General features: G+C 52.0%; 53 protein-coding genes and 1 pseudogene (2 of these 54 cut by a window edge). 17 read left to right on the top strand and 37 right to left on the bottom strand.

Translation table 11 applies throughout. The features are described from left to right. Positions 1–206, top strand: partial view of a ribosome hibernation-promoting factor, HPF/YfiA family gene (gene hpf / locus RUM_RS08055; protein ID WP_041326355.1) — the final stretch only. The gene continues 322 nt to the left of window position 1, outside the view; only the last 206 of its 528 coding nucleotides appear in the window; its start codon lies off the left edge, out of view; the stop codon is at positions 204–206. A 308-nt stretch (positions 207–514) separates the two neighbouring features. Here hpf and RUM_RS08050 read toward each other — a convergent pair whose 3' ends face one another. Further along, positions 515–1,213, bottom strand: coding sequence for a TetR/AcrR family transcriptional regulator (locus RUM_RS08050; protein WP_242821761.1), 699 nt, complete (start codon positions 1,211–1,213; stop codon positions 515–517). A 92-nt stretch (positions 1,214–1,305) separates the two neighbouring features. Next, complete coding sequence (locus RUM_RS08045) at positions 1,306–2,181, bottom strand: AraC family transcriptional regulator (protein ID WP_015558641.1); 876 nt, start codon at positions 2,179–2,181, stop codon at positions 1,306–1,308. A 123-nt stretch (positions 2,182–2,304) separates the two neighbouring features. Between RUM_RS08045 and RUM_RS08040 the strand changes: the two genes are divergently transcribed. Beyond that, entirely contained in the window at positions 2,305–4,284 is a 1,980-nt protein-coding gene (locus RUM_RS08040; protein WP_015558640.1) for a glycoside hydrolase family 31 protein, read from the top strand. Positions 4,285–4,359: 75 nt separating this feature from the next. On the opposite strand, the pseudogene RUM_RS13125 reads toward RUM_RS08040, so the two are convergent. The 3 genes and pseudogenes from RUM_RS13125 to RUM_RS08025 all read right to left on the bottom strand — a co-directional run bounded on the left by RUM_RS13125 (position 4,360) and on the right by RUM_RS08025 (position 6,417). Beyond that, positions 4,360–4,947 (bottom strand): annotated as a pseudogene (locus RUM_RS13125) (flavodoxin). Positions 4,948–4,997: 50 nt separating this feature from the next. After that, positions 4,998–6,167, bottom strand: a complete 1,170-nt coding sequence (locus RUM_RS08030) for an iron-containing alcohol dehydrogenase (protein WP_015558638.1) — start codon at positions 6,165–6,167, stop codon at positions 4,998–5,000. Position 6,168: 1 nt separating this feature from the next. Continuing rightward, entirely contained in the window at positions 6,169–6,417 is a 249-nt protein-coding gene (locus tag RUM_RS08025; protein WP_015558637.1) for a hypothetical protein, read from the bottom strand. A gap of 200 nt (positions 6,418–6,617) precedes the next feature. Here RUM_RS08025 and RUM_RS08020 point away from each other — a divergent pair, with 200 nt between their 5' ends. Next, entirely contained in the window at positions 6,618–7,343 is a 726-nt protein-coding gene (locus RUM_RS08020; RefSeq protein ID WP_157864616.1) for a LytR/AlgR family response regulator transcription factor, read from the top strand. Then, positions 7,343–8,683 (top strand): sensor histidine kinase, encoded by a 1,341-nt coding sequence (locus RUM_RS08015; RefSeq protein ID WP_015558636.1) that lies wholly within the window; start codon positions 7,343–7,345, stop codon positions 8,681–8,683. Before RUM_RS08020 ends, RUM_RS08015 begins: the two co-directional genes overlap by 1 nt. A 70-nt stretch (positions 8,684–8,753) precedes the next feature. Here RUM_RS08015 and RUM_RS08010 read toward each other — a convergent pair whose 3' ends face one another. Next, positions 8,754–16,133, bottom strand: coding sequence for an InlB B-repeat-containing protein (locus RUM_RS08010; RefSeq protein ID WP_015558635.1), 7,380 nt, complete (start codon positions 16,131–16,133; stop codon positions 8,754–8,756). Between the two features lie 331 nt (positions 16,134–16,464). Between RUM_RS08010 and RUM_RS08005 the strand changes: the two genes are divergently transcribed. Next, positions 16,465–17,325, top strand: a complete 861-nt coding sequence (locus RUM_RS08005) for a helix-turn-helix transcriptional regulator (RefSeq protein ID WP_162094100.1) — start codon at positions 16,465–16,467, stop codon at positions 17,323–17,325. Here RUM_RS08005 and RUM_RS08000 read toward each other — a convergent pair. The 15 genes from RUM_RS08000 to RUM_RS07935 all read right to left on the bottom strand — a co-directional run bounded on the left by RUM_RS08000 (position 17,318) and on the right by RUM_RS07935 (position 36,145). Beyond that, positions 17,318–19,111: a beta-L-arabinofuranosidase domain-containing protein gene (locus RUM_RS08000; protein WP_015558633.1), complete on the bottom strand. Its 1,794-nt coding sequence runs from the start codon at positions 19,109–19,111 to the stop codon at positions 17,318–17,320. The genes RUM_RS08005 and RUM_RS08000 overlap by 8 nt on opposite strands. A gap of 210 nt (positions 19,112–19,321) precedes the next feature. Further along, on the bottom strand, positions 19,322–24,019 hold the full coding sequence (locus RUM_RS07995; RefSeq protein ID WP_015558632.1) for a GLUG motif-containing protein: 4,698 nt from the start codon (positions 24,017–24,019) through the stop codon (positions 19,322–19,324). Beyond that, on the bottom strand, positions 24,016–24,408 hold the full coding sequence (locus tag RUM_RS07990; RefSeq protein ID WP_041326353.1) for a hypothetical protein: 393 nt from the start codon (positions 24,406–24,408) through the stop codon (positions 24,016–24,018). The genes RUM_RS07995 and RUM_RS07990 overlap by 4 nt, the downstream gene beginning before the upstream one ends. A 317-nt stretch (positions 24,409–24,725) precedes the next feature. Then, positions 24,726–25,340: a cell division ATP-binding protein FtsE gene (locus tag RUM_RS07985; RefSeq protein ID WP_015558631.1), complete on the bottom strand. Its 615-nt coding sequence runs from the start codon at positions 25,338–25,340 to the stop codon at positions 24,726–24,728. Next, on the bottom strand, positions 25,337–27,334 hold the full coding sequence (locus RUM_RS07980) for a hypothetical protein (protein WP_015558630.1): 1,998 nt from the start codon (positions 27,332–27,334) through the stop codon (positions 25,337–25,339). Before RUM_RS07980 ends, RUM_RS07985 begins: the two co-directional genes overlap by 4 nt. Before the next feature lie 72 nt (positions 27,335–27,406). Then, positions 27,407–27,874: a hypothetical protein gene (locus tag RUM_RS07975; protein ID WP_015558629.1), complete on the bottom strand. Its 468-nt coding sequence runs from the start codon at positions 27,872–27,874 to the stop codon at positions 27,407–27,409. An 88-nt stretch (positions 27,875–27,962) separates the two neighbouring features. Further along, positions 27,963–28,547 (bottom strand): hypothetical protein, encoded by a 585-nt coding sequence (locus tag RUM_RS07970; RefSeq protein WP_015558628.1) that lies wholly within the window; start codon positions 28,545–28,547, stop codon positions 27,963–27,965. 159 nt (positions 28,548–28,706) lie between these two features. Continuing rightward, complete coding sequence (locus RUM_RS07965) at positions 28,707–29,291, bottom strand: hypothetical protein (RefSeq protein WP_015558627.1); 585 nt, start codon at positions 29,289–29,291, stop codon at positions 28,707–28,709. A gap of 227 nt (positions 29,292–29,518) precedes the next feature. Continuing rightward, positions 29,519–29,794, bottom strand: coding sequence for a cupin domain-containing protein (locus tag RUM_RS07960; protein WP_420834806.1), 276 nt, complete (start codon positions 29,792–29,794; stop codon positions 29,519–29,521). Positions 29,795–29,892: 98 nt separating this feature from the next. Continuing rightward, entirely contained in the window at positions 29,893–30,330 is a 438-nt protein-coding gene (locus RUM_RS07955) for a zinc ribbon domain-containing protein (RefSeq protein ID WP_015558626.1), read from the bottom strand. Between the two features lie 78 nt (positions 30,331–30,408). After that, on the bottom strand, positions 30,409–30,852 hold the full coding sequence (locus tag RUM_RS13210; protein ID WP_338056979.1) for a Rieske 2Fe-2S domain-containing protein: 444 nt from the start codon (positions 30,850–30,852) through the stop codon (positions 30,409–30,411). Next, positions 30,780–31,697 (bottom strand): NAD(P)/FAD-dependent oxidoreductase, encoded by a 918-nt coding sequence (locus RUM_RS07950; protein ID WP_015558624.1) that lies wholly within the window; start codon positions 31,695–31,697, stop codon positions 30,780–30,782. The genes RUM_RS13210 and RUM_RS07950 overlap by 73 nt, the downstream gene beginning before the upstream one ends. A 260-nt stretch (positions 31,698–31,957) precedes the next feature. Continuing rightward, the gene (locus RUM_RS07945) at positions 31,958–34,501 is read right to left on the bottom strand and encodes a rhamnogalacturonan lyase family protein (protein ID WP_041326705.1); all 2,544 of its coding nucleotides are present in this window, start codon (positions 34,499–34,501) and stop codon (positions 31,958–31,960) included. Between the two features lie 42 nt (positions 34,502–34,543). After that, complete coding sequence (locus RUM_RS07940; protein WP_015558622.1) at positions 34,544–35,365, bottom strand: cohesin domain-containing protein; 822 nt, start codon at positions 35,363–35,365, stop codon at positions 34,544–34,546. 261 nt (positions 35,366–35,626) lie between these two features. Further along, entirely contained in the window at positions 35,627–36,145 is a 519-nt protein-coding gene (locus RUM_RS07935) for a cysteine hydrolase family protein (protein ID WP_015558621.1), read from the bottom strand. A gap of 163 nt (positions 36,146–36,308) precedes the next feature. Here RUM_RS07935 and RUM_RS07930 point away from each other — a divergent pair, with 163 nt between their 5' ends. From RUM_RS07930 to RUM_RS07920, 3 genes are all read left to right on the top strand, one after another. Beyond that, the gene (locus RUM_RS07930) at positions 36,309–36,701 is read left to right on the top strand and encodes a cytidine deaminase family protein (protein WP_015558620.1); all 393 of its coding nucleotides are present in this window, start codon (positions 36,309–36,311) and stop codon (positions 36,699–36,701) included. 58 nt (positions 36,702–36,759) lie between these two features. Then, complete coding sequence (locus RUM_RS07925; protein WP_015558619.1) at positions 36,760–37,071, top strand: hypothetical protein; 312 nt, start codon at positions 36,760–36,762, stop codon at positions 37,069–37,071. Positions 37,072–37,222: 151 nt separating this feature from the next. Then, positions 37,223–37,879, top strand: coding sequence for a GNAT family N-acetyltransferase (locus tag RUM_RS07920; RefSeq protein WP_015558618.1), 657 nt, complete (start codon positions 37,223–37,225; stop codon positions 37,877–37,879). 90 nt (positions 37,880–37,969) lie between these two features. Here the strand turns inward: RUM_RS07920 and RUM_RS07915 are convergent, their stop codons facing one another. Then, positions 37,970–38,182 (bottom strand): ferredoxin-thioredoxin reductase catalytic domain-containing protein, encoded by a 213-nt coding sequence (locus RUM_RS07915; RefSeq protein WP_276694318.1) that lies wholly within the window; start codon positions 38,180–38,182, stop codon positions 37,970–37,972. Between the two features lie 235 nt (positions 38,183–38,417). Between RUM_RS07915 and hpt the strand changes: the two genes are divergently transcribed. Then, positions 38,418–38,966 carry a hypoxanthine phosphoribosyltransferase gene (hpt, locus tag RUM_RS07910; RefSeq protein ID WP_015558616.1) on the top strand — a complete coding sequence of 183 codons (549 nt, stop codon included), beginning with the start codon at positions 38,418–38,420 and terminating at the stop codon, positions 38,964–38,966. Positions 38,967–38,976: 10 nt separating this feature from the next. Beyond that, positions 38,977–40,338 carry an NCS2 family permease gene (locus RUM_RS07905; protein ID WP_015558615.1) on the top strand — a complete coding sequence of 454 codons (1,362 nt, stop codon included), beginning with the start codon at positions 38,977–38,979 and terminating at the stop codon, positions 40,336–40,338. Between the two features lie 130 nt (positions 40,339–40,468). Here the strand turns inward: RUM_RS07905 and RUM_RS07900 are convergent, their stop codons facing one another. The 10 genes from RUM_RS07900 to RUM_RS07855 all read right to left on the bottom strand — a co-directional run bounded on the left by RUM_RS07900 (position 40,469) and on the right by RUM_RS07855 (position 46,778). Further along, positions 40,469–40,648 carry an alpha/beta-type small acid-soluble spore protein gene (locus RUM_RS07900; RefSeq protein WP_015558614.1) on the bottom strand — a complete coding sequence of 60 codons (180 nt, stop codon included), beginning with the start codon at positions 40,646–40,648 and terminating at the stop codon, positions 40,469–40,471. Positions 40,649–40,774: 126 nt separating this feature from the next. After that, positions 40,775–41,185, bottom strand: a complete 411-nt coding sequence (locus RUM_RS07895) for a MerR family transcriptional regulator (protein WP_015558613.1) — start codon at positions 41,183–41,185, stop codon at positions 40,775–40,777. A 1-nt stretch (position 41,186) separates the two neighbouring features. Beyond that, the gene (locus RUM_RS07890) at positions 41,187–42,302 is read right to left on the bottom strand and encodes an aldo/keto reductase (RefSeq protein WP_015558612.1); all 1,116 of its coding nucleotides are present in this window, start codon (positions 42,300–42,302) and stop codon (positions 41,187–41,189) included. Continuing rightward, complete coding sequence (locus tag RUM_RS07885) at positions 42,299–42,724, bottom strand: DUF1893 domain-containing protein (RefSeq protein ID WP_015558611.1); 426 nt, start codon at positions 42,722–42,724, stop codon at positions 42,299–42,301. The genes RUM_RS07890 and RUM_RS07885 overlap by 4 nt, the downstream gene beginning before the upstream one ends. Then, positions 42,717–43,274, bottom strand: a complete 558-nt coding sequence (locus RUM_RS07880) for an ECF transporter S component (RefSeq protein ID WP_015558610.1) — start codon at positions 43,272–43,274, stop codon at positions 42,717–42,719. The genes RUM_RS07885 and RUM_RS07880 overlap by 8 nt, the downstream gene beginning before the upstream one ends. 12 nt (positions 43,275–43,286) lie before the next feature. Further along, complete coding sequence (locus RUM_RS07875) at positions 43,287–43,826, bottom strand: flavodoxin family protein (RefSeq protein ID WP_015558609.1); 540 nt, start codon at positions 43,824–43,826, stop codon at positions 43,287–43,289. A gap of 108 nt (positions 43,827–43,934) precedes the next feature. Continuing rightward, positions 43,935–44,381, bottom strand: a complete 447-nt coding sequence (locus RUM_RS07870) for a GNAT family N-acetyltransferase (RefSeq protein WP_015558608.1) — start codon at positions 44,379–44,381, stop codon at positions 43,935–43,937. A 13-nt stretch (positions 44,382–44,394) separates the two neighbouring features. After that, positions 44,395–45,054 carry a phosphotransferase gene (locus tag RUM_RS07865; protein ID WP_015558607.1) on the bottom strand — a complete coding sequence of 220 codons (660 nt, stop codon included), beginning with the start codon at positions 45,052–45,054 and terminating at the stop codon, positions 44,395–44,397. Next, positions 45,051–45,383: a phosphotransferase family protein gene (locus RUM_RS07860; RefSeq protein ID WP_015558606.1), complete on the bottom strand. Its 333-nt coding sequence runs from the start codon at positions 45,381–45,383 to the stop codon at positions 45,051–45,053. Before RUM_RS07860 ends, RUM_RS07865 begins: the two co-directional genes overlap by 4 nt. A 57-nt stretch (positions 45,384–45,440) precedes the next feature. Further along, positions 45,441–46,778, bottom strand: coding sequence for an MATE family efflux transporter (locus RUM_RS07855; RefSeq protein ID WP_015558605.1), 1,338 nt, complete (start codon positions 46,776–46,778; stop codon positions 45,441–45,443). Between the two features lie 316 nt (positions 46,779–47,094). Between RUM_RS07855 and RUM_RS07850 the strand changes: the two genes are divergently transcribed. The 3 genes from RUM_RS07850 to RUM_RS07840 all read left to right on the top strand — a co-directional run bounded on the left by RUM_RS07850 (position 47,095) and on the right by RUM_RS07840 (position 49,949). Further along, positions 47,095–47,676, top strand: a complete 582-nt coding sequence (locus RUM_RS07850; protein WP_015558604.1) for a chromate transporter — start codon at positions 47,095–47,097, stop codon at positions 47,674–47,676. Then, entirely contained in the window at positions 47,673–48,251 is a 579-nt protein-coding gene (locus RUM_RS07845) for a chromate transporter (protein WP_015558603.1), read from the top strand. The genes RUM_RS07850 and RUM_RS07845 overlap by 4 nt, the downstream gene beginning before the upstream one ends. Before the next feature lie 111 nt (positions 48,252–48,362). Then, entirely contained in the window at positions 48,363–49,949 is a 1,587-nt protein-coding gene (locus tag RUM_RS07840) for a peptide chain release factor 3 (protein ID WP_041326351.1), read from the top strand. 135 nt (positions 49,950–50,084) lie between these two features. Here RUM_RS07840 and RUM_RS07835 read toward each other — a convergent pair whose 3' ends face one another. The 5 genes from RUM_RS07835 to nuoE are packed head-to-tail and all read right to left on the bottom strand — an operon-like array spanning position 50,085 to position 55,127. Continuing rightward, positions 50,085–51,833, bottom strand: a complete 1,749-nt coding sequence (locus RUM_RS07835) for an NADH-dependent [FeFe] hydrogenase, group A6 (RefSeq protein WP_015558602.1) — start codon at positions 51,831–51,833, stop codon at positions 50,085–50,087. A 16-nt stretch (positions 51,834–51,849) separates the two neighbouring features. After that, entirely contained in the window at positions 51,850–53,643 is a 1,794-nt protein-coding gene (locus RUM_RS07830; RefSeq protein ID WP_015558601.1) for an NADH-quinone oxidoreductase subunit NuoF, read from the bottom strand. Positions 53,644–53,670: 27 nt separating this feature from the next. Further along, complete coding sequence (locus RUM_RS07825) at positions 53,671–54,042, bottom strand: (2Fe-2S) ferredoxin domain-containing protein (RefSeq protein WP_015558600.1); 372 nt, start codon at positions 54,040–54,042, stop codon at positions 53,671–53,673. Between the two features lie 25 nt (positions 54,043–54,067). Then, a complete protein-coding gene (locus RUM_RS07820) occupies positions 54,068–54,625 on the bottom strand; it encodes an ATP-binding protein (RefSeq protein WP_015558599.1) in 558 nt (185 codons plus the stop codon). Position 54,626: 1 nt separating this feature from the next. Continuing rightward, positions 54,627–55,127: an NADH-quinone oxidoreductase subunit NuoE gene (gene nuoE / locus RUM_RS07815; RefSeq protein ID WP_015558598.1), complete on the bottom strand. Its 501-nt coding sequence runs from the start codon at positions 55,125–55,127 to the stop codon at positions 54,627–54,629. A gap of 366 nt (positions 55,128–55,493) precedes the next feature. Here nuoE and RUM_RS07810 point away from each other — a divergent pair, with 366 nt between their 5' ends. The 4 genes in view from RUM_RS07810 to RUM_RS07795 are tightly spaced (at most 30 nt apart) and all read left to right on the top strand, a layout consistent with a single transcriptional unit that may run on beyond the window. Further along, entirely contained in the window at positions 55,494–55,844 is a 351-nt protein-coding gene (locus RUM_RS07810; protein WP_015558597.1) for a DRTGG domain-containing protein, read from the top strand. After that, entirely contained in the window at positions 55,841–56,263 is a 423-nt protein-coding gene (locus tag RUM_RS07805) for an ATP-binding protein (protein ID WP_041326350.1), read from the top strand. Before RUM_RS07810 ends, RUM_RS07805 begins: the two co-directional genes overlap by 4 nt. Positions 56,264–56,293: 30 nt before the next feature. Then, the gene (locus tag RUM_RS07800) at positions 56,294–57,589 is read left to right on the top strand and encodes a [Fe-Fe] hydrogenase large subunit C-terminal domain-containing protein (protein WP_015558596.1); all 1,296 of its coding nucleotides are present in this window, start codon (positions 56,294–56,296) and stop codon (positions 57,587–57,589) included. Beyond that, a protein-coding gene (locus tag RUM_RS07795) for a DRTGG domain-containing protein (RefSeq protein WP_015558595.1) crosses the window boundary here: on the top strand, positions 57,586–57,671 show its beginning. It continues 247 nt past the right edge of the window; 86 of the gene's 333 nt are visible here — the first part of the coding sequence; its start codon is at positions 57,586–57,588; its stop codon lies beyond the right edge, outside the window. The genes RUM_RS07800 and RUM_RS07795 overlap by 4 nt, the downstream gene beginning before the upstream one ends.

Below are 57,671 nucleotides of genomic sequence, written 5' to 3'. Positions count from 1 at the left end.
ATGCGGTAGAAGAGCAGGCTTCCTACGAGATCATCAAACACAAGACCTTTAAGATGCGTCCTATGAGCGTGGACGAAGCCATCCTGCAGATGAACATGCTGGGGCATGCGTTCTTCATGTTCTGCAATGGTGCAACCGGCGCAGTGAATGTGGTTTACCGCCGTGATGACGGAAACTACGCCGTTCTGGAGCCTTCCATCGAATAAATTATGCATCCGGTCTACGAATTATGCGATGCTAATCCAATCCACCTGTTAAACAGGTAATACGATTGAAATAACCCCTTAAGAGCGTGAAAAGCCTCTTAAGGGGTTTTCTTGTTATAGTCAAAAACAAAATGGACGCCGTATTGGGAACAGTACCGTAATGCCAAACCACAAATCGGCGTAGGGACTCTGATCGTCATCGCTTCCACATCTTGAAAGTGATGATACCGATGGCACAACGCCGCTGGAATACAACAAAAGCCTCAGCAAGACCAGTCTGCCATTGGCATCAGTATTCCACACTCCGCCTACTGTTGCTCAGCCAATACAAAGTCATATTTCATTTCCAGTGCGGCGAACAGGCGCTGCATTACTGCATTTGCCGTTGCAGTAATATCCATCTGCAAGACCTGTGAGATCACTTCTTCCTGCTTTTCCTTCGGCACATTGTAAGCACCCAGACTCATGGTCAGGAATCGCTTTAATTTGCGTTTTAGCGTAAAATAGCAGTCGCACTGCTTGGTCATGTATGCCCGCATGATCCCAGCCGTTCCGATCTCCAGCTCAAAGAAATCCGCTTCCCTGCACTGGGGCAGATAGCTCCCGAAGATCCGATACAGTTCCACCGCTGTTTTCCGGTGAATAAACTCAGCCACCTGGGGATCTGTATAGGCTTCCGTGTAGATCTCCCGGAGGTTTTCATTCAACTCTGTCAGAGTGATCTGGATAGAGGTTTCCAGGGCATACAGCAAAATAGGGTCTGCATGCTCCCCTGCCAGCTGATTGGCAATACCAAACTGGTTTGAGAACATAAATTCTGTCAGCTCCAGCAGTATGCCGTCCTTGGAGTGAAAAATATTGTAGAATGTACCGTTGGTTACATCAGCCAGTCGGAGGATCTCTGCATTGGTGGTTCGGCTGTACCCCTTTTCAATAAACAGACGAACGCATACAGAAAGAATCCTTCTTTTGGCGTTCTCTTTATCATACCTTCTTGCTATTTTCAACACCGCTTTCTTCTTGATTGGATTGTGATCTAATTATACCATACCATTTGTAAAAATGCAATAGCTTCATCACAAATTACATACAGTAATTTTTACATGGATGCTGCGCACCCATTCTTTTTTCTGTATTCTGTCGGAGAACAGCCCACAATGCTCCGAAAATGCCGGTTAAAATTAGAGAGATTCCGAAACCCACAGTCCAGGGCGATTTCCAGAACACTACATTTGGTCTGCTTCAATGCCTTGCATGCCACATCAATCCGAAAATGCGTCATATACTCCACCGCACTCAGCCCCACATGTCTGCGGAATTGGTTCATAAAATAGCTTTCACTCAAATGCACCGATGCAGCAAGCTGCGCAATGGTGATCGGTTCTCTGAAATGTGCTGCTATGTATTCCAGAGCCGGGCGAATATTCTCACCGGAAGCACCCACATGGGGCGGACTCTCCGCCTCCGTTTCCAACAGCCAGAACAAACGAAGCATCTCACTGCGCAGCAGCATATCCAACTGGGGCGTATCCCCTCTGGCACAGGAAAAGATCTGCTCGGTCATGCTTTGCAGAGCGTTATAATAAGGGTGGGTCGATGTAATCCGGGTGGGTATCCGCATACTGCCGGTCACCAGAGGCTGGATGCAAGCGCTGTTGTACCGGTCTGCATCCGATCCGCCCAACAATGCCGGGCTGAACACCAGGGTATCGTATACCTGCCGGGTGCCGGGGCAAGGATAAATCGAATGCAGCACATTGGGCTGTGTCAGAATGATATCTCCCTTGGCAGAAGTAAATTTCTCCTCCCCGCAAATAAACTCTGCCGCCCCCTCCCGGATATAATTCAGTTCAAACTCCCGGTGCCAATGCATGGGCACACAGTTGAAGTAATCCGGGATCACACATTCATAATAGCTGAAGGGCTTGGCGCTGGAAGAATGAATCCGGTTTTCCCTGGTATCCGGATGCTGCATGCAATCTCACCTCAAAAAATAGGATCGTATCAGAATACGGTAGAATATCAATAGCTTTTTCCGATGCTTTATCGTATTATATCATACAGAAAGCAAATCCGCAACCCTAAAAGGAGTGGTTTTATGATCCGGAAGTATCTATACGGAACTCCCTTTCCCACCAACGCAGTGGTAACGGACATTCCCCCATCCACTGAACAACTGCCCTTTTTTGAAACCGACAGCAAAGGCACCTTCACCTATCCTCTGCAGAACGAGGACATTGTGTATGGTCTGGGTGAGCAGATCCGGGGTATCAACAAGCGGGGCTGGCAGTATGTAAGCTGGAATTCCGACAATCCCAACCACCAGGAGGACACCCGTTCTCTGTACGGTGCGCACAATTTCATTCTCATCAGCGGCAGGCAGACCTTCGGCGCATTCTTCGACAATCCGGGCAGAATGGAATTCGACATCGGCTATACCCACGGCAATCGGATGCAGATCCGGGCAGAAAAAAATGACCTGACAGTTTACATCATCACCGGTCAGGACGAAAAACACATTGTCAAGCAGTTCCGACAGCTCATCGGCAGAAGCTACGTTCCGCCCTTCTGGGCATTTGGCTACGGTCAGAGCCGCTGGGGTTATCAAAATGAGCAGGACGTGCGGCAGGTGGCGCAGCAGTATCAGGCTGCCGGCATTCCACTTGACAGCATTTACCTAGACATTGACTACATGGAGCGGTATAAGGATTTCACTGTAGATCCGAAGCGTTTCCCGGATCTGGGAAAGCTGGTACAGGATATGCGGACACAGGGCATCCGGCTGGTACCCATCATTGACGCAGGTGTGAAGATCGAAACAGGCTACGATGTATACCAGGAAGGAGTAGCTCACAATTACTTCTGCAAGAACGCAGAGGGTAAGGATTTCGTCGGGGCGGTATGGCCCGGGCGTGTGCATTTCCCGGATTTTTTGCAGCCGGAAGCACGGGACTGGTTCGGAAAAAAGTATGCAGTCCTGACTGACCTGGGCATTGAGGGCTTCTGGAACGATATGAACGAACCGGCAATTTTCTACACGGAGGATCGGCTTGCGGAAACCTGCAGCGAGATTCAGAGGCTGACTGCCGGCAATATGGGAATTGACGAATACTTCGCCTTTACCGGCATGGTAGCAGGGCTCAACGGCAACAAGGGAGACTACGACAAATTCTATCACAACGTAGCGGGAAAGATGGTCAAGCACAGCGATGTGCACAATCTCTATGGCATGAATATGACCCGCTCCGCATATGAGGCACTCCGGGAGATCTGCCCGGACAAGCGAACCCTGTTCTTCTCCCGTTCCTCCTACATCGGCGCACACCGATACGGAGGTATCTGGCAGGGGGATAACAAGTCTTGGTGGTCCCACATTCTCCAGTCCATGCAGCAGCTACCCGGACTCAATATGGCTGGATTCCTGTTTACCGGATCGGACACAGGTGGCTTTGGAAGCGATACAACGGAAGATCTGATGCTCCGTTGGCTGCAATATGCCCTGTTTACTCCCCTGTTCCGGAATCACTCTGCCAACGGTACCCGCATGCAGGAGCTATACCGATTTGATACCCTGCATGCTGCGGGGGAAATGGTCAAGATCCGCTACTGCCTGATCCCCTATCTGTACAGTGAATTTCTGAAAGCCGCCCTAAGGGACGATATGATGTTCAAGCCGCTGGCGTTCGACTTCCCGGCGGATCACATGGCAAAGGAGACGGAGGATCAACTGCTGATCGGCGATGAACTGATGATCGCCCCCGTATACAAGCAGAATGCAAGGGGGCGGTATGTATACCTGCCGGAGGAGATGATGCTGGTGAGAATGCAGACCTGGGATCAGATCCATACGGAAATCCTGCCGAAGGGGCATCATTACGTGGACGTTGCCCTGGAGGAATTGGTATTCTTTATCCGTCAGCAAAAGGCGATTCCCTTCGGAAGACCTGCCCGGAACACTGACTGCATCGATCATTCTGCTTTGCAGTTGCTGGGCTACCCCGGCTGCACCTATGAGCTGTATGCAGACAATGGCTTTTCCCCGGAGCCGGAAACAAGCCTTTCTGTCACGACTCTTTGATTGGAATATGCAAAAGCGGCGTTCATTCAGAACGCCGCTTTTATATTACCGAGATGGAATGACGCGTTCATCCAGCTACGTCCGGATATCTTCCCCGGAAGCACCGTTCAGCCGTTTTCCCTCCACAATGTGCAGCTTGGCATACATGCTCTGCAATTCGCCCACGCTTTTCTCGATGGTGCTGCCGCCGGAGGTACAGAAGGTGTACACCTGTGCGCCGGACAGATCATAGCTGTCCAGGAAGATTTCAATGATACGGGGATGGGTACCCCACCAGATGGGATACCCCAGATACAGCACGTCATAGGATTCCACCGCCGACAAATCGTTGCCAATCTCCGGTCTTGCCGCCGTATCCTGCTGCTCCCGGTTTGCCCGGCAGTCATCCTAGTTATAGTCCAGATCCGCCTCCGTATAGGGATCCTTGGGCTGGATTTCAAACAGATCTCCCCCGGTTTCCTCCGCCAGAAGCTGTGCAGCCTTTCCCGTATTGCCGGTTGCAGAGAAATACACCACCGCCGTTTTTTCCGTACTCCGGGTCGTTTCAGGCTCCGGTTCCGTCTCTGTAGAAGCCGCCTTTGTCTGTACGGCCTGTGTGGTCTGTGCTGTAGAGGCGGTGCCTTCCCCATTCCCGCTCTGGCAGGATGCAAAGGAAAACACCATCAAAAGCATCAGGCAAGCGCTGCATAGTTTTTTTGTCATAAGTCTTCACCTCACATGGATGTCTGTAGAATCTTTCTGATATCCTCCTTGGTGAGAATCCGGTAGCCTCCATCCAGGATCAATGTGGCGTTTACCATATCCTCGATCATGTCATCGGTCGCACCCAGCTCTCTCAGATGCATCGCAAGTCCCAGCTCCTGCATCCAGCTTTCCATTGCCGCCAGACCTGCAAGGGCAATTTCCTTGTCCGTCTTTCCTGCCGGATCCACATGCCATACATTTTCTGCAAAGCGCACGAACTTGGGCAGTCCTGCCTCCAGGATATAATGGTAGTACGCCAAGGAAACTGCCGCAAGGGTCATGCCGTGGGTAGCATCCGTCACTGCGCCTACCGCCTGACCCAGCATATGCACCATCCAGTCCGTGGACTTCCCCTTTGCCACAAGCGTATTCAGCGCCCAGGTTGCCGTCCACATAATATTGGACCGTGCCTCATAATCCTGAGGGTTCGCATTGGCGATCCGGCTGGAATGGATCAGGGACTGCATCAGTCCCTCACTGATATAATCACTGGTGTTGTCATCCGTGCCGGAAAAATACTGCTCGCAAATGTGATTGAAAATGTCGTAGATACCTGCACACATCTGATACTTCGGCAGGGTCATGGTGTAGTTGGGGTTGAGGATTGAAAACCGGGGCATGATCTTCTCGTCCGCAAACACATGACCAATTTTCAGCTTTGCCTTGTGATTGGTGATAACCGCACCGGCGTTCATCTCCGAGCCGGTGCCAGCCATAGTCAGCACGCAGCCCACCGGAATGGTTTCACAGGTCGGCTCATCAAACTTGATATAGTATTTCTCCCAGGGATCCTCCGGACAATTGACAGATACGGACAGGGCTTTCGCATAGTCACACACAGAGCCGCCTCCCACCGCAAGGATCAGATCCACCTTTGCATTTCTGGCAATCTCCATGCCCTCGTACAGTTTTTCAATGGTGGGATTGGGCATCACGCCGGCAATCTCCGACACATTCTTTCCGTTGTCCTTCAAAATTTCAGTGACCGCATCATACAGCCCGTTCTTTTTAATCGAACCGCCCCCGTACACCAGCACAACGTTTTTACCATACTTGGAAAGCTCCATATTCAGACTGTTCAGAGCATCCGCCCCGAAATATAGCTTTGTGGGATTGGCATAAACAAAATTTCCTAACATTTCAATCATCCTTTCGCAACTTTGTTTCGATCTCTTTTTCCAGTTGAAACACCAGATAATCCAGGCAGCTGATTTGTGCTTCTTCCTTGTGGATCCTGTCCAGCAGGGTCTGACGATGCCTGCGAAGCAGCCGGATCATGCCCGGAATATCCCGGCGGGCATGACATCGCAGAATCTCTGCTTTTTCCCGGTTGCTGCATCCGAAATCCGCCAGGCATTCCTCCAGCCCCTCCAATTCTGTCATCGACATTTCATGATCCCCTCCCGATACCTGTATTATACCCCACCAACGGGCAAATGTAAAATACCTGTTTTGCATATATAGAAATGCCCAAAAAGCATTTCTGAGCAATGTACGCCGGGCATCCTCCGGCGGAAACGGTTGCAAAAAAGAAGAAACTATGCTATGATAACAACAGAATCGCAGTAGACTGACGGGAGGTGCTGAATGTGAATATAGCTTTGGTGGACGATGATGCAGAAGCCCTGCGGCTGCTTTCCAGCCTATTTGAGGCGCAGTTGACCCAGATGTTTGACGCCATCCACCGGATCGACACCTATCCAAGCGGCGAAGCATTTCTCCATGCATGGACTGCCGGAGCCTATGATCTGATCGTACTGGATATCTATATGGAACGGCGTAACGGCATCGCTGTGGCAGAGCAGATCCGGCAAACTGACCAGTCTGTCCAGATTGCATTCTGCACCTCCTCCAACGAATTCGCTGCAGAAACCTATGCAGTCAATGCCAGGGACTACCTGCAAAAGCCCATTACCGCAGAAAAGGTGACACGGCTGCTGCACAAGCTGGACGCCGCTCAGATCGAGCAGTCCCGTTCCGTGCTTCTGCCGGACGGAGCTGCCCTGCGCTGCCGCAGCGTAATCTACGCTGAATACAGCAATCACCGGATGCGCTTTCATATGAAAACCGGAAAGCACCACACGGTGTATGCTTCCTTTGCGGAGATCCAGAAGCTGCTGATGCCATTCGGGTACTTCTTTTCACCGATGAAAGGCGTGCTCTTGAATTTTTACGAAGTAGCACGCTTATCCGGGGACAGCTTTCTGATGAAGGATGGAACCACTCTGCCCATCGCCCGACGGATCTGCAAGGATGCCCAGGCACAGTACAGTGAATTTCAGTTCCGCACGCTCAGCCGGGAGGTGGATCTGTAATGTCCGGATCCTGGCACATCCTGGAAATGATCCTGTATTCCCTGCTGAATTTTACCCCCTATATCGCCATTGCGTTCTATCCATTCCGCAACAGCCTGCGGTTTTCCAAGCGGATCACCACGCTGCTGATTGTGGCGGCAGCCATCCTACAGGTTTTCATTGGTCTGTGGGCGGGGATGTGGGGCGGCAATGCCAGCATGCTCAGTGCGCTGAGCACTATCATGTATGCCCTCTTTTACTTTCTGGCGGTCAGGACGGACTTTGGTAAGGCACTTTTCACCCTGCTGATGCTGTCCAACATTGCAAATTTTATCACGGCTTGCTCCAAGTGCATCGAGGGCATCTATTTTCCAACTCTGGCCATTCAAGGCTATCGGTGGAGCTTTTCGCTGATTATGTTCCTGCTGGAGCTTCTGCTGCTGATCCCCCTGGCCGTATATATGGGTCGCACCTATTCCACCGCTTTAGAACAGGACACCGCAAAGCCCACCTGGCATTTTATCTGGCTGATCCCAGCCACGTTTTATGTGGAGTGGTACTATCGGCTTTACGGCAGCAGCGAATCCGCCCTGGCCTTTGCAATGGATCCCTCCAACACGATCTTTCTCCTGCTCATCAACCTGGGCGCCCTGCTAATTTACCATATGGTGATCTGCCACATCCGTGTTATTGACACAAACGTCCGGCTTTCCGAGCAGAATCACGCCCTCATCACCCAGCAGCTGCAATATGAAAACCTGAAGGAGCGCATCGATCAGGCAAGGCAGGCGAAGCACGATATGCGGCATCATGTGCTCCTCCTGCAATCTTTGCTGGAAGATCAGAAATACGCAGAGGCAAAGCAATATCTGGAAGCATACAAGCTGACCATGCCGGATGACCGTTCCTTCCGCTTCTGCGACCATTACGCAGTCAACGCCCTGCTGCTGTACTTTGCCCAACAGGCAAAAAATCAGGAAACCGATTTTGAAGCGACGGTGCAGGTGCCGGAGGATCTTAATATCCCGGACAATGTACTTTCCGTTCTACTTGGAAATTTACTGGAAAACGCATTGGAAGCCAGTCGGCATGTGGAAACAGGCAAGCGCAAAATCACCATCAAAAGCGTTTGCAGCGGAGGCATGATCCTGTTCAAAATCAGCAATACCTACGCCGGTACACTACTGCCCAACAAGAACGGGCTGTATCTGTCCACCAAGCATACAGGCAGCGGCATCGGGCTTGCCTCCGTGCGCAGCATTGTGGAACAGAACCAGGGCAGGATGGAGATCACCCATACAGACACGCAGTTTATTGTGACTGTGATGCTAGAACAATACCGCACAAAGATTATGCGATAAATGCACACTGACGCAAAACAGCCTCACCGGATCACCCGATGAGGCTGTTCGCTTTATGGAAGGATTAGAATTATGCCTGCTGATATGCTTCTGCTGCCTGGTGATAGAGATACAGCGCTTTTGCAACCAGTTTCAGGCTGTCCGTAGATTTCTGACTTGCCAGTACTGCACGTACATAGCACATGGGATCATAGCTGAGGGTATAGCCGCCAATCACACACGCTCCTGTTGCTGTTCCGGGCACTGCAGAAAGATCCATATAGTAGTAGTGATCCTTATTGCCGGTAAAGCCGTATGCGCTTACATCCGTACCCGGCTCCACCAGGAAATAATGCCGCAGGATCATGCCGGATTCTAGCACAAGGGTAGAACCATAGTACGTTACGCCCGCAGGCAAAGTGCCGCTCTCGATCCTTGTATAACCAGCCAGCGTGTCTGCTGTAACTGCTGCCATTTCAGTGGTTTCTTCCAGGGTCTTGCCGCTGAAATATGCCTCTGCAAAGTCGCCGTAGTTCAGCATTGCCAAAGCCAGATCCTTTGTCTTCTTGTCAAAGCCATTGGAGTCGTCCAGAATGTAATTTGCGTAATCCTCTACGGAATATGCATAAGCGCCCATCAAAGTGCCATCCGATTTTCTGATCTGTGCATGGATCTGACGGGTCATTTCCTTTGCTGCCACACCGCAGGAGAATACATAGTACTCCTTGCTGTCAACCTGCTTCATATCCGCATCGGATACCAGGATCTGCTGGGTGGTGCCGTTGGGCAGTGTCAGTTCCATATATGCGTCCGCATCCTCTGTGACCACATCGGACAGGGAAACGTAGAAATGTACACCGATGGTTCCGTTCAGAGACAGGGAGGTTCCCTCCAGCTTGGCTGCGCCGTTTGCATAAACACTGCCGTTCTGGTAAACCACTGCGCCACGCAGCCGGGGATAGCTGTCCTCGCCGATGGTCTGACCCCAGACTGCACCGTTCTCCCCCTGCGCCAGCAGGTATGCAACCTCGCCGGATCTTACCGCATTATCGTCTTTGCCGGTCTGACCGGGTTCATCTCCCGTATCGGCGTCAATACCGGTAATCGTGGTATTGTAGTAACAGTTAACAGCGTTTTCTGCAACTGCATACAGCAGCACTGCTTCGGACAGCTCCATCTCGCCACCCTGGTAGCAATTCACGGTGCTTCCGTTGCCGGAAACATAGGCTGCTATGCCGGATGCTCGGGAAAGACTGAAGATCTTCCCAACGTTCACACAATTGAGAATCTGACAATTGTCTGCCTGTACGCAGATACCGCCGATCCGCTTGCCCATCAGAATTGCACGATTCTCCACGCAGGAAATGGTGCTGTCGGTTGCGTGCCCCACGATACCTGCCAGGTACATGCAGGTGGAATCTGCAACAAAACAAGAATCCGCAAGAGTCAGATTTTTGATCTCTGCGTTCTGGATCTCACAGAACAGACCCAGATACTGGTTGTTTCCATTGGTTCCGTTGTTGGTGGCATACACACCGCTGATGGTATGTCCCTGTCCATCAAAGATACCGGTATATGCACCGGCTGTGCCGATGGGCGTCCAGGTGATCGGATTCTTCCGGTTCAGCTCTCCGTTCTGGTTCAGCATATTCCGGTTGATTACAATGTCACTGGTCAGAATCGCATTTGCTCCGGTTTCGCCTGTATTGACGAGCTTTGCAAAGCCAAGCAGCTCTGCCAGATTGGAAATCTCGTACACGCCATTCCGGAGGGGCGGTGTGACGCAACCATATCCACACACGGTACAGATGCCGTCCGCTCCAACGGTATGGGGTTCCTTGGCGCCAATGGGGTCTGCACAGCTTTCGTTTTCACAGATTGCCCAGTGCTGGGTTTCGTCATAGCCATAGCTGTAGTTGTGCTTCAGTTCCACTGCATTCCAGATGGCATCTGCATAATAATAGGTATCCTCCAGATGGAACACTCCGCCAACCGGAACAATCGTTTCCTGCTGACTGTCGTATTTTTTGAACTTCCAACCGGCAAAGACGCAGGATTCATATTCTGTGTTGCTGCGGGTAGGCAGCGGCATATCCGCTTCGTTGAGGTCTCCCACAGTATACGTCAATCTCATATATTTTGTATTGCCCAAGAAGATTCCGCCGTTTGCATTGAAGGAAACCGTTGCCTTTGTGCCCGCCCAGATGGGTGTCAGAGTCACTGCAAACGTATCCAGTGCGATCACTGCATCCGGATCGTCAAATTTATATTCCTTGTCGTTCTGATCTCTCCAGCCAACACAGCGCCATTCCTGGCTGCCACCGATCCAATTTTCCACAACCGGGAAATCGCTGATCTTATAGTTTCCCACAGGGAGCATCACAATGGGGTTCTCGTTGAAATCGTGACCGGGAACCAGGGCTTCTCCGGTGCCGCTCTTAAATGCAACACTGGTTTCAAAGCGAACCACCAAACCGGTCAGCTCCCACTGGGCGGTAAAGGTGGGGGTTTCACCGGCCGTAATGGTGAATTCCTCATCCAGCCCGTGTACGATCTCCTCCGTATCCCGGCTGTCCGTCCAGCCAACTACCTCATACCGGCACTTATCCGGGTAATAGCTCTGCACCGGCTTGGTCAGCTCGGAGAATTTGTGTGTACCCTCCGTCAGACGCATTCTGGGATTTGCCAGAACGCCGCTGCCTGCAAAGAAATTGCCGTACTTGACATCGCCGCTCTTCAGGTTCACATTGGTCTCACTGATCCAATGGGCTGTCAGAACTCTCCCCTGCTTGGATACGATGAACGCATCATTCTCGATCCGGTTTCCATCCTCGTCCATCCAGTAATCCACCGAAAAGTCGGAGGTACCTACGGAAGGCCGGCGAGGGCTTGTGCTGTATCCACCGGTAAAGTCGCTGATCTGATAAGTGCCATTGTCCAGCGTTCTGGTAAATTCGGTCACTGTGGAGCCGTCATTCTGATTAAAGTATCCGTTTTCGCCTGCCCGGAAGGTGACAGTGTGTCCCACATGCACCTGACGGATGGTCATCTCACTGTATACCGGGATGCTGACCGCCTTGCCATTCGGATAGTAGTCAAAGCTGGTCTTGTAGCCTGTAAAACGGTGGTAGAAAACCTGATATCCGGTTTCTTCGTCCAGGTATCTGGAGGTTTCCGGCAGATTGCAGATGTAATCATCCAGAATCTGATACTGGCTGTAGGTACCGTTAAACACATAGGCATATGTGCCCTCCGCAGAATTGTCTGCGATGCAGGAAACAATCTGTTCCGGGAAGTTCAGGGCAATCGGCGACTGAATCCGGGTTGTGATCAGGATCTTCTCCGTCTTGCAGACCGCCTGGAGGGTCATGCTCTTGTTGGGCATAATAAACTGAATATTGGAGTAGTCCACAACGCCGTCCCCGTTGCGATCCCAGCCAACAAAACTTGTGACCTCATCCTCGCTGCCGGACCATACGCTGTATTTGAAATCGTTCCACCAGCCGTACATATCCCCCTGGTACAGGGAAACGCTGTGACTGGTCAGTTGTTGCTCCGTGCCGTCTACAGTCGCAGTAAATGCAGTGCCGTCCGCCGGCAGGAAGGTCAGGTTTAATTTGAAATTATATCCGGGTCGCAAATAGAACTCCTGGTAATATGCATGCATCCCTTCTGTGGAATTGACCGCAGACCAGGACGAAGCAAACCGGAAGCGCTTTTCCCAGCCGGTGAAGATTGCAGCGTCTGAATCGCCCACTGCATCCAACGCCTTCGTAAAGCAATCCACAGTTTCGCCATCCAGGATCACCGGCTCTCCCTCCAGCAATACCTCCTCGCCGTTGAAGGTGAAGTTCTGGTTGTTCTTCACCTGGAATGTGGCGGAATCCACATAGCATGCCTGATCCACGTCATACTGCTGCACATGGATGGTCACGTTGGGCTGTTCATAAACCCCATAGAATACCATGCCGTCAGTGGTGATCCGGGGCAGAATGATGGTTCCTGCCGAATTCTTTTCTGTGTCAATGGCTCCGTCCCCGTTGTAATCCCAGCCCAGCAGAACACCGGCGCTATCCACAAATGTAGAATCCGTCGGAGAAAGCAGGGTGGTATCAAAGGGAACCGTCACCGCAGACGCCATCCGTTCCTCCTCCGTTCCATACAGGAAAGTAACGGTGCAGTCCCGGTACTGTGCCACATAGGTCTGGGTGAAGGTCAACTCCCGATTGGGCTTGCTGGTTCCCGTGTTGAAATAATCCTCAATGTCATTGGTGACCTGCCATTGCTCGCTGCCCCGGTAGGTCTTTATCGACTGGCTCTGATCCTGACCGATGGTGCTCCACCGGTAACGATCGTAGGCATACTGATCGTCGGACAGCTTGGTCAACTGGGTCAGATCCTCCCCGGTCAGATTATCATGTCCTGTCCAACCGGTCAGTACATTTGTATGCAGCGCAGCCTCCGGCGGAACCGGCTCCTCCCCTGCGCCGCAAAGCCGCAGATCGGACTTCCAGCATTTTTCAAGCCCATCGTAGTATACAAAGCTGACATAGAACTGCTTTCTCTCCGCATTCCGGTAGAACACCGTATCTTTGGAAATGTAAACGTCATACAGCTCCTTGTCATTGTTTTTCAAGCTTGCAACGGATGCGTTCTCCTCCGTGTACAGTGCATCCTCCATCTGATAGATCTTATCCAGGGACAAATTATTCAGCCCGAACTGTCCTACGCTTTTGCCAAGCTGGGTCTGCATCACAGCCACTTCCTTGGTAGAGCCGTCCGGGAACTTCAGACAGTAGGTTGCCTTCGGCGTCTTTGTAAAGTCCGCAATGGATGTCACATTCAGACTGGGATCCGCCCAGTACAGCTGGGTGGAAATACAGATGTATCCTTCCACCGCATGTTTCGCCGCCATGGACAGCATGGGCATGGAGCAGTACAAGTCAACCGTGGCGGTTCTCGCCTTCAGTTCCGAGTTCTCTCCATCAATAGACAACTTCATATTGCTGTACTGGAATGTTTTGTCGGACACATGCGCCACAAAGTCCCCGATCTCTCCGAGGGGCACGTCATTGGTAAGCGCACCGGTTTTCAGATCCAGACAGGTGGTGCTCAGACCGCTGATATCCAGAATGTCCGCACTGTTGGCATGCATGAAATATTCCCGGTTGCTGGTGTCATCCACACTGTATAGGATATACCGATTGCCTGTGGAGTACAAGGGCCATTTTTCGTCAAACAGGGTCAGTCCGGCTTCCGCATCAAAGACCTGGGACCGTGCCAGCAAAGTCACCTCCAGGTAGATGCCCATTTCCATATAATAGCCGCCGGCAAAGGATCTGTTCACATTGCTGGAATACTGAAGGGGCTTGGTGATCTCCAGGCTCATATAGCCATACAAGTCCACATAAGCGCCCAGCTCCAGGGCAATGCCCACCTCGCCCAGCTTCCGGAATCCGGTAAAGGAAAGGGTCAGCTCCCCTTTCAAGCCGGTCTTGACACCGAGATAACCGCAGGCATCCAGATTATAGGCATACCGGTTTGCCCCGACCAGCTCATTCTTATAGGAATGAAGCCCTTCGCCTGTTTTACCCCGCATGCCCACCTGGGTCGCATCCAGGTAGGTGAAATTGCTGGAAAGCCCTGCGGAAAGATCAAGCTTCAGTACATAATTCAGACCCAGATGTACCGTAAAGATCGGAAACTCGGGAATAACATAAAAATCCTTACCTATGATTTCTACATCGCACAGGTCGATATAGCCTCCGTCTGCGTTGATCATCTTCTGGTACTTTGCCAGCATATCCGAAGAGCTGATGCTGTCGTTGACGCTTTCGGAAATATCCTCCCAGCTTTCGGAGCCCTCTGTGCGGATCTGCACATAAAAGTCAAAATTGGTCTGGGAGTACATATTGGCTGCATAATCAAAGTTCACCTTGCTGCCGTCCCACTCCTTGTAGCCCTGCATGGTGACCTTCAGGTACTCGGTAACGTCCACGGACGCCTGCACCGCAACCCCCTTGATCTCCCTCTGGATGCCGATGATTACCCGCAAAGCAGACCACTTGTTGTTGTCCGGATCGCTGGCGTCCACTCCAGGAAAATTAGGGTTCTGGGCACTGTCCCGGCTCCAGGATACGCTAACGGTAATGCCGGTGTTTCCTGCCGGTACGCTGATGCCCTTGGCGTTGCCCATGCTCAGACCATCCCGGAACATCAGGGGGTTCTTCGCATAATCCGCTGCGGATGCAGTCATGCTTGAAAACAGGGCAAAATCCTCTGCGCTGCCCGCCTCTCCTGTAAGCTGCTGGAACTGTTCATTTTCCAGCACTGCACAGGTCAGCAGGTCAGCCAACTGGCTTGCGCCTGCGCTCTGACTGATACTCTGCTCCAGCTTCTTGGTATCCAGCAGCTCATTTGCAGAAACTTCCATGTTGGTGTATACATCAACGGTGTCCAGAACATCCTCCAGCTCACCGTCCTGCGCTTCCACATAGTACCATGTGTCGCCGCTCAGCATTCCTTCGTCCAGTGTCCGGTCTGCAAAATCATCCTGAACGGATACCGCCGTTAAGAACAATGCAGAATCATCAAACAGCTGTCCGAAGGTGTCCGGATTCTCCCCGGCACTGACCCATTCTGCATAGCCCTCCAGCAGGCAGAATGCGCTGTCTGCCGAAAGGGTGTATGTATCACTTTTGGGAATGTACAGCTGATAATCCGAACCGTCCCGGATCACAGCGTCCCAATCCAGATAAATGATGGACTGCTGCAATTCCACCACTTCAATTTCGTCCTTGTGGATCCGCTGGGACAGGGACGTAAGGGATGCACTGTCCTCGGTGACGATGGTTGCCCCGTTGGATACGGAAAAATCATACACACAGCCAGCCTGATAATCCTGCTTGGGGGTGATCTGATAGTTGCCATCCCCCAGGGGATCGATCACAAATGCATCCGGCAGTGCGCCCAGGTCAGACTGTACCGTCAGATACTCACTCAGATTCTCCGGCGTGATTTCCGTATCCGCATGGATCACCAGTGGCGCAGAGGCTTCACAATCCGGCAGGTATGCGGACTTGCTTTCATAGACCTGATCCTGATTGGCTGTCTCCCCATAGGCAGCATACAGCTTGGTGTTGACCTCAATGGCATCCCCGGAACTGTAGGGTCTGGTCAGCTGCTCATCGTAATACCAGCCGGAAAAGCTGCTGTTTTCCTTGCTGGTGCAGGGAACCTGGGACAGAGTAGTTCCCTTATCCAGAGTCACCGAACGTACCGCACTGCCCCCGTTTGTCTCAAAGGATACGGTCACGTGATGCTTGGCGTTCTGATAATACCAATACCCGGTCAGCCCCCCTGCGGCAGAGAACATCAAGGTAAGAGCCAGCACACCGGTCAGAATCCCTTTTCGCCGATTGCTTCGGACGCTGCCCGTTTCCGGGCAGGCAACCTGCTTCTCTTTTCTCATAACACTACCTCCTGCACTTGGATCTGGTAATACCCCACAATCTTTGTGCGGTATTACCCTATGTTTTGCATTGCGTTTCAGCCGTTTCCGGCACAGCATTTTGTTTCGATTGGATTGTGATCTAATTATATCACACTCTCATGAAAAAAGCAATCCCTTTCTGTACAATTGTATGCAAAAATCGACCCAATCGCAACCGGATCGGAATGCGCCTCGTCCGGTACTTGCCACTTGACAAAACGCCGGATCCCGTGTATACTTCAAGGCAGATATTTCAGACAGCATCGTGCAGAACTTGTGCAAAAAAACCCTTACAAATATGGAGGAAAAGATGTTTCAAGTCACACAAAGCCAACCGAGAATGCTTGGATGCAAAGCCCCGGAGCCTCTGTCCTTTTCGGTATGCGGACAGCTGATCAGCCCCTCCGGTTTTCTGCACCACCGTCGCTGCTTTGCAGAAACAGTGCTGATCCTGGTGACGGAGGGGGCCCTGTACCTGAACGCCAACGGCAGCCCATTTGCTCTGACTGCCGGAGCATATATCCTGCTTCCGACAGGTGAGGAACATTTCGGATTCCGCTCATCGGAAGGCTCCCTGTCCTACCTTTGGGCGCATTTCCGAACAAAACAGGGATTTGAGCCGGTGCATGCGGACGATGCGAAAGGATATTCCTATTTACTGCCTGAAACTGCATCCGTCTCCCCCTCTGGCAGAACGGCACAGCTGTTTCATCAGCTGATGGATCTGTCCCTGGAGGAGCAGCTGTACACCCACAGCATGTCTGATTACGCAGTCAGTCTGCTGCTGATGGAGCTGTCCCAGGAGTATTTCCGAACCTGCAGTACCAGCCAGAGCCTGCCGGGGCCTGTAGTATCCGCAAGGGAGTGGATCAAAAATCACTACTTTCTCCCCTTCGATCTTCCGGAGCTTGCGGCTGCAATCGGATACAGCGCCGATTATCTGTCCTCCCTGTTCAAGCGCAGTATGGGAATATCCATTGTCCGGTATACAAACCGTCTGCGCATCAAAACCGCCAAGACCCTGCTGTCCAACCACGGTGTTTCCATAAAAGAAGCCGCATTTTCCTGCGGCTTCTCTGATGAAAAATATTTTATGAAGGTGTTTAAGGAACAGGAGGGCATCAGCCCCACACAGTACAAGCATTCCTTCAGTCGGAGAAATATCAATTGAGGGACTTTTTCGTGAAGTACACCGTATAGCACTCGTCCGTGATATCATACAGAGGCACCAGTTCAAAGTTTTCCGGCTGATGGATCGTCCGGTACACGCTTTGCCGCCAGGGAAAGGTGTCATAGGTATGCTCCGTGACGGGGGTCAGTGCACTTGTGGGGTCATTCTGCGCCAGGTAAATGCCTCGATCGGATTCACACAATCCTGCCAGCACAATGGGGCCCTCCCGGAACGCCAGCAACTGGGGCATGTCCGGCAAGGAACAGGTGGTCAGCGCCGCCGGGAAATAGAGATTCACCGTATCGTCCTCCCAGACCCGATCCAGTTCGGCAAAGCCATTCACTGATTCAACCTCTGCATGCTGTCCATTCACCAGGATCACCAGCTCCCCTGCCACCCATGCTGGGATCCGCAGAGAAAGAGTAAACCGTTCCGGCTGTTCCGCCTTGACGTGCAGCTTGATATACCACCGGAACATTCTGCTGTCATCCCGCTCGTCGAAGGATGCCCCATCGTTGTAATACTTCATATCCACGCTCTGGGTAATGGTCACATGGGCATTGAACTTGCAGACCGAGTTAATATACTGCGCAAGAATCAGACGGTTCTGCTCTTTGTCCGCATACCAGCAAAGCTGGGGATATATGGTGTGAGCCTGTACGGTTGTGCCGTGACAGCACCAGAAATCCTTTGTTTTGCTGCCCCATTTTTTCACGCTTCCCGCCTTCATAGGCAGGAAATACGCCGGCATGCCTGTATATTTATTCTGCTGTGCAAGGAACCCATTGTAGAGATTGTTTTCAATATAGTCCAGGTATTCATGCGCTCCTGTAAAGCAGAACAGGTAATCTGCCAGCCGCACCATATTATACACCGTGCAGAATTCCTGTGTACGCTCTCCCAGAAACATGCCCAGCTTCCGGGGGGGAATCCAGAACTCGCCGGAATTTTGCCCACCGGTGCAAAAGGCATCCCGATCCGAAACGGCACATTGCCAGAACCGCTTCACAAGCTCCAGCCACGCTGCATCCCCTGTGATCTCATACATTTTTGCCGCACCATGCGCCCAGGGAATGCTGGCGTTTGCGTGACAGTTGGACAAGGGGTCTTCCCCATCCGCAAGCCTGCCAAATATGGAAGGATGGGCATACCGCTGCGCAAGGGTCAGGTAGCGTTCATCTTCCGTCAGCTGGTACAAGCCTGCCCATACCTCCAACATGCCGCCCTCCTCACCGCTGTACACAGCGTGGGGATTTTTTTGCATCATCTTCTCCGTCCACTCCAGGTACCAGTCCGCTGCCCTGCCCAAGATCTCCAATGCCACTTGGTTTTTTGCATACAGGGCACTGTGATACAAGCCCAGCAGGGTCTTGTGCAGGGTATACTGGGGCGACCAGATGTATTCGTTTTTCTTCAGCTTTTCAAAGTACTTTTCCGGGATTGATCCGATCCACCTGCCTCCATTCAGTTCCTGACAACGGGCAAGCGCATCGATAATGGTATCCAGCTTTGCTTTCAGCTCCCGATCCTGATTCTGTGCGATCAGCAAGGCGGCAGCGGACAGCCAGTGCCCAAGGAAGTGGCCACGCAGCTGACAGGTGGGAGATTCCCAGCCCAGATGCATCTCCGTTACGTCCCGATCTGTACGGACCCCGGCCTCCAGCAAAAAGTTCTGGAGCAGATTTTCACTTTTCAACTCCATCAGGTATGCTCTGTTGATGTCTGCACGTTCCTTGAACAATCCCGGCAGAAGATATGTATTTTCGATTTGGATTCTGCTTGGCATATGGTTTCCCTCCGTTTTTCAGGCAACATCGCACGAAGATTGTGTGGTGTTGCCTTCAGTGTATTTCTATGATACACCACGCAGCCGGATCTGTCAGTAGACAAATCGGGCAGCAGGTGGAAAATTCTTAGACAACGCCGCACAGAGCTTTGTGGGGTGCCGCCTTGGATTGCAAAAGCCCCATCGATTTCTCGATGGGGCTTGTTGGATTTATGAAACCGGATTCTGCTGATACGCAATTGCCGCCTGATTGTACAGATACAGAGCCGTAACCACCTGTTTCAGATTGTCCGGTGCATCCGCACTTGCCAGCACGCTGCGCACATAACACATGGTGTCATAGCTGAGGACATATCCGCCGATCACGCAGTTCTGATTGACTGTACCGAGAACGGCTTCCTGATCCATGTAATAATATTTGCCCTTGTTCCCCGTGAAGCCGTATGCGCTTACATCCGCATCATCTGCGACACGGAAGTAATGCCGTACCACCGTACCGGATTCCAGCAACAGGCTGGAACCATAGTAGGTGATCCCCTCCGGCAGCTCACCGGATATGGTGGGCACTGCATCCGCCAGAGTATCCGCAGTCACACGGTTCATTTCCTCCGTTGCGCCCAGCGTCTCTCCGTCAAAATACGCCTTTGCATGAGTACCGTAGTTCAGCAGCGCCTGTGCCAGTGCCGCAGTTTCGGGGGAATACTTTTCTGTGTTTGCCAGAATGTAGTCTGCGTATTCTGCTACCGTAAAGGTGTACAGCTCTCCCTGCTGTCTGCCGTTGCAAATCTGCGCTGTAATCTGAGTAGTCATCTCCTTGGCTACCATTTCCACGGTGAACACATGATAAGTAACCCCGTTGATCTCCGTCGTAGTGGCATCATCCACATAGATCTGCCGGAAGGTGCCATCCGGCAAAGTAAACAGCATATAGGTCACCGGGTCATTGGCAATGCTTTGATCCAACTCAATGTGGAAGTTCACACCGATTCTGCCGTTCAACGTCAGGGTATACCCGGCAAGCTTAGCTCCAATGCCATCTTCAAACATGCCGCAGTACTTGCATTTGCTATTCACATAAGCATGCGCACCGAAGGTATCAGCCTTCTTCAGATTGCTGTAGCTGTTTGTAGAGGGACTTGTATTGTTGCAGCCTGCATAGTGTGTGATCTGGTATACCTTTGCACTGCCTGGCATGGGGAATGCATCCGTTCCGATCACCTGTCCCCAGACGGTCGCTGCCCGACCATCCTGCAGCAGGTATGCTACCTCGCCGCTGGCAAAGGCTGCAGCTGACTTTGCTGTTCCACCGCAAGTGGTGCCGCTTTCCTCCGTTTCAGAAAGATAGTAGCAATTTGTGGCGGAAGCGCCTTCCCCCATGTTGCTGCATATGCCATTGTTCACTTCGGCGAGCTTTCCAACGCTGTAACAGTTAACGATTTTACCGCTGTCGGTTGCGCCGCATATGCCGCCGACCAAGGTAATGTGTGACCAATTTTCTTCGGCTGCTACGGTAGCTGCAGAAGGACAATCAGAAATCGTGCCCTTTTCCATTCTGCCGCATATACCGCCGGCACTGTTTCCAGCTACCATGATGTATGTGTCCGAAACGTGCGCATTGGAGATCGTACCGTCCTCCGCATACGCACACAGACCAGCCCAGCCCAATCCGCCATTTTCCTCAACCAGCAGGCGTGCGTTTGTAAGACGCACATTGGATATGGTGCCGTTCTGCATATATGCGCACAGACCGGAATGGCCTTCTGCCGTCTGAATGTACATATCCGTAACGGATACATTGGTGATCGTTCCGCTCCCCAGATATCCGAACAGACCGCCGTACTTTACATTTTTGTTGCAGTACAGCCCGCTGATGGTATATCCCTGTCCGTCAAAAATACCGTTGTACGGAACGACCGTGGAGGTATTATCATACTTGGTGCCGATGGGCGTCCAGACTCTGAACTTGCTTGCATCTTCTGCCAGCTGTCCATCCGCCGTCAGAACCCCTTTGTTCACTGTAATGTCCCCGGTCAGTACCGCATTCGCACTGCCGTAGGTTTCGTTGTCGTTGTTTACCTTGTCTGCGAACCAGTACAGCTGTCCGGCATTGGAGATCTCGTAGGTTCCGGCTTCGTTCTGCACTGCTTCCTGATATGCATCGCAGTATCCGCAGAACCCATCGGCAGTGTAATAAGCATGATAGCCAAGGGCTGTGCATACGTCTCCGTTCCGGAATTCTTCTGCGGTCTTGCTTGTACCTACACCCTCTATAGAGGTAAATTCGGTACCCGCTCCGTTGCATCCCTCCAGGTAATAGGAATTACGTACAGTACCGTTCAATATAAAGCCGAGAATTCCGCCGACAGAAGAACTACGACCGGGACAGGAAACGGTACCCACATTGCTGCAGCCGGAAACTGCGCCCCGGGTGCTCTGCCCAACCACGCCGCCTACTGCATCTACTCCGCTTACCGTTCCACTAAAGCTGCAGTGGGTTATGGTACCGCCTTGGTATATGAAGCCGCATATGCCCCCCACGCAATCCCTTCCATTGAAATAAGAATCTGCAACATGAATGTTTTGAATGGTGCCTTGCGCATACCCGAACAGACCGATGAATTCCTGTGTCTTGTCATTGAAATACAAGCCGCTGATGGTGTGCCCCTGTCCGTCAAAGGTTCCTTGGTAAACTCTACTGCTTGTGCCGATGGGAGTCCAGGCTGTGAAATCCGACCCATTGGTCACGTTCCCCTCTGCATCAAACTGCAAGGACTGGAGCAGATCGGGATTCACGGTGATGTCCGCCGTCAGGACAGCTTTTGCGCTCGCATTTTGTGTGTTGACTTGTGACGCGAACCAATACAGCTCCCCGGCGCTGGAGATCTCATACTGCCCGGCTGCATTCCTAACAGGCTGCTGATAGCCGGTGTCACAGTACACGCAGAAGCCGTTCTCATCATAATAGGGGTGACCGCCCAGCAGCGTGCAGACGCTTCCGTCTTTGAATTCTTCTGCGGTTTTGCTTTCCCCGTATGCATTCAAACTCGTATTTGCTCCGTTGCAGCCCTCCAGGTAGTAGCAGCTCTGCACTATGCCAGAGGTGCTGCCGCTTATAGCACCAACATATTCAAAAGCGGATATGGTGCCTACATTGCTGCAACTGGTGAAATCTACTCCCCCGGCTAAACCGCACAAACCGCCTACCGTGTCTGAGCCGTTGATCATGCCATCGAAGCTGCACTCGATCATTTTGCCATCAACCATATAGCCGCACACACCACCCACACACTGTGATGCGTTCAGATAAGAGTCTCTAATGTGCAGATTCTCGATCGTGCCCTGCAAAGAGTGTCCAAACAATCCCACGTTATAGGCTGCTGCATCATTAAAATACAAGCCACTGATGGCATGCCCCTGTCCGTCTATTTTTTCCAGGATCAGAGGATTTTCTCTGGTTCCGATGGGGGTCCATGTGGCGAACTGATTTCCGTTCAGTACATTCCCGTTCTCATCGAACTGCAAAGACTGAAGCAGATTTTCGTTCACGACAATGTCTTCCGTCAGAACAGCATACGGGATGTTGTTATTGCCACTATTCACCAGATCCGCCAGCCAGTACAGATGCTCTGCACAGCTAAGCTGATAAGGATCGCTGGATGAACCACTGCCAGACGGTTGGATCAATGTAAAGCCTGGCTGCTTACAGAACAGGCATACGTTGTCCACATATTGATGCCCCTGTGCAGGTGCATTCGCATCGGGGACGGTTTGCTCCGCACTGCACCGTGTGCAGACTTGCTTTAGCTGCCCATTCTCCGTGCAGGTGGGATCCAAGGTCTCCACAATCTTCCAATCATGTCCCAGTGCCGACTTACCCTCATCCGGAATGGTTTGCTCAGTACTGCATCGCTTGCAAACCTCTGTCAGCTGACCGTCCTTCGTACAGGTAGGGTCTGTAACCTCCGTTGGCTCCCAATCGTGTCCCAATGCAGGGTTACTTTCATCCGGAATGGTTTGCTCAGTACTGCACCGCTTGCAGACCTGCTTCAATGTTCCCTGCAACTCACAGGTAGGAGCCGTAGTTTCTGTGGTCTCCCAGTCGTGCCCCAGTGCAGGGTTACTTTCATCCGGAATGGTTTGCGCAGTACTGCAACGCTTGCAGACCTGCTTCAATGTTCCATCCATCTCGCAGGTAGGATCCGTAGTCTCTGTGGTCTCCCAGTCATGCCCCAGTGCAGGATGACTTTCCAGGGGAACTTTCCGTACTTCGCTGCATACCGTGCAGGTTTCTACGATATAGGCAGGCTCTGTGCAGATTGGCCCTATCATACCGCTTGTTGACCACTGATGTGCACAGGTAGAATACTGCAGTTCAAACTCTGCCATCTGAAAAACGTCCCCGTCCTCGATTGCCGTGATCTCCAGTTTGAAATACCGATACTTATTAGATGTAGCCGTAAATGTGAAATCATAGGATGCATAATTTTCATTTTGGAGTACAGTGTCATTCGTGACCGCATGGATGGTTTCCCAGTTGGCACCTGACTCATAGTCATTGCAGCCATAAAGGGTCCAGCTCTCGGGATTTCTGCCGATTGCGGTTGCGTTGTCATTACCGGTGGTAATGGTGTATCCACTGACATAGATCTCCTCCGATGCCCGGAATACCGCCTCTGCACCGATAAAATACTCCACACACCACTTCGAGAAATCATCCTGCGTCTTTTTTCCGTCAAGGATCTTGTCGTAGCTTTCTTCTTCACTCACGCCGGCTGTACCATATATGGGTGTGAAGGTCACGCTCTTCGCCGCCCAAACCCTGTATGCAGGCAGTCCTGCGGTAGGGAGCATGGTCCATACCATCAGCACCGACAGCAGCATCGCCAGCCATCTTTGTTTTTGCTTCATACCTCTACCTCCTGAAACTCTGTGTCTGCATAGCCGGAAACAGAACAGCAATGCCTGATTGCCTCTGCAACCACGGCTCCATTCACCGGCTCTGCGGTAAAATACCGACAGTCCACCCGGTAAGACTGGGCGCCAAAGGCCGCATCCTCTGCAAACCACACCAGTGACGCCTTGGGGCAAAGCTCGTGGGCGGCTATAGCAGCCTCCATTCCCACAGCGCCCGGAACAGCAATGCAAATGATCTCCGGCACACTGCTGCGGAGCGCTGCAAGGTATGCGTCATAGCTTTCCGGCGTCAGAAAATGCAGCAGCCTGTACTGCATGACAGCCGTATCCCGGATCATACCGGTCAGGGCAGTACCTTCCCTGCCGTAAACTACAATGTCCACATGTCTCCCCCTTTCCTGCTGTGCAGCTACAAATAAAGCAGCACCGTGCAAAGCATGCCCAACGGTTCTGCCCAACATATTCCGCACAGGTCTCGTGCGGTGCTGCATACATTATACAATCCGGATTATGAAAACGCAAGCATTATTACTCAATTGGTCAAAATCCTACTCAATTGGTCATATGCCATGTTCTTCATTTCTGTTTTATCAAACAAAACGGCAGCACCATGCAAAGCCGATCCGGCCCATGATACTGCCTAAAATAACAGACAAAAGGAGTAAAGGCAACGCCGCACAGGGATTGTGTGGCAGCCCGTTTATGCATCCAGCGCAATATGCCGCATGGAGGGTTCGATGAGATTGGGCGCATGTGTCACCATAATGACAGTTTTGCCCATTTCAGAGAAAGACTTGAGAATTTCCATCACCTGCGCTGCATTGTTCGGATCCAGGGAACCGGTTGGCTCATCCGCCAGAATCAGACTGCATTGCTTCATCATAAGCCGGGCAAGGGCAATGCGCTGCTGCTCCCCGCCGGACAAAGAATATACCATTTGTGTTTCCTTGCCCTCCATGCCTACACGCCGGAGGGCATCCACCATAGAAAGACTGCTGCGGGCGTCCTTGCGAATCATGCCCAGATTTTCCGCAACGGTTTTCCGCTCTACCAGGGCAAAATTCTGAAACAGGAAGCCCACTTCATGCCGGTAATAGTGCATGAGATTTTTTCCATTTGCCACATTGAAGTCTCCCACGAGAATGTCGCCGCTGTCCACCGGCTCGATCCCGCCGATCATGTGCAGCAGGGTGGTTTTGCCGCAGCCGGAAGGCCCGGTGAGTACCGCAAATTCCCGGTCTGCAATCTGCATGGACAGGTCATCAAAGATCACATGACCGCCAATGGCTTTTTTCACATGGTTTATCTGAATCATAACGCACCGCCTTTGAGAATTTTGGACAGCTGCTGCGCTTCCAGCTTCCGGATCATCCGGTAGATCAGCGCTATATTGATCATGGTCAGCAGACAAGGCACTGTCAGCACAAACAACGCATGCTGCATTCCGGTTTTGTACACATAAATCCCGGCAGCGAGCAGATTGATGCCGCCAATCACCAGCGCGGTCACGAAATACCGCCGATTTTTCTGCAATATGGACTCCCCAAGGGTTTTCCGGATGGCAAGCTCTGTGGCATTCACTTGATAATCCAGTTGCAGGATGGTACGAAGTACGGATACATACAGCAGGATCATCAGAACGGTTACCAGCAAAAATATGGCAATCAAAGATTTTTGCACCTGATATTCGATCTGGAATTTTTCGTACACGTTGGTCATACTGATCTGCAGCGCATAATCCTCTGTCAGCTTTTCCATGCTCCGGGCATCCGGGATCCGGTAAACAGAGCCGGTTTCCAGATAATCGTGTCGGGTGTCCTCCCCTGCATGCGCTTTCTGCAACTGGTCAGCGGCAATCAGCACTGCTGGAGTCTTGTAGAACGTGAATCGGCTGTTGGCAAACTCCCGGAAGCACAGCAATTCCTCATCAGAAGCATATGACAAGTATTGGATCCGTTCCTCCGAGGGTCTCTCCCCTTCTGCGCTTTCATAATGATCCAGAAGCAATGCGGCTGCCGCCTCCTGCTCCAGTGATGAGAAGTGCTCCGGCAGCAGTAAAACCGCATCATACTGTGCCAGATCAGCCTGCGCCGCCTCTGGATACACGCTCTGCACATAGTCCAGCGCCCGGTGATTGCAGTAGACCAGGTGTATGGACAAATCCTCCTGTCCGATACTATCCAGTTCCCCGGATATATCCTGCATGCAGACCGGAGCAAGCTGTGCATCCGTTTCAGAAAGGAACCGCCGTTTTTCCAGCAGTCCTTGACGAGAACTGTCGTCCGGCTCCTCCGGGTCAATGACGGCCGTCAGAGGCTGAACGCTCAGAAAACCGTAATCCTGCATGCTTTTGAAAAAGGCGTCCGCCTTTTGATACTTCCCGATGGAAGGAATCGCAGACAGCATGGACAAAATCACAAGGCAGCTCAGCAAAGCAGCCCCATTGCCCAGCAGAGTGAGCATGGCAAGAAGCCGGTTGGACAGTTGATGCCCGTACAGCATTTCCTTTGGCTTGATCCGGAGCAGATGCAGATTCACAAGCCATACCCCCACCAGGAAGGGCACAAAAAGCCAACGGATATTGGCGTAAAACCGGAGGGTCTGGGTATATGCATCCTGCACCAGGCAGCAGCCGGCAAACAGGACGGAAAAGACCAGCGTGTCCGTCAGACAGAACCGCAGATAGTGATACCGGGGACTGTCCCCATGCAGCACCCGAATGGCGATCTCCTTCTTTTCAAAGGAAGCGTCCAGATAGCAGTAAAACAGCATCATCAGGTATACCAGCACAAAAATACCTGTAAGGAGCTGTGTCCGTGACCCTACCTTGGCTTTGGCGGTCTGGATCATGCTGCCGTATTGGATGTACAATTCCTCCGCCGCAGCGTCACAGTCTGCCGGATCTCCCACCAGATACCCATAATACACACTGTTCCGTTCCTCCTGATTTTGCATCAACGCCTCCAGCGTATTCCCGGACACGGTGCATTCATTCCCCAGCACATCCTGCATGATCCCCGGCTTCAGCCCAAGATACGCCTGCCATTCGTCCTGCCGGTCTGCATCGGTATAGAAGGTAACCGTACTTTTTTGCAGCCCTGTATTCCGGTTTGTGACACCGCAAAACAGCAGGTCATGCCGCCTAGCAATCCGATCCAGCTCCTGAAAATCAACCTTTGCCGGATTGGATATGACTAGCTTATAGGTATTGGGCAGCGCCTGTGGGAATCCGTCCAGATTGAACAGCGCCAGCAGTACCGTGGCGGCGGCAAACAGAATCAAAGCGGTGATATACTTTCCCCGTTTCATATGTCTCCTCCCGACTGTCAGAAACAGAACGAGGGAGCATCCAAAAGGGTGCTCCTGCGTTCTGCGTAAATTTTACCAATAGATGCATCCGGTGTAGGTCACTGCACTTTCGTTCCGAACGTATTTATAGCAATACGTGCTTTTCCAGAAGCCATCAGCGTACCGGGTCTTGCTGTAGGTAAACTTCCCATCGTTATTCAGCTTGCTGTCCATGTAAAATCCGGTCTGATCGTTTACTGTTCCGACCCAGGCATGGGTGTACTCACTGCCGATCATTTCCGGATTATAGGCAATAATCAGGTTCGCAGAATACTTGTTGTTTTTGTACAGATAATGGTACTCTTGTGACTCTTTCCACCCGCCCTTTGCATAAAACCTATCACTCGGATTAGAGTAGCCAATTTGTTGAATATTACGGTTATTATGCGCCTTGTCATTGTTGTCGTAGTATTTTGCGGACGCAGACAAGGGCAGAGCAGTGAGGGCGGAGCAGGCAACGATACCTGCCAGAATGAGGGATGTTAACTTGTTCTTCTTCATGTCTTTCTCCTTTTGTCATATAGAATGTTTCTAATCAAGCATTGGCGCGCACAATGCTGAAAAGCAGATTTAAAAATGAAAGAAAATTCTACTGCATTCCCGTCATGGTATTGGTGGTCTCAATAAACTCCATGAGTTCCGGCAGTGCCTCTCGATAGATGGCAAGATCCGCAGCAGTTTGTTCATCCTCGTTCAGAAGTTTTCCATTTGCATCCAACACCAAATAAGAACCCCTATCCGTTTCCGTCATTCTTGAAATATTAAAAGAGTAATCCTTAAACTTGCCGTTGAATCCAAGTAGTGTTGACATACTAACAGAAAAATCTGATCCGGACATATTATAGGGGATATAGTCCACACTACCATCTTCATTGACAATGCAATGATCGTCATCAATTCCAGTGGCAGTGGTAATACCAAAAGAGCAGCAGAAATTGCCAAATGTGGGGACACGATAAAAACAAGTCCAATAGGTTTCTTCCATATCCGTAGAATAAATGGTCAATCCAGGACTAGAGGGAGTATATTGGTCAATCGCAAACCCATAGGATTCTGCCGGCATGTGGGGTAGGCAGACAGCGTAATAAAAATACAGCCAGGCACCGGAGTACAGCAGTGCGCCGCCCAGCAAGATGGATACGATCCAGATCAGAATCTTTTTCTTTTTTGTCATAGTTGCCCTCCGTTGTCACAATAATGCGAATCCACATACATTTTAATTTTTCATCAATCATATTATATCATATATTTTTTGCAATGTCAATAACCCACAAAATTTTTATTAAAAAATATAAGACAGTGTGTTTTTGTCGCAATAGCCATCTGAAAAATGCTACTGCACTCCAGTTACAGTATTGGTCACTTCAATAAACTCCATGAGTTCCGGCAATGCCTCTCGATAGATGGCAAGATCCGCAGCAGTTTGTTCATCCTCGTTCAGCAGTTTTCCGTTTGCATCCAACACCAAATAGGAACCCCAATCCGTTCCTGCCATTTTCGAAACGTCGAAAATATAATATTTAATTGATCCATTGAACCCAAGAGGAGCTATCATACTAACAGAAAAATCCGAACCAGACATATTATAGGGGATATAGTCCACACTGCCATCTTCATTGACGATACAATGATCGTCATCAATTCCCGTAGACGTTGTAATGGTAAAGGAGCAATGAAAATTCCCGAAATGCGGAACAAAATAATCGCCCAGCCAATATTTATCTCCTATAAGAGCAGTATAATCAGTTCCGCCGGCACTTTGGGGCAAATCTTCGTCAATCTTAAACCCATAGGATTCTGCCGGCATGTGGGGTAGGCAGACAGCGTAATAAAAATACAGCCAAGCGCCGGAGTACAGCAGTGCGCCGCCCAGCAAGATGGATACGATCCAAATCAGAATCTTTTTCTTTTTTGTCATAGTTGCCCTCCATAGTCTTTCACGCTTGAGATATATACATTTTAACTTTCTGTCAAGGGCTATTATACCCCATATTCTTCAAAATGTCAATACAAGGGGACATTTTTTTATTATTTTGGTGCATAATCGCCTGTATACCTCCTTGATTGTGCAGGAAGCAAACCCGTAAATAAAAAAAGAGCAGCCAAATGGCTGCTCCACAGTTTTGACAGCTACCGATCCGGTTCTTAGAATGAAACCACCAGCTGCATTTTAAATCTTTCCTCGCCATACACTGCGTGAGGAATATCCTTCGGCATGATCAGCGTTTCCCCCTGCTCCAGGTAGAACACCTCACCGCCAACGGTGAATCTTCCCTTGCCCTCCAGAACCGTTACCATTGCATCGCCGCCTGCTGCGTGCGTCGAGATTTCTTCTCCCTTGTCAAAGGAAAAAATCGTCATGCTGACCAGATCATTCTGCACAAGGGTCTTGCTGACTACCTGCCCCTCCTGATAAGCCACCAGATCTTTCAGCTCCAACTTTGTGTTTTTTCAATATTCTTGTACATACTCCAAAACTCCCTTACATACTTGTATGCTGACATATGTAAAATTACAAGCTACTTCCAGTGCTTCAGATTCGGTACAACTGCTTCCATATGCGCACGAACCTGTTCCGCCGGCCAGTTTTCATTTGCCAGATGCTCCACGCAAAAATCAATCAGCTGTTCCTTGCTGGTATACCGGAATTCGCCCCCCGCATAGCACCACTTGCAGTATTCTTCATTGAACGCCCCGTTCGGCTCCCGGCTTGTTGTGGCATCCTCCAGAGGCATGCCGCAGCATTGACAAACCAACTGCCTTGGGGATCCCAACAACGTATTGATGGACACATCAAAAACCTGTGACAGCAGCTTCAATGCCTCTACGTTCGGGATCGTCTCGCCATTCTCCCAACGGGATACAGCCTGCCTGGTCACATAGATTTTTTCCGCAAGCGCATCCTGTGAAAGCCCCATTTGGGTTCTGAGCTGTAATATGATATCCTTTGTTTCCATGAAACATCACCACCTTACTTATTATTATAGCACAAAACCTTGCAAAAGCAAGCAACAGACTGTTGCTCCCCCGCCGTATCACGCCCCATTTGCCGGATTATCCAACACGTTTCCATGTTCGTCCAACCGCGAGCCATGACAAGCACAGTCCCAGGAATGCTCGGCGGCATTCCAATGCAGCGCACACCCCAGATGTGGGCAGCGCCTGCCGGTAAATGTCAGAAGATTTCCGATAGATTCCAGATCATTGACAAACAGCTGGGACTTCAGCATGCTTCTGGAAGGGTTGAAAATGTCAGCATATGCAGGCTTTCTGCCCTGCACCAGATCAGAAAGCAGCATCCCCGACAGCATGGCGCCTGTCATGCCCCATTTGTCAAAGCCCGCTGCCGTGAAAAGCTGTGCTGTGCGGCTGGAATATTGCCCGATATATGGCATCTGATCCAGCGTCATGCAGTCCTGGGCTGCCCAATGACCCCATTCCCTGGCGGAGGGATAATACTGCCGTGCGGCACGCCGCAGCTCCGCCCAGCAGCCGCCCTTTTTCCCGTTCGATGACCGCCGCCGCCCAGCAGCAGATACTCCCCGTAATTCCGAAATGACAAACCCGTTTTGCATGCGTCCACATACATGCCCTGCACATTCTGGGCATGATCCAGAGCCAGCACATAGGAACGGTGCTGATAAAGCTTGAGAAAATAACTGCCATGCTTGTTGAGAAAGGGAAAATGAGTTGCAACGATCACTGCCTTTGCCGTGATATTTCCCCCGTCTGTGATTGCCTGGTTTTCCCGCATCTCCCGAACAAAGGTATTCTCATAAATGGGCAAATGTGTTGCAATGGCGTACAGGAATTTCAGCGGATGGAACTGCGCCTGATCCGGAAACATCACTGCGCCTGCCGTTGGAAAGGGCAAGGGCAAATGCTCGCAGAACACCGGCTCATAACCAATTCTTGCAAGAGCGGACAGCTCCTGCTCCAGCGCATTTCTGTCCTGCACCGAATAAACATAGTTAGGCTTTCGCTGATAATCACAGTGGATTTCCCGGCAAAGCTCCGCATATTTTGCAAAGGCAAGCCGGTTGGCATGCAGGAATTTCTGCGCCGTTTCCAAGCCCTCACTTTTCAGAAGCTTCTGATAATTCAGACCATGCTGAAACGTGATCTTAGCCGTTGTATATCCCGTGGTTCCGCTGCAAATACGCCGCTTTTCCACAAGCATGCAATCCACACCGCTTTGTTTCAGAAAGTATGCCGTCAGAATTCCGACAATGCCGCCGCCGATAATCAGCACATCGGTTTTCGCATTCCCCTGCAGCTTCGGAAAGCTTGGCGCCTTTGTACTGTTCTGCCAGATTGATTCCATCCTTCCTCCTATCTGAAACACCGCCGATTTTCATCGACTGCATGCCCTAGTGATCCATCTGGTAGTAGTATGCGCCCATCCATTTCATTTATATGCGTCATCCGGCAGAACAGAAAAAAACGGTGCAGTCCCACAATCGGGAGCTGCACCGCATTTGTATCACGTCTTCCATCCGGAAGACGTATTGCTGGGAGGTTCTGGGTAATAAGCCTAAAAAACCTCGGCAGATTCATCGCAAAACCATTGGGCATGCTGCTGCCTTAAGGCTTTGCAGCATACACATTTGGACGTTCCGGAAGCGGATAACCGGTTCCCAGGAAGTAATCCGTATGGGGCGGCTGGTTATAAGCCACATTCTGCCCTGCAACAGCTGTACGATACTGTACATTGTGCATCAGAGAAACGATGCCGTATTTCGTCTCGTAAGTCGTAGAGTAAATCCGGACGCCGGATCCAGTTCCCAGCCGGAAGATCATTTCCTCTCGCCAGTCACCAAACAGATCACAGGTCAGACACGCATTGGACTTGGACGAATTGTTATAGGTCACGCCGCTGCCGGTAAAGACTCTGCCGGAACCGTACTGATCCACCATAGTCCGGTCAAGCACTGCCCGCTCCAGAGAGCCAGTCCAGTAAACCACGGAGTTCATACCCCACTTGGTGATATCGCTCCAGTTGCAGACCGTATTGCCGGATGCGTCATAAACCACAGAATCCTGTACGCCCACAAACTCGGCACTGTCGTTCCCGGCGATCAGATTATCCGCAAGTCCCCGGCCGGTATCCCCTTCTCCTGGTTTCCGAAGAATCATTTTGCCGGTTGCCGCATCACGCAGGGACATACCATAGGGCGCAGCCTCGTGGCACATGAAGATCTCCAGACCAGGATTGCTGGGCACGAAGTCCCCCACATGCAGCACGTCTCCATGCCGCAGACCAGTGGTGTACAGCAGTATGCCGTCATCATCGATTACCGCAGAGCCCACCACAATTTCATCCCTGCCGTCGTTGTCACAATCCGCCGCAAAGCAGTTGTGATTGCCGTCTCCGTAGCCGGAGGTAGTGCTTTCCGCAGTTCCGGAATCAAATGCCCAAAGCTGTACCAGCTTTTTGTTGACCACATTGTATGCCGTTGCGGTCATTCTGGTGTAATAGCCCCGGATCATCACACAGCTGGGCGTGGTGCCGTTCAAATACGCCGTTGCCGCCAGGAACCGATCCACACGATTTCCGTAGGAATCGCCCCAACTGCTGACCGTACCCCGTCCCGGTACATAATCTATGGTATCCAGCGCTTTGCCCGTCAGACCGTCAAAGAGCGTCAGGTATTCGTTGCCGGACAGGATGTAGCCGGAGGACGCCCGATAATCTGCCGAAGCGTTGCCAATCACAGCCCCTGTACCATCCACCGTACCATCGGAGGTCTTACAGATCATTTCAGCCTTGCCGTCCCCGTCATAGTCATAAACCATGAACTGGGTATAATGTGCACCCGCACGGATGTTTCTCCCCAGATCCACACGCCAGAGTCTTGTGCCGTCCAGCTTGTAGCAGTCCAGGTATACATTGCCCGTATAGCCACTCTTGGAATTGTCCTTGGAATTGGAAGGATCCCACTTCACGAACAGCTCGTACTGACCATCCCCGTCCGCATCTCCCACAGAACAGTCATTGACTGTGTAAGAGCAGGTAGAACCGTCCGGCATGGTCAGATCCGCCGGTGCCGTAAAGTTGATATCAAAATATGCACCCGAAGAGTCCTTATTGCCCAGCATGGTTGCAAGGCATGCAAATTCCGTACACTCCGAGCCCTGGTATACATCCACCGTATACCAATCTGATGCTGTACCATCCGGATCATAATAGCAGGTAGCATCCGCCGCTGTGCCCTCATACAGCACAGTGGGTTCTCCGTTGCGGAACACCTTGAAGGAGGTATTCTCATCATCGGTACCAAGCAGCCGCCAGGAAATCAGCATACCCTTGTCATTGCCGGACTTCGCCGCAATCACGCCCCGGTCCAGATTTTCCACCTGCTGTGCCCCCTCCGGAATTTCTTCCGTCAGAGATGCGGCAGGATCCGTGGTAGGCTCCAGGATCAGGTAGTCCATATTGGGACCGCCGCCTTCCGTAGAAGCCGTTGCACGAATGGTATTCTGTCCCGCATGCAATGTGACCACCACGCTGGACTCCGCCCAGGTGGTCCATGCCTCCGTGGAGGGGTAGGACACCAACGCATAGTCCGTATTGCCGTTGATTGTCACCTTGCAGGGGCGATCCGCAGCAGATCCGTTTGCATAGCGGAATGTCACACGGTAGTTGCCCGCACTTGGCACCTGCACCGTCCAGTTGACATAGCTGCCGATCACATTATCATAGTTGACGTATGCTTCGCCGGTAAATCCGGCGTTCAGATCCTCGCGGACACCCTGGCTATACTCTGCGTCTACCGCAAAGTAATAGTCCGGCGTCTGCTTGATTTCAAAGGATGCACCCGATGCAAACCCGGTGCGCTTGTGAAGTAAATACTCGTTCAGCATCGCTGCGTCATCCGCAGTCACTGTCTGATCTCCCGTTACATCTGCCGCCTGCAGCGCAGGCTCATACGGGAATGCAGAAATCTGCCCTGCCAGATATCCTCTGAGCAGCGCATAATCCGAACCATCAATCAGTCCATCCCCGTTCAGATCACCGTACAAGCCCTGGTCGGCTGCGGCTGCTGTTGTGGATGGATCCAACGGATAAAACGCAGATGTGCCGACAGACATCAGCAGCGCAAGCAACACTGCTGATGCTTTTTTCATGCTCTGATACATGCTTCCCCCTGTTTCTGTCGGCCCGATCGCTTACTTGCCCAGTTCGCTTGCATCGATCAGATGTGCAAGATACCGTGCAATTGCAGTAATGTCACTGGAATCGATAGTACCATCCTTTTTGCAGTCCGCATTCAGCAGTCCCTGTGCAGAGGGTGCCTTTGCAGTTGCATCCTGTGCAACGTATCTGGACAGCAGAACCACGTCATTGATTTCAACGACACCGTTGCAGTCCACGTCACCATACAGATCAGCAGCAGCATCGCCGCCAACGGTTACCTCCCCAGCTGTGCCGAGTACATTATAGTAAACAGCCGTATTGGAATCGTCAATGTAGCCTGCAACGATTTTATCATTGGTCACGCCGCTGCCCGGATAGGTTTCACGGGCAACCGGGACAATTCCCAGTACTGACACAGCTCCCTCCGCTGCGGATGCGTTTACAGTACCGGTAATGGTTACAAATACGTCTGAGGTAGTGTCCTTCATCCAGTACTGGCTGTCGGTCAGACCGGTTGTCCACAGCATGCACAGCTGATCCCCGTCCACGCTCCAGGTAAATACGTCGCCGGTGTCCTTATCAGCCTCGATGGCACCGGTGTTGCCTACAGCGCCCAGGGTAACATCACTGATGGTGAGAATGGAGCTGTCGAACTCTACAGCAAAGTCCAGGATGCTCATGCCGGTGCTGGGAATGCCGGACAGTTTTACGTCAACACTGAACTCCTCCCCAGCCTTTGCGGTTGCCCTGCCGGCAATCAGCGAAACTGAATCAGCGGCGGATACGCTTGCCGGAACAGATACCAGCATAGCCATGACTGTCAGTGCGGACAGAATGGATCTTGTCTTCTTCATGATGATTTTCTCCTTCACGATGTAAAGTTTTAATTTTTAGCTTCCATCCAAGCTATAAAACCGCTCAGACGAGGCTATAAATCAATTACATAATACTCTATTTGAGCATAAATTGCAATGACATATTGTGCTTTCTCTATGATAAATCCTGCCTTATAACCGAATTATCCGGTTACAATTGAACAGTTTCTATATAAAACAGCTAATTTTGCGGCTAAAACAATAAAATTAAAATAATATTCTCATACGCACTTCATTCATTTAACTGTGAGTCACCGTGATCTGACACATCTTCATTGCCTCCAGAGCATTCCGATGGCTTTCCGGTGTAACTCCGGCACAGCAGGACGCATCCACCAACAACGGGATCTCCGGCAGGGCAGCCTTCAGAATCATGGCATTGGAGATCACACAGATATCCGTACACAGCCCCACCAGCTCAATGCTGTCGATCTGCTCAAAGGACGCCACATAATCCGCCAGTTCCAGAGAGCCGAAGGAGGGCTTGTTGATGATCCGGGCATTTTCCACCGGCAACTGAGGAGAGATCTCCCAACCGGAGGTTCCTTCCACACAATGGATCACCGGCAGATTCTGCCCCTCCTGGGTATCCAGATAATCCTCCCCGTGGGTATCCCGGGTAAACACCACAAGATTTCCAGCCTCACGGTACTGTCGGATCTTCTCCGCCACTGCCGGCACAATTTCCACAGCCTCCGGGGTACCCAAAGCCCCATCGATAAAATCATTCTGCATATCGATCACAATCAGTATTTTCATTTTCATGCTCCTTTCCTGCCAAAGCAGGGAACTGTATTGCCTATACTATACTCCAAAGTCAGGCACTTGTCAACGTTTCCGGAAAAATACTGTATGAAAGCATTGACGAAGCCGCCTTTGAAATGGTATACTATATCCATATCACAGAGCAGGAGGCATGGTCATGGATCAAAGCTGGGAAGAACTCTTTCAGGCGGCAAAGGCCGTCCAGAAGGGCAGAAGCATTTCAAAGTATGTGGAGGCTGGCGGAGTTGCCGCAGCCATTCGTGCAAAGTCCGGCAAGATCTACACTGGCGTATGCATCGACACCTGCTCCACCCTGGGCATCTGTGCAGAGCGGAATGCGATTTTTCATATGATCACGGAGGGAGAACAGGAAATCGACCAGGTGCTGGCAATCATGCCGGATGGCAGAACCGGAGCACCCTGCGGCGCCTGCCGGGAGCTGATGGTACAGCTGATGCCGGACAGCTACCAGGAGATCCGGATCATGCTGGATATCACCAAAGGAAAAGTGGTCACACTGGGAGAGCTGACACCTGCCTGGTGGATATAAACACGTTATTCAACAAAGACTGCTTTTTGGAATGCTATAGCGAAAGGAATGCTCCAGGATGACAGAACCGATTAAAGAAGCCTCAGAGGAACTGGCGCAATGGCTCTCCTACCCAACCGAGCTGGGGTGCAGACCTGCGAAAGTGGAATTCACTACAGAATTCGATGATCCGGACGGCATTCACTGCATGATCTTCCGGTTTCAAAAAACATTACTGGGCAAGTGGCTGCTGGGAATCGTCAGCGAGTCCGGAACATTCAGCGAAATGCAGGAATATCACAAGGAAAGCGAACTGGAGGATGCAACCAGGATTCTGGAAATGCTCAAAGCGTACTGGAAACAGCAGGCCGACTCCCTGGAGGAATCCTAAGGGCAACACCGCTTCGGCGTTGTAATAATACAAAAGGAGTGTATGTTTGAAACCATACTACACACTGGAGATTGTAGCGTAACCGGAAGGTTCGCTGCAAGCTCAGCCAACCTCCCGGTATTGCAGTCAACCAGTTTTAGGAGGTAAAACAATGAAAGAACGTGACTACATCATCCGCCAGGAAACCAAGGCGGATCACCAGACAGTAGAAACCCTGACCCGGGAAGCATTCTGGAATCAGAGCGTGCCGGGCTGCAATGAGCACTATTTCGTCCACACCATGCGGCAGCATCCGGATTTTGTGCCGGAGCTGGATCTGGTACTGGAACGTGAAGGCAAGATCATCGCCAGTGTGCTGTACACCCACAGCTGGCTGGAGGACCAGGCAGGAAATCGGCATCGAATCCTCACCTTCGGACCTTTGAGCGTGCATCCTGCCTGCCAGAGAAAGGGATACGGTAAAGCGTTGCTGGAGGAATCCTTCCGCCGGGCAAAAGCGCTTGGATATGACGTCATTGTTATATTTGGCAATCCGGACAATTATGTATCCCGTGGCTTTCGCAGCTGCAAGCGGTACAATGTGTGTCTGGAGGGGGACATCTTCCCGACAGCTCTGCTGGTAAAGGAGCTGACCCCGGGTACCCTGGACGGCAGAAAGCTCTGCTACCGGGAAAGCACTGCGGCGGCATGCTGTGAGGATGCAGAAGCTGTAGCAGCCTTTGATGCCCAGTTCCCTCCAAAGGAAAAGGGCTGGCAGCCGAGCCAGGAGGAATTCTACATTCACAGTCATTCTGTGATCGGCTGGTAAAACAGCAAAAAACCGGTGAATGGTTCCCATTCACCGGTTTTGTCTTAGGGCTGCAAATGCTGTGCAAAGCCATCAGGTGCACTCTACAGGCTAGTCCCTATGCGTGCAGTAGTACAGCATGCAATGACAGTAGCCTTCAAAGTCCGGATCCTCCATCTGGCGACGGAACTCCTGACAAATACATTTATTTTCCGGTTTCCGTTCCCTGCGGCAGGGGCAGTATCCGCCGGTGTGTGCCAGGCCCTCCCGCACTGCGGCAACCATCTGGGCATCCGGGTTCAAAGTGATCTCCATTCTATGCACCTCCCGACTATATTATACCGAAAATCCTTAAAAATTGCAACCGCAGCACACAAAAAACGCAGTTTTCTCTCTTGCGGCATGAAATAGGCTGTTTTTAGATAAAGAGTGCCTGCAAAATGCGCTTTCATCCTTGAAATTGTGTAGAGCGTGTGATATAATTGTGATAATGTTGTTAAGGCAGCAGCGGAAACCCATTTTACCCGGACACAGCGCCGGAATGAATAGGAGAGAAAATATGGAATTTGCAAATCCAGAGGAGTACCAGAGCAAAATCAAGCAGATTCTGATTACGGAGGATCAGATCAAGGAGGCTCTGAAAAAAGCAGGCGAACGCATCAACGCCGCTTATGACGGAGCGCCCATTCTGCTGGTCAGCATTCTCAAGGGCGCTTATATGTTCCTGGCAGATCTGAGCCGGGAGATCACCGTTCCCTGCGAGATCGGATTCATGGCGGCAAAAAGTTATTTTGAGGACACCAATTCCTCTGGAAATGTGCAGATCACCATGGATCTCACACAGGACGTCAGCAAGTATCATGTGTTTATTGTGGAGGATATCATCGATACGGGCAGAACCCTGAACGAGATCCTGAAGATCCTGAAAATCCGCAATCCCCTTTCCCTGGAGATCATTACCCTGCTGGACAAACCGGATCGGCGGATCGTGGATCTGAAGGCGGATTACTCCCTGTTCACCATCCCGGACTATTTCGTCATCGGCTATGGTCTGGACTATGGGGAATACTACCGGAATCTGCCCTACATTGCAGAATTTGGAAATTGAGGTGTAACGTATGTTTGAAAAGCTATTCAAACTCCAGGCAAACAAAACCAATGTGAAAACCGAACTGGCTGCCGGTCTGACCACGTTCATGACCATGGCGTACATCCTGGCAGTCAACCCCAGCATCCTTTCCTCCACCGGCATGGACAGCACCGCCGTTCTGCTGGCAACCTGTCTCGCATCCTTCGTGGGAACCATCTGCATGGCTCTGTGGGCAAACCTGCCCTTCGCCCTTTCCGCCGGCATGGGACTGAACGCCTACATGGCATACACCGTATGCGGCACTATGGGCTTTTCCTGGCAGGTAGCGCTCTTTGCCGTATTTATTGAGGGTATCATTTTCATTATCCTCTCCCTTACCAACGTGCGGGAAGCTATCTTCAACTCCATCCCCCTGCCTTTGAAGCGTGCCGTTTCCGTGGGCATCGGTCTATTCATCGCCTTCATCGGCCTGCAGAACGCTGGACTGTCTGTTGACGCTTCAACTCTGGTTACCATCACGGACTTTACCCAAAATTTCCACACCACAGGCATCTGCGCACTGCTGGCTGTCATCGGTCTGCTGCTGACCTCCGTCCTCTATATCAAGAAGGTCAAGGGCTCCATTCTGATCGGCATCTTAGGCACCTGGATCCTGGGCATGCTTTGCCAGCTGACCGGTCTGTATGTGCCCAACCCGGATGCAGGTGCATACACCCTGTTCCCCACTCTGGGCATCACAGATTTCACCAAGCTGAGCCAGACCTTTGGTCAGTGCTTCAAGCTGGACTTTGGCAATGTGGGCATTCTGAACTTTGTGGTAGTTATCTTTTCCTTCCTGTTCGTTGATCTGTTTGACACACTGGGTACGCTCATCGGTGTCAGCACCAAGGCAAACATGCTGGATAAAGACGGCAAGCTGCCTGCCATCAAGCCTGCACTGCTGGCCGACGCCGTTGCAACCTCTGCCGGTGCCGTATTCGGCACCTCCACCACTACCACCTTCGTAGAATCCTCCGCCGGCGTGGCAGCAGGCGGCAGAACCGGTCTGACTGCTTTGACCACCGCTGTTCTGTTCCTGATCTCCATGCTCTTTGCTCCCATCTTCACTGCAATCCCCTCCTTTGCAACCGCTCCGGCTCTGATCCTGGTTGGCTTCCTGATGTTCAGCACCGTCACCGAGATCAAGCTGACAGAAGACACCTACACCAGTGCGATCCCCGCTTACCTGTGTATCATTGCAATGCCCCTGTTCTACAGTATCTCTGAGGGCATTTCCATCGGAGTGATCTCCTATGTGATCATCAACCTGATCTGCGGCAAGCGCAAGGAAATCAATCCCATTATGTACGTTCTGGCGGTTCTGTTCATTCTCAAGTACATCTTCCTTTGATTCGTTGAATCAATCAGCGCCTCCGTTCCGGCAAACCGGACGGGGGTGCTTTTTTATGCATCGAAATCCGGAAAAAGCAAGTGCGCTGCACGACAAATGCCGCACAGCGCACTTTTTCGGGGAAAAGATCTTACTGCATCTTATATGCGTCGATCATCTTCTTGACCATCTGACCGCCGATGGAACCAGCCTGACGTGCAGTCAGATCGCCGTTGTAACCCTGCTTGAGGGATACGCCAACCTCGCTGGCAGACTCCATCTTAAAACGCTCCATTGCTTCCTTACCCTTCTGCGTAAATTCACCCTTCATAATGGTTCTCCTTTGTTTTTAATAGAATTGGATGCCGTGATAATAGTATAACTCGGCGAACGGAGAATATCATAGGGAATTTTCGTCGTTTTTTCCAAAATCAAAACAACACGCAAAAGGCAAGCATCACGGAATATCCGGCTGCTCCGGCTCGCCGGATCCGGTCAGCCGCTGTTCACACTGCTTCATCTGCCCGGATTCATACAGCTGGATCTTATAGTCCAGCCGGGCAAGGGTGTTCTGCATGGCACAGATCCGCTCCTGCAACAGTCTGCGCTGTTCCGTCAGCAGTTCCAGCCGGGCGTCAACGGTGGCATCCCCTTGCCGGAAGAGCTGTACATACTCGATCAGCACCTCGATGGGCAGGCCGGCGCTTCGCATGCATTTGATGAATTCCACCCACCGGCAGGCCTCCTGATCGTAATCCCGCAAACCGGAGGCGTTCCGGCGCACCGGTGGGATCAGTCCGATCCGCTCGTAATACCGCAGGGTATCCGGAGTCAGATCATATTTTTTTGCGGTCTCCGAAATCGTCATATCACACCTCGAAGGTTTCTGCCACCTTTTTCAGATTTTCCACAATGGAAATATGCTGGGGGCAATGCTGCTCGCACTGGCGGCATGCAACACAGTCCGAAGCCTTTCCGTACTGCCGGGTCAGATTCTCATAATAGGTCTGCTGCACCGTGAAGGGCTTCTCCACCTCCTGCAGCTCCGCATTGTACAGGGCAAAGTAATCCGGGATCGGAATCTGCATGGGACATCCCTCCACACAGTAGCGGCAGGCAGTACAGGGCACGGCAATGGTGCCGTTGATAATATCCCGCACCTGCATACACAAATCAATTTCCTCCGGCTTCATGGGCTGGAACTGCTCCATATAGCTCATGTTATCCTGTAGCTGTTCCATGCTGCTCATACCGCTAAGCACCATAACCACATTGTCCAGACTTGCGGCAAAGCGGATCGCCCAGGAGGGCACGGAATGCGCCGGCGCATACCTCTTCAGCAGTTGCTCTGCCTGCTCCGGCACCTTTGCAAGGGTGCCGCCCTTTACCGGCTCCATGACGATGATATCCTTGCCATGCTTTTTTGCAACCTCGTAGCATTTCCGGGACTGAACGGTTTCGTTGTCCCAGTCCAGATAATTCAGCTGTAGCTGAACAAATTCCGTTTCCGGATGCTCTGTCAGGATCTTATCCAGCAATGCCGCACTGTCATGGAAGGAAAAGCCCAGACGTCGGATCAGTCCCTCCTGTTTTTTCCGCATGCAGAAGTCAAAGGCATTCAGTCGCTGCACCGTTGCATAGTTTTCCTCATTCAGACAATGCAGCAGATAGTAGTCGAAGTACCCGGCTCCCGTCTTTTCCAGTTGCTCGCTGAAGATCCGTTCCATATCCGGTACTTCCTTCAGAAACATGGTGGGCAGCTTGGTGGCAAGCAGGAATGTTTCACGTGGATGCCGTTCAATCAGCGCCTGCTTCATCACCCGTTCGCTTTCAAAATCGTGGTACATGTATGCAGTATCGAAATAGGTAAAGCCCCGTTCCAGGAATGCGTCCACCATGCTGCAAAGCTGGGGCATGTCAAAGCTCTTCTGATTATTCTGATCCAGCAGCGGCAGCCGCATGCATCCAAATCCTAGTTTTTTCATTGTTTCCTCCTCATTTCGTCACGTTTCCTCCGCAAGGCTGCATAGGCAACCTGTGGATCCTCCAACTGCGCCACAGTCTGCTCCATGGGACAGACTCCATCGCCGGTGCGGTTCACGATCTGTTCTGTCAATGTGTCATAGCTGCACGCCACCCCATGGGCGGTGAGATAGTCCCTCCCGGCAGTGCTCATGACCCTGCCGTACACAGCGCACACTCCGGCATGCACAAACAGCATGGCTACCGCTTTGCCTACGATGGTATCCGCAGCACAAAAGCCCCTCAGCTCCACACCTGCACCAATCCAGTCCAGCATGGGAGAAATGCCCTTGCTATGGCTTGTATAGCAGACATCCACCCGGCACAGCACGCAGGTATAGCATCCTTCCGTCAGCAGCGTCCTTGCCCGTTCCAGGTCATGCATGCTGATTTCTCCTGTCCTGGATATACTTGACCAGCAGGGGGATCACCGCCCACTGGATCAGGATGCCGAACAGACCGGCGGTGACAAACTGCCATGCAGCAGCTGGCTCCAGCCGGATATTCCTCAACAGGTAGATGGCCGTCAGCACTGCCAATGCTCTTGCGGCTCTGCCTGCAAGCTGTGCCAACAACAGCTTTGTAAAGCCGTGCAATCCTGTCCGGGACAGGAAGCCAGATGTAAGCCCGTACACGCCCAACTCCAGTACCATGAAGGGCAGAAGCGCCGCTGTGGGCATATCAGAAACCGCTGCACTAAGCAAAGGACTCAGCACGCCGGCGGCAACACCCACCACAGGACCGTACAAAAGCCCTGCCAGCAGCACCGGAATATGCATGGGCAAAAGTGCAGCACCCAGTGCGGTACCCGTTCCGGAAATTGCACCCACTGCATGAAACAGCTGGGGCAGAAGAACCGCCGCAGCCACTGTCAATGCAATTCGCAAAGCGGCTCCAGCCGCAGATTGTTTGTCCCGTACCATTGTGTGTTCCATATGAAATCCTCCTTATACCTGTCTGCCCATCTGATAGGCATCCTCCAGATGCTTTGTATGCTTCACTTCACCGGTTTTCCAGACACCGGTGCCGTACAGAATCCCACGCTCCACCGGGGTGTCCAGGCAATCCAGCGTAAAGCCCCGAATGCTCTCCACCGTCTTTTCCAGCATCGCCTGGTTGGTGTCCGCCGCCGTCAGGATATAGTAAAACTCCTTGTTGGACAGCTCTGTGTAACGGGGCACCGTCCGGTCGATGAGGGTTTTCAGCTGTGCGTCCATGGTGTAGAAATACACCGGCGTTGCCAGCACGATCACATCCGCCTGCACCATCTGCTCCAGAACCTGCGCCATGTCATCCTGCTGGACACAGCGGTGGGTATTGTTACAGACGCCGCAGCCGGTGCAGTAGTGGATGTTCCGCTCAGAAAGCCTCAGCTTTTCCACCTTGTGACCGCTTTCTTCTGCGCCTCTGCGGAATGCATCGCAAAGAACATCGGAATTGCCGCCCTTCCGGGGACTTGCGGAAAGAATCAGAATCTGCTTACTCATAAAGCAACCTCCTTTGTTATGATGCCTTTATTATAACACCTGGAGTCAACTCCATGTCAAGAGGAAAAGAAAAAAGATCAGAAAAATCTGATCTTTTTCGGGAAATCCTTACGGATCCGCTGAAATCGGAGGCAGCTGAACCAATGCCCGATTCCGATAAATAAGATCTTCCCGAACAGTGAAGCCCTGCGTCTCCCAAAAGGCATTTCCCGCTTCGTTCTGCGCAAAGGCCACCAGCGCCACCTTGCGGATGCCAAGCCGCTGAAATGCTTGTAGCACCGCATCCACCAACTGCGCTCCAACACCCTGTCTACGATAGGTTGGTGACACAGCAGTATGATACAAATATCCTCTGCGTCCGTCATGTCCCCCAAGAATCACACCCAGAATCTCCTGTCCACTGCATGCCACCAGGCAGGTCTCCGGATTGCGCTGCAAGAAATGTGCGATCCCGTCCCGGGAATCGTCCAGCGCATTCAGCCCCATCCCTTTACAAGAGCGCCAGATGGCAAATACCTTATCATAGTCCTGGATCTGCATGTTCCGAATTGTCATAGGAACCCTCCCTTCATTTTAAGGCAGCCTGGTTCATCATCTGCTCCAGGCGGCGCACTTCCTGTTCCATTTCCGGCAGAACCCAAGCATACAGATCCGGATCCTCATATTTGCGGAATCCACGTTCCACCACCATACCCAGTCGCTGCCAAACCCGATAGACCTGAATGCGGATCCTTTCATGCACGTCAAAGGATGTCTTGCCAAACCCCTCAAGGAAGTAAGGATCTGATTTCTCCCCAAAGTCATGGAAATCGTGGCTCATCAGAAAATCTCCATAATAAAGTGCAGCAAAATCCACCATGCCTGCAAATGCGCCGGACTGCACCATCACATTCCCTGCCCATGTATCTGTATGCACCAAAACGGGAGCCTGTGCCGTATCCAGTTCCTCAGCGCATGCCTTCACCAACGCCCGAAGCCCATCCGGCTCAATATACGGAATCGGAATGTGTTCCTCCTCCGCATCCTGCAGCAGCCAATCAAACAGCAGATAGACAAACGCACTGTTGCAGCTACACTGACTTTCTGGAATCAAGGGAATTCCAAATGTATGCTCCGGAATGCCGCAAATTTTTCTTGTAACGACCCCCACCTGCCGGTGAATGCTGTGCAGCTGCTCTTCCGTCAGATCCGTACAGCCACTGAGCGGCGCTCCATCCAGCCAACTCATAAAAAAAAATAGGGCGTATGGACGATGGAACAGCTATCGTCAAAGGCGATCAGTCTGGGCATGGGAATGTCAGTATTTTCGCCGATCAGCCGAAGCATCTTGACTTCAGTAGGGATGTACTGCACCTCGTGCCGCATCACCTTGACATTCGCATTGGTACCCACCTTCAGCACAAGCCTGCACTGTGATGTCTCCACAAGGTATACAGCACTGCAAAAGCCGCCGGAAAGCGGACGGATATGCTGAACCGTGATTTCCTCACCCAAAGCTGCACGGGTCATTTGCACGATGGTCTGATCCGGCAGTCGTGTTTTTGTAACTGCATCCATATGTTATCCTCCTTACCTTTAAAATCAATGCGCCGGGCAGGACGCCCGCTGCCGTTTTCACCCATGCATCCGCTTTTCCCAAGGCCGCATCCGGTAAAATACCAAGGACAATACAGTGGACAAAGTCCAGCTGATGGGCCATGCCAGCCAGATGCCGGTCTGCTGCCACAGGGGAGAAAAGACAAACGCCAGGATCACACGCAGTGCCAGATCCAGAAACGTGGTAATCATAAAATACTGCATGCACTCCCCGCCCCGCAGTACAGAGTCACAGCTGATTTTCACTGCCACCACGCAGTAGAAGGGAGCAACGATCCGCAGGAACAGAAGCCCCGTATCCATTGCCAGTGCCGTGCTGTCCTGATTCATAAACAGCCGTAGCAGCGGACTGCCAAGAAAGCAGAACACAAGGGAGAACGCCACTGAAACGATCACGGAAAACAGTGCACCGGTGCGAAAGCCACTGCGGATCCGGTCCGGCTTTCCTGCCCCAAGATTCTGTGCGGTAAAGCTGGAAATGCCGCTGCCAAGCGTAGTGCAGCTGGTAATGGCAAAGGTGTTCAGCTTAATGGCAGCAGAGTAGCCGGCAATGACGGAGGAGCCAAAGCCGTTGACCAGGTACTGAATAAACAGATTTCCCACAGAAACAAAGCCTTGCTGTAATATACTCGGGATCGCCACCCGGGCAATCTCCCGGAGGGCTGTCCAGCTGAACCGCTGGGGATTTTCCGCCGTTTCCAGCTGCCGGATCCGGCGGCGCAGCACCAGAACGGACAGCACGCAGGCGATGCCCTGCGCAATGAAGGTCGCCCATGCCACACCGGCAACACCCCAATGGAACACAATTACGAACACCGCATCCAGCGCTACATTTCCCAGAGAGGAGGCGATTAGAAAGTACAGGGGCGTTTTGCTGTCCCCGAGACTGCTGAAAATACCGGTGGTAACATTATACATAAACAAAAACAGAAATCCGGCGGTGTAGACCTGTAAATACAGCTTTCCAGCAGCAAAAATATTGTCCGGTGTATTCACCAGCCGCATCAGGGGCGCACTGCACAGAACCCCTGCAAGGGTCAGCACAGCGGAAAGCACAAGGCCTGCAATCAAGGTTGTGGAAATGCAGCAACGAGTCCGGGCGTAATCCTTTGCACCGAAGAACCGACTGATTACCACAGAGCAGCCCACCTGGCTGCCCACCGCCACCGCCATAAAAATCATAGTAATGGGATAGCTTGCCCCCACTGCTGCCAACGCATCCTCGCCGGCATACCTGCCGGCAATCACACTGTCCGCCATGTTGTACAGCTGCTGAAAAATCACACTGATAAACATCGGCAGTGTAAACAGGATCAGCGCGCGGTTGGCACTGCCCGTTGTCAGATCCTTATTCATCGAAACACACTCTCTTTCTGAAAGCAACGCCACACAAAAATTGTGTAGCAGATGTGCCAACAGATTTCTCGTCAGATTGCACAGAAATGGCGCAGGAATACTGTCGTATTTCAAGGAGTTTCTGTGTGATATGACGGAAAATTCGTCAGCAGATGCTATACAAAGTCTTCTATTACATTATACACCCTTTTCTCCGACGGGAAAAGAGAAAAACTGCCCAAAAGTGCAGACCGCATGTGTCAAAACAGGGCATTTTGCCATGCTGCCTTGACTTAAACAGGCAAACTGTGTATACTATTGATCGGAGGTGTTCCGTATGAAAGCATCCAACAGGCTTCTCGCCCTGTTTCTGACCTTTTTGAAAATCGGCGCTTTCACCTTCGGCGGCGGCTATGCCATGCTCGCCCTGCTGGAGAACGAGTTTATCACAAAGAAAAAATGGCTGGATAAACAGGAATTTTTAGATATGGCTGCCATTGCCGAATCCACGCCCGGCCCCGTTGCCATCAACAGCGCCACCTATCTGGGCTACCGGATGGCTGGGGGATGGGGCGCAGCAGCTGCCACCCTAGCAGTATGCATCCCCTCCTTTGTTATCATCTACATTATTTCCCTGTTCCTGGATCGGTTCCTGACGCTGACCTATGTGGCATACGCCTTTCACGGCATCCAGATCTGCGTGGTCTACTTAATTATAACTGCCGGTTTGCGGATGCTCCGGAGTCTGGAACGGGATCCTGTAAGTCTCTGCATCCTGCTGGGGGTGGGCATGGGCATGCTGCTTTGCACCCTGCTTGCAGTCAGCTTTTCCTCTGTATATTACATCCTCCTCAGTGGGGCTGTGGGAATCCTGGCAGGGAAAATCCGCCGCATTTGCAGGAAGGAGGGTAAGCCATGACCCTCCTCCGGCTGTTTCTAATTTTTCTGGAGATCGGCGCCGTATCCTTTGGAGGCGGCTATGGAATGATTTCTTTGATTCGGGAAAAGGTTCTGTCCAACGGCTGGCTGACGGAGGAGGCATTTCTGAATCTGATCGCCGTGTCCGAATCCACACCCGGCCCGCTGGCAGTCAATATGGCAACCTTTGTGGGAGCGTCCCAAGCAGGCATACCCGGCGCACTGGCGGCAACCTGCGGGGTGGTGCTGCCTGCCTTCTGCATCATCCTTCTGATTGCCGCCCTGCTTCGGAATCTGCTCCGCTATGCAGCAGTACGGGACTTTCTCTCCGGCATCCGCCCTTGTATAGTAGCACTGATCCTTGCAACCGCCGTGACCATGGGGCTGCACACCCTGCTGGGCTTTGCAAAGCTGGGAGATGGTCTGCATCCGGACGCAAGAGGCATCTGCATTCTGGCTCTGCTGGTGGGGGTGCATGCACTGACCAAGGTGCTCCGGAAGCATGCGCCCTCCCCCATTCTCATGATTCTTCTGTCCGCCGGACTGGGCATCTGCTTTTACGGTTTTTCTGGCTGAAGCCCGGACAGAACCGTGCAAAGAATGTGCGATGGAGCCCTTGCTATTTTCATAAAAATGTGGTATACTATTTTGGTATTTGTCAACAGGAATCTGAATGGAGGCATTTGATTGAAACAGCTTGAACAGGAAATCAAACGCAGAAGAACCTTTGCCATTATTTCTCACCCAGATGCGGGAAAAACCACACTGACTGAAAAGTTTCTGCTATACGGCGGGGCAATTGCCCTCGCAGGCTCTGTCAAGGGCAAGAAAACCGCCAAGCATGCGGTGTCCGACTGGATGGAGATTGAAAAGCAGAGAGGAATCTCCGTCACCTCCTCCGTCATGCAGTTTCAGTACAAGAACTACTGCATCAACATTCTGGACACACCGGGACACCAGGATTTTTCGGAGGATACCTACCGAACCCTGATGGCGGCGGACTCCGCAGTGATGGTTATCGACGCTTCCAAGGGCGTGGAGAACCAGACCCGGAAGCTGTTTAAGGTCTGCGTCATGCGGCATATTCCCATTTTTACCTTTATCAACAAAATGGATCGGGAATCCCGGAACCCCTTTGACCTGCTGGAGCAGATTGAGCAGGAGCTGGGCATCCAGACCTATCCGGTGAACTGGCCCATCGGCTGCGGCAAGGAATTCAAGGGGGTATTCGACCGGGAAAAACGGCACATTCTCTCCTTTGAAGCCAACAACGGGCAGCACGAGGTCAAGGCAACGGAGGTGGATCTCCATTCTCCGGAGCTGGACGGGCTCATCGGCACAGAAAACCGGAATACCCTGCTGGAGGATGTGGAGCTGCTGGATGGGGCAAGCGATGCATTCGACCTGAAGGCAGTGCAGGAGGGGCGGCTGTCGCCGGTATTCTTCGGTTCCGCACTGACCAATTTCGGCGTGGAGCCATTCCTGGAACGATTCCTGGAACTGACACCGCCACCCCTGCCCCGCTATGCAGGGGGACAGGAGATCGATCCCTACGACGAAAACTTCTCCGCCTTTGTATTCAAGATCCAGGCAAATATGAACAAGGCGCACCGGGATCGAATCACCTTTCTGCGGATCTGCTCCGGCAAGTTTGAGCGGGACATGGAAGTGCTCCATGTGCAGGGCAACAAGAAAATGCGTCTCTCCCAGCCCCAGCAGATCATGGCGCAGGAGCGGGAAATCATCAACGAGGCATACGCCGGAGATATCATCGGTGTGTTCGACCCGGGTATTTTCTCCATCGGGGACACGGTGTGCTCCCCCGGCAAGCGTTTTGAATTTGAGGGCATCCCCACCTTTGCGCCGGAGCATTTCGCCCGGATCCGCCACAAGGATACCATGAAACGCAAGCAGTTTGTGAAGGGCACCACCCAGATCGCACAAGAGGGTGCCATCCAGATCTTCCACGAACCCTTCTCCGGCATGGAGGAAGTGATCGTGGGCGTGGTAGGCGTGCTGCAGTTTGAGGTGTTCGAGCATCGGATGAAAAACGAATACAACGTGGATATCATCCGGGAGGGACTGCCCTACCAGTACATCCGCTGGGTATCCAAAAGTCCTGTACCGGTACAGGAGCTGCATCTCAGCTCTGATACCAAGATCGTACAGGATTTCCACGATAATTATCTGCTCATTTTCACCAGCGAGTGGAACATTCGCTGGGCACTAGAAAAAAATGATGGACTGGAGCTGGCAGAATTCCACAAGGAGTAAGCGGCTCGTTCGATCCCATACAAATAAAGCCCGAAGGCAGTCTGTGAACCGCCTTCGGGCTTTTTATGTCGAACAAAATCCCTCACAAAAAAGCGCCGGATCATTGGGATCCGGCGCTTTCTTTTCGCAATGGAATTAGTTGATGCTTCTCTTGACGTAGGTGGTATGCAGCAGCTGGTGTGCCTTATGGCTGCCCGGCTTCTCCAGGTAGGTGTCATAAAGCTCCTTGACGCCTGCGTTCTCGTGGGACTTCCGTACTGCCTTTGCTGCGTCATTGCTGTACAGCACGCTTGCACGCTTCGCACGATAGTCGCCAAAGTTCCGCTCAGCGGGAGAAACATGGGGCTGACCGCCGCCGTTGATGCAGCCGCCCGGGCATCCCATAATCTCGATAAAGTGATAGTCTGCCTCGCCGGAATTTACCTTGTCCAGCAGCATTCTTGCGTTTGCAAGACCGCTTGCCACTGCCAGCTTCACATCTGTGCCGGCAACATTGTAGGTTGCCTCCTTGATGCCTTCCATGCCCCGTACTTCCTGGAAGTCCAGGCTGGGCAGTTCCTTCTTCTCCAGAACCTCCACAACGGTTCTCAGAGCTGCTTCCATTACGCCGCCGGTTGCGCCGAAGATCACGCCTGCGCCGGTGGATAGACCCAGAGGCATATCAAATTCTTCGTCCAGCAGAGCCTGGAAGTTGATGCCTGCACGCTGGATCATTCTGCCCAGCTCACGGGTGGTCAAAGCGATATCCACATCCGGCACGCCGTTTGCAGCCTGGTCATCCCGACCGATCTCAAACTTCTTTGCGGTACAGGGCATAACGGATACGACTACCATATCCTTCGGATCGATGCCCATCTTCTCTGCGTAGTAGCTCTTTGCCACTGCGCCGAACATCTGCTGGGGGGACTTGCAGCTGGACAGATTCTCGGTCATATCCGGGTAGTAGTGCTCACAGAACTTGATCCACCCGGGAGAGCAGGAGGTAATCAGAGGCAGCTTGCCGCCGTTCTGCAGTCTGTCGATGAACTCGGTGCCTTCCTCCATAATGGTCAGGTCAGCCGCAAAGTCGGTATCGAACACCTTGTCGAAGCCAAGCCGTCTCAGAGCGGCAACCATCTTGCCCTCTACGTCGGTACCGATGGGGTAGCCGAAGCACTCGCCCAGACCTGCACGCACTGCGGGAGCGGTCTGTACGATCACATGCTTGCTGGGATCTGCAATGGCAGCCAGCACCTCAGAGGTGGAATCCTTCTCAGCCAGAGCGCCGGTGGGACATACTGCAATACACTGTCCGCAGGATACGCAGCTGGTCTCGCCCAGACCCATGTCAAAGGCGCTGCCGATAAAGGTCTTGAAGCCACGCTCGTTTGCGCCGATGACTCCAACGGACTGGGTGATACCGCATGCAGCCACACAGCGGCGGCACAGGATACATTTGTTGTTGTCCCGGATCATATGGGCAGCAGTACCATCGATCTCGTAGTGGTTGGTCACGCCATCGTAAATGCCGGCATCCTCTACGCCCAGATCCTTTGCCAGCTGCTGCAGCTCACAATTGCCGCTTCTGACACAGGACAGACAGTTCCGCTCATGGGTGGAAAGCATCAGCTCCAGTGTACGCTTCCGTGCTTCCAGTACACGGGGGGTGTTTGTGAAAATCTGCATATTGGGGCTGACCGGGTATACACATGCAGCAACCAGACGATTGCCTCTGCCCTCGTTTGCCTCCACCATACAGATCCGGCATGCGCCGATGGCGTTGATCTCCTTCATAAAGCAAAGGGTCGGAATTTCGATATTTGCCATATGTGCCGCTTCCAGAATGGTGGTTCCGGCAGGCACGCTGGTTTCTACGCCGTTAATTTTAATCGTTACATTCTCCATGTTCCGCATCCTCCACTTACTTCTTGATAATTGCGCCGAACCGGCACTTTTCAATACAAGCGCCGCACTTGAGGCACTTACTCTTGTCAATGGTATGCGGATTCTTTACAGAGCCGCTGATCGCACCGGCAGGACATACTCTTGCACATGCGGTACAGCCCTTGCACTTGTCAGCCTGGATCTCATAGCTGAGCAGATCCTTACATACGCCGGCAGGACATCTCTTTTCTACAATGTGGGCAATGTACTCGTCTCTGAAGTAACGGAGTGTGGACAGAACCGGGTTGGGCGCTGTCTGACCCAGACCGCAGAGAGAGTTTGCCTTTACGTGGTAGCACAGCTCCTCCAGCTTATCCAGATCCTCCAGAGTTGCCTTGCCCTTTGTGATCTTATCCAGGATCTCGTACATCCGCTTGGTACCGATCCGGCAGGGAGTACATTTGCCGCAGGACTCGTCAACGGTGAATTCCAGGAAGAATTTTGCGATATCCACCATACAATTGTCCTCGTCCATAACGATCAGTCCGCCGGAGCCCATCATGGAGCCGATGGCAATCAGATTGTCATAGTCGATGGCAATATCCATATGCTCTGCGGGGATGCATCCACCGGAGGGGCCGCCTGTCTGTGCAGCCTTAAACTTCTTGCCGTTGGGGATGCCGCCGCCGATTTCCTCAATAACGGTACGCAGGGTAGTACCCATCGGAACCTCTACCAGACCGGTATTGTGGATCTTGCCGCCCAGTGCGAATACCTTTGTACCCTTGGACTTTTCCGTACCCATGGAAGCAAACCAGTCCGCACCCTTGAGGATAATCTGGGGAATGTTTGCATAGGTCTCCACGTTGTTCAGAATGGTAGGCTTCTGGAACAGACCCTTTTCAGCCGGGAAAGGCGGACGGGGACGAGGCTCACCTCTGTTGCCCTCGATGGATGTCATCAGTGCAGTTTCCTCACCACAGACGAAGGCACCTGCGCCAAGACGCAGACCGATGTCAAAGCTGAAGTCGGTGCCGAAAATGTTCTTGCCCAGCAGACCGTACTCACGTGCCTGCTTGATTGCGATTTCCAGACGCTGTACGGCGATGGGATACTCAGCACGCACGTAGATATAGCCCTGTGTTGCGCCGATTGCGTAGCCGGCAATTGCCATAGCCTCCAGAACCACGTGGGGATCGCCTTCCAGTACGGAACGATCCATGAATGCGCCCGGGTCGCCCTCGTCGGCGTTGCAGCATACGTACTTCTGATCTGCGTTGGGCACGATATTCCGAGCCAGCTGCCACTTTCTGCCGGTGGGGAATCCGCCGCCGCCTCTGCCACGCAGGCCGGAATCCAGAATGCACTGGATAACCTCCTCAGGGGTCATTTCAGTCAGAACCTTGCCCAGTGCCTGGTAGCCGTCACGGCCGATGTACTCGTCGATGCACTCCGGGTTGATCACACCGCAGTTCCGCAGTGCGACACGGTGCTGATTCTTGTAAAAATCCGTATCATTGAGGGACTTGATGCCATCCTCCTCAACGGTTTCCTGATAAACCAAACGAGTCACGATACGACCCTTGAGCAGATGCTCAGACACGATCTCCGGAATATCCTCTACGTTTACCATAGAGTAGAACGTACCCTCCGGATAAACGATCATAATCGGGCCGTTTGCGCAGAGACCAAAGCAACCGGTCTTTACGACCTGCACTTCTTTGGACAGACCGTTTTTGTTGATCTCCTCCTGCAGCTTATCATAAATCTTCAGACTGCCGGAAGAGGTACAGCCGGTACCGCCGCAAATCAAAACGTGTGAACGAAACATAATTTTCTATCCTTTCGAAGTCGAATTTTACTTAACTGCAGAGCTGATGGTATATTCGGATTTAACCTGACCACGAACAATGTGCTGCTCAAATACCTCAGCAGCCTTCTCCGGGTTCATATTGATGTATGTAACCTTCTCCTTGCCCGGTTCCAGGATCTCCACGATGGGCTCGTACTGGCACAGACCTACACAGCCGGTCTGGGTCACAACCACGTTCTTCATGCCCTTCTGCTGCGCCAGATCGGAAAAAGCGGTCAGAACCGGTCTTGCGCCGGCTGCAATGCCGCAGGTAGCCATACCAACCACAATGCGGGTTGCAGTGGTATCTTCGTCTCTCAGGTTTACCTGATTCTGCATCTTGTCTCGGATTGCCTTCAGTTCTTCCAGGGACTTCATAATTTTCCTCCTAATCACAGAAGCCTTACAGGATCACATCCCCGTCCACTTCTGATTTGTTTTCAGTGAGATAAGCTTGAATATACTGCGCAACCTCCGGCTCGTTCAGGGGTACATCCCCCAGAATCTCACGAAACTGGCGGGTATCCAGTATGAAGGAACGATCGTCGATCTGATAGCGATAGACGAAATCCAGAGTAGGGTTCAGGGTAATCAGGGAGCGGATAGTAAAGGTAATATCTCCCAGTGGCATCCGGTCGATGCTGGAAAGCACAAACACTGCCTTAACCACCGTGCCTTTTCCGGGCTCGGATTCGATGGAAAACGATCCCCCCGTATCCTCTGCCGCTTCCTTGAAAAAAGGAACGCCCAGACCGATCTTACGGGTTGTCCGGGTGGTAAAAAAAGGATCGCACACATGTGCCACCTGCTCCGGCGTCATACCGCAGCCATTGTCCCGGATCTCAACCGTCAGCCTGTCCCTGCCCGTTTCTGCGCAGATACTGATCTCAGTCAACATTGCCTTTGCACGGACGCAGTTCTGCGCCACATCCAGAATGTTGAGTGAAAGCTCAGGCATCATATCAGTCGTTATACTTTTCCAGAATAGCCGGCAGCTCCTCAACGGTCAGTCTGCCGTACACATCATCATTAATGGTCATAACCGGTGCCAGTCCGCATGCGCCGATGCAGCGGCATGCTTCCAGAGAGAACTTGCCGTCAGCGGTGCACTGACCGTCCTCAATGCCCAGAATCTGCTTGAGCTTTTCAAACACATCGCCGGAGCCCTTTACATAGCAAGCGGTGCCAAGACAGACGGAAATGGTGTACTGCCCCTTCGGGTAGAGAGAAAACTGGGAGTAGAATGTAGCAACGCCGTAGATCTTCTCAAGCGGAATACCGGTCATATCAGAAATGATAGTCTGTACTTCGATCGGAAGATATCCGTAGATATCCTGTGCCTTCTGCATAATCGGCATCAGCGCACCCTTGGTATCCTTCAGCTGGTCCACCATTGCACGAAGCTGTGCTTCCTGCTCGGCAGTGCCGTGAAAGGGTACTGCATTTGTTTGTTTTGAACCCATTAGTTGAACCTCCTTGCAATAATTTGCGGCTATAGCAGCGACAATGCGCACCTATAGCACACAACAGTACAACATATGTTAATTATAGCACACGCATGCGAAAAAAGCTATTCGACAGATTGCAACAAATCCCCCTTATATGTTTGTATATAATATACAACATGGAGTCGGACTCCTGCACATTCATTCCGAATCCGAGCTGAATTTTTGCAGTTTGCCTATGCAAAATCACCATGTTTTCGTCTGAAATTTGTCAAACAGCCGGGCTTTTTTTGTGACAAGTGCTTTACAAGCCGGAAATGGGTATGCTATAATATATATATTAATCAGGCTGCGTCACCAGCAGCTATATGGAGGTATATGTGTATGACAGTGCAGAATATTTCAGAAATTCTGGGCGCCGAGGTTTTATGCTGTGAGGATATGCTGCAGCACCCGGTACATACCGCCTGCGGTTCCGATATGATGAGCGATGTACTTGCCTTTGTAAAAGATCAATCCGTACTGCTGACTGGTCTGTGCAATCCTCAGGTGATCCGCACAGCAGAAATGATGGACATTGTGTGTATCGTATTTGTACGAGGCAAGAAACCTGACGATGCCATGCTGGAGCTGGCACAGCAGCGGGGCATCCCCCTTCTGGTCACAAAGCACCGCATGTTCACCGCCTGCGGGCTGCTGTATACCCACGGGCTGAGCGGGGGGGCGAGGAATTGAGCGATACCATCACCCTGACCTATACTGTATCCAACGAGGATTTCACCCGTGCCGGTGAAGCGTCCAGCGATGTGAAAAGTCGGCTCAAGCAGATGGATGTGGATCCGGCAGTAATCCGGAAGGTATCCATTGCCATGTACGAAGGCGAGATCAATATGGTGATCCACGCAGAGGGAGGCACCATCACGGTGGAGATCTCTTCCGACCAGATCACCATGACGCTGACAGACAAGGGTCCCGGCATTGCGGACATTGACAAGGCCATGCGAGCAGGCTATTCCACTGCTCCAGACAACGTGCGCAGTCTGGGTTTCGGTGCCGGCATGGGACTTCCGAATATGAAAAAATACACCGACGATATGCAGATCACAACAAAGTTGGGCGTTGGAACCACCGTTGTGATGAAGGTATATCTCTAAGTACTTTAGGCAACAAGGAGGAGATCTCCGATGGATCAGACATTCTATCATTCCGTCCGGCTGGATAAGTCCCTGTGCAAGGGATGCACCAACTGCATCAAGCGCTGTCCCACCCAGGCGATCCGGGTGCGCAACCGTAAGGCGGAAATCACCAATGAATGCTGTATCGACTGTGGGGAATGCATCCGGATCTGTCCCCACCACGCCAAGGAGGCAACCTATGACAGCCCGGATGTAATGAAGCAGTATGCATACACGGTGGCATTGCCGGCACCCTCCCTGTATGCCCAGTTCAACCGGCTGGACGATGTAAATATCGTACTGCGGGCACTGCACCTGATGGGCTTTGACGATGTGTTTGAGGTCAGCGGTGCCGCAGAGCAGGTTTCGGAAATGTCCCGGCGCTATGTGGAGGAGCATCCGGAAAAGAAGCCCTTTATCAGTACTGCATGTCCGACGGTGGTGCGGCTGATCCAGGTGCGCTTTCCAAGTCTCATCCCCCACCTGCTGCCCTTCAATGCACCAATGGATCTGGCAGCCATCCAGGCAAGGGAACGTGCCATGCGGCAAACCGGACTGCCGGCGGATCAGATCGGCATTATCTTCATCTCTCCCTGTCCGGCAAAGGTGACGGCGGTGAAATCCCCCATCGGCATCGACCATTCGGAGGTGGATGCGGTGCTTGCCATCAAGGACGTGTATCCCCGTCTGCTGAGCCTGATGAAACGCAGCGATGAGGTGCGGGAGGATTACGCAAGCTCCGGCAGGATCGGAGTTGGCTGGGGCAACAGCGGCGGCGAGGCAGGAGGACTGCTGACGGACAGTTATCTGGCGGCGGACGGCATTGAGAACGTCATTCATGTGCTGGAGGATCTGGAGGATGAAAAATTCACGGATCTGGAATTTATCGAGCTGAACGCATGCAGCGGCGGCTGCGTGGGAGGCGTGCTGACGGTGGAAAACCCCTATGTGGCACAGGCAAAGCTGAAACGGCTGTGCAAATACCTGCCCGTTGCCTGCAACCACCTGAACGGGGAATACACGCCCCATGCGTTTCTGGAATCCGAGATCGAATACAAACCCGTATTCCGGCTGGGCAGCAATTTCAAGGAGAGCCTTGCCATGATGCAGCAGATCGAAGTCCTCTGTGCCAGATTTCCGGGACTGGACTGCGGCTCCTGCGGAGCACCCACCTGCCGGACTCTGGCGGAGGACATTGTGAAGGGCGAAGCATCGGAACGGGACTGCATCTTTATTCTGCGGCAGTATATGGACCAGCTTCCGGAGGATCTGCTGCATCAAACAGAAAAGGAGCAAGAAACATGACGGTACAGCAATTAGCAGCCAGACCGGAATTCACCGTACTCAATCTAGGGGATCTGAATCCGGAACTGACTAGGGTTTTTAC

Origin of the sequence: Ruminococcus champanellensis 18P13 = JCM 17042 (assembly GCF_000210095.1) — a bacterium.
GTDB lineage: Bacteria > Bacillota > Clostridia > Oscillospirales > Ruminococcaceae > Ruminococcus_F > Ruminococcus_F champanellensis.
The sequence above is the reverse complement of the archived record's forward strand: the minus strand, read 5'-3'. Positions and strand labels throughout refer to the sequence as shown.

Excerpts from the sequence above, each read along its gene's own strand:
- RUM_RS07835 (WP_015558602.1), bottom strand. The coding sequence starts at position 51,833 with ATGGAGAATGTAACGATTAAAATTAACGGCGTAGAAACCAGCGTGCCT.
- RUM_RS08045 (WP_015558641.1), bottom strand. The coding sequence starts at position 2,181 with ATGCAGCATCCGGATACCAGGGAAAACCGGATTCATTCTTCCAGCGCC.
- RUM_RS07875 (WP_015558609.1), bottom strand. The coding sequence starts at position 43,826 with ATGAGTAAGCAGATTCTGATTCTTTCCGCAAGTCCCCGGAAGGGCGGC.
- RUM_RS07905 (WP_015558615.1), top strand. The coding sequence starts at position 38,977 with ATGTTTGAAAAGCTATTCAAACTCCAGGCAAACAAAACCAATGTGAAA.
- RUM_RS07830 (WP_015558601.1), bottom strand. The coding sequence starts at position 53,643 with ATGTTTCGTTCACACGTTTTGATTTGCGGCGGTACCGGCTGTACCTCT.
- RUM_RS08015 (WP_015558636.1), top strand. The coding sequence starts at position 7,343 with ATGTCCGGATCCTGGCACATCCTGGAAATGATCCTGTATTCCCTGCTG.
- RUM_RS07995 (WP_015558632.1), bottom strand. The coding sequence starts at position 24,019 with ATGAAGCAAAAACAAAGATGGCTGGCGATGCTGCTGTCGGTGCTGATG.
- RUM_RS07985 (WP_015558631.1), bottom strand. The coding sequence starts at position 25,340 with ATGATTCAGATAAACCATGTGAAAAAAGCCATTGGCGGTCATGTGATC.
- RUM_RS07885 (WP_015558611.1), bottom strand. The coding sequence starts at position 42,724 with ATGCATGACCTGGAACGGGCAAGGACGCTGCTGACGGAAGGATGCTAT.
- RUM_RS08000 (WP_015558633.1), bottom strand. The coding sequence starts at position 19,111 with ATGCCAAGCAGAATCCAAATCGAAAATACATATCTTCTGCCGGGATTG.
- RUM_RS07810 (WP_015558597.1), top strand. The coding sequence starts at position 55,494 with ATGACAGTGCAGAATATTTCAGAAATTCTGGGCGCCGAGGTTTTATGC.
- RUM_RS07920 (WP_015558618.1), top strand. The coding sequence starts at position 37,223 with ATGAAAGAACGTGACTACATCATCCGCCAGGAAACCAAGGCGGATCAC.
- RUM_RS07935 (WP_015558621.1), bottom strand. The coding sequence starts at position 36,145 with ATGAAAATACTGATTGTGATCGATATGCAGAATGATTTTATCGATGGG.
- RUM_RS07940 (WP_015558622.1), bottom strand. The coding sequence starts at position 35,365 with ATGAAGAAGACAAGATCCATTCTGTCCGCACTGACAGTCATGGCTATG.
- RUM_RS07955 (WP_015558626.1), bottom strand. The coding sequence starts at position 30,330 with ATGGAAACAAAGGATATCATATTACAGCTCAGAACCCAAATGGGGCTT.
- RUM_RS08040 (WP_015558640.1), top strand. The coding sequence starts at position 2,305 with ATGATCCGGAAGTATCTATACGGAACTCCCTTTCCCACCAACGCAGTG.
- RUM_RS07930 (WP_015558620.1), top strand. The coding sequence starts at position 36,309 with ATGGATCAAAGCTGGGAAGAACTCTTTCAGGCGGCAAAGGCCGTCCAG.
- RUM_RS07865 (WP_015558607.1), bottom strand. The coding sequence starts at position 45,054 with ATGAGTTGGCTGGATGGAGCGCCGCTCAGTGGCTGTACGGATCTGACG.
- RUM_RS07980 (WP_015558630.1), bottom strand. The coding sequence starts at position 27,334 with ATGAAACGGGGAAAGTATATCACCGCTTTGATTCTGTTTGCCGCCGCC.
- RUM_RS07850 (WP_015558604.1), top strand. The coding sequence starts at position 47,095 with ATGAAAGCATCCAACAGGCTTCTCGCCCTGTTTCTGACCTTTTTGAAA.
- RUM_RS07950 (WP_015558624.1), bottom strand. The coding sequence starts at position 31,697 with ATGGAATCAATCTGGCAGAACAGTACAAAGGCGCCAAGCTTTCCGAAG.
- RUM_RS07925 (WP_015558619.1), top strand. The coding sequence starts at position 36,760 with ATGACAGAACCGATTAAAGAAGCCTCAGAGGAACTGGCGCAATGGCTC.
- RUM_RS08010 (WP_015558635.1), bottom strand. The coding sequence starts at position 16,133 with ATGAGAAAAGAGAAGCAGGTTGCCTGCCCGGAAACGGGCAGCGTCCGA.
- RUM_RS07820 (WP_015558599.1), bottom strand. The coding sequence starts at position 54,625 with ATGATGCCTGAGCTTTCACTCAACATTCTGGATGTGGCGCAGAACTGC.
- RUM_RS07900 (WP_015558614.1), bottom strand. The coding sequence starts at position 40,648 with ATGAAGGGTGAATTTACGCAGAAGGGTAAGGAAGCAATGGAGCGTTTT.
- RUM_RS07975 (WP_015558629.1), bottom strand. The coding sequence starts at position 27,874 with ATGAAGAAGAACAAGTTAACATCCCTCATTCTGGCAGGTATCGTTGCC.
- RUM_RS07800 (WP_015558596.1), top strand. The coding sequence starts at position 56,294 with ATGGATCAGACATTCTATCATTCCGTCCGGCTGGATAAGTCCCTGTGC.
- RUM_RS07870 (WP_015558608.1), bottom strand. The coding sequence starts at position 44,381 with ATGACAATTCGGAACATGCAGATCCAGGACTATGATAAGGTATTTGCC.
- RUM_RS07895 (WP_015558613.1), bottom strand. The coding sequence starts at position 41,185 with ATGACGATTTCGGAGACCGCAAAAAAATATGATCTGACTCCGGATACC.
- RUM_RS07970 (WP_015558628.1), bottom strand. The coding sequence starts at position 28,547 with ATGACAAAAAAGAAAAAGATTCTGATCTGGATCGTATCCATCTTGCTG.
- hpt (WP_015558616.1), top strand. The coding sequence starts at position 38,418 with ATGGAATTTGCAAATCCAGAGGAGTACCAGAGCAAAATCAAGCAGATT.
- RUM_RS07825 (WP_015558600.1), bottom strand. The coding sequence starts at position 54,042 with ATGAAGTCCCTGGAAGAACTGAAGGCAATCCGAGACAAGATGCAGAAT.
- RUM_RS07945 (WP_041326705.1), bottom strand. The coding sequence starts at position 34,501 with ATGAAAAAAGCATCAGCAGTGTTGCTTGCGCTGCTGATGTCTGTCGGC.
- RUM_RS07965 (WP_015558627.1), bottom strand. The coding sequence starts at position 29,291 with ATGACAAAAAAGAAAAAGATTCTGATTTGGATCGTATCCATCTTGCTG.
- RUM_RS08025 (WP_015558637.1), bottom strand. The coding sequence starts at position 6,417 with ATGTCGATGACAGAATTGGAGGGGCTGGAGGAATGCCTGGCGGATTTC.
- RUM_RS07860 (WP_015558606.1), bottom strand. The coding sequence starts at position 45,383 with ATGGATGCAGTTACAAAAACACGACTGCCGGATCAGACCATCGTGCAA.
- RUM_RS07855 (WP_015558605.1), bottom strand. The coding sequence starts at position 46,778 with ATGAATAAGGATCTGACAACGGGCAGTGCCAACCGCGCGCTGATCCTG.
- RUM_RS07880 (WP_015558610.1), bottom strand. The coding sequence starts at position 43,274 with ATGGAACACACAATGGTACGGGACAAACAATCTGCGGCTGGAGCCGCT.
- RUM_RS07845 (WP_015558603.1), top strand. The coding sequence starts at position 47,673 with ATGACCCTCCTCCGGCTGTTTCTAATTTTTCTGGAGATCGGCGCCGTA.
- nuoE (WP_015558598.1), bottom strand. The coding sequence starts at position 55,127 with ATGGGTTCAAAACAAACAAATGCAGTACCCTTTCACGGCACTGCCGAG.
- RUM_RS08005 (WP_162094100.1), top strand. The coding sequence starts at position 16,465 with ATGTTTCAAGTCACACAAAGCCAACCGAGAATGCTTGGATGCAAAGCC.
- RUM_RS08030 (WP_015558638.1), bottom strand. The coding sequence starts at position 6,167 with ATGTTAGGAAATTTTGTTTATGCCAATCCCACAAAGCTATATTTCGGG.
- RUM_RS07890 (WP_015558612.1), bottom strand. The coding sequence starts at position 42,302 with ATGAAAAAACTAGGATTTGGATGCATGCGGCTGCCGCTGCTGGATCAG.